We start from the raw sequence: 57,671 nt of genomic DNA on the forward strand, positions 1-57,671 counted from the left end.
TCTGCTAAAATCCGGGGTCCATGTCGCGTACCTCATACCCCGCCCCGCCGCTGCCGCGCGCCGGCCAGCTCCGCGCCTGGTGGCGCGCCCCCGCATCGCCAACCGCCCTGGCCTGGTACCTGGCCCAGGCCGCGCGTGCGCACGACGCCCCGCTGCTGGTGATCGCCCGTGACAACCACGGTGCCAACCAGCTCGAAGCCGACCTGCAGACCCTGCTCGGCGGTGACCCGGCCCTGCCGGTGGTGGCCTTCCCGGACTGGGAAACCCTGCCCTACGACCGCTTCAGCCCGCATCCGGACATCATTTCGCAGCGACTGTCCGCCCTGCACCGCCTGCCCACGCTGAAGCGCGGCCTGGTGATCGTGCCGGTGCAGACCCTGCTGCAGCAGCTGGCCCCGCGCAGCTACGTGATCGGTGGCAGCTTCGACCTGAAGGTCGGCCAGCGCCTGGATCTGGAAGCCGAGAAGCGTCGCCTGGAAAGTGCTGGTTACCGCAACGTCCCGCAGGTGATGGACCCGGGTGACTTCGCCGTGCGCGGCGGCCTGCTCGATGTGTTCCCGATGGGCGCCGACGAGCCGCTGCGGGTGGAGCTGCTGGACGAGGACATCGACTCGATCCGCGCCTTCGATCCGGAAAGCCAGCGCTCGCTGGACAAGGTCGAGGCGGTGCACATGCTGCCTGGCCGCGAAGTGCCGATGGACGAGGCCAGCATCGCCCGCGTGCTGGCCACGCTGCGCGAGCGCTTCGATGTCGATACCCGGCGCAGCGCGCTGTACCAGGACCTGAAGTCCGGGCTGGCCCCGGCCGGCGTCGAGTACTACCTGCCGCTGTTCTTCGAACGCACCGCGACCCTGTTCGACTACCTGCCCGACGGCAGCCTGCCGGTGGTCTGCGCCGGTACCGGCGAAGCCGCCGAGGCGTTCTGGGCGCAGACCGGCGAGCGTTACGAGCAGCGCCGCCACGATGTGGAACGGCCGCTGCTGCCGCCGTCGGCGCTGTACCTGTCGCCGGAACTCCTGCGCGAGCGTCTGAACGATGCCCCGCGCATCGAAGTGTGGTCGGCTGACCACGCGCGCATCGCCGATGCCCATGCGTTGGGCGACCAGCCGCTGCCGCCGCTGCCGGTGGCCGCGCGCGAGGCCCCCGCTGGCGACGCGCTGAAATCCTTCCTCGGCCATTATCCGGGCCGGGTGCTGATTGCCGCCGATTCGCCCGGGCGTCGCGAGGCGCTGCTGGAAGTGCTGCAGGCCGCCGAGCTGAAGCCGCCGGTGGTGGCCGACCTGCCCAGCTTCCTCGCCGACGATGCGCGCTTCGCGATCGCGGTGGCGCCGCTGGAGGATGGCTTCGCACTGGACGATCCGCGCATCGCGGTGCTGACCGAGCGCCAGCTGTTCCCCGAGCGCGCCGGCAGCACCCGCCGCACGCGCCGTGCCGGCCGCGAGCCGGAAGCGATCATCCGCGACCTCGGTGAACTGACCGAGGGTGCTCCGATCGTGCACGAGGACCATGGCGTCGGCCGCTACCGCGGCCTGATTGCGATGGACGTCGGCGGCATGCCCGGCGAGTTCCTGGAAATCGAATATGCCAAGGGCGACCGCCTGTATGTGCCGGTCGCCCAGCTGCACCTGATCAGCCGCTACTCCGGTGCTTCGGCGGAAACCGCGCCGCTGCATTCGCTGGGCGGCGAACAGTGGAGCAAGGCCAAGCGCAAGGCCGCCGAGAAGGTGCGCGACGTGGCTGCAGAGCTGCTGGAGATCCAGGCCCGCCGCCAGGCCCGTGCTGGTCTGGCGCTGCAGGTAGACCGCGCGATGTACGAACCGTTCGCGGCCGGTTTCCCGTTCGAGGAAACGCCGGACCAGCTGGCCGCGATCGACGCCACCCTGCGCGACCTGGCCAGCAGCCAGCCAATGGACCGCGTGGTCTGCGGCGACGTCGGCTTCGGCAAGACAGAGGTGGCGGTGCGCGCCGCGTTCGCCGCCGCCAGTGCCGGCAAGCAGGTGGCCGTGCTGGTGCCGACCACGCTGCTGGCCGAACAGCACTACCGCAACTTCCGCGACCGATTCGCCGATTACCCGCTGAAGGTCGAGGTGCTGTCGCGCTTCAAGACCACCAAGGAAATCAAGGCCGAGCTGGAAAAGGTCGCCGCCGGCACCATCGACGTCATCGTCGGTACCCATCGCCTGCTGCAGCCGGACGTGAAGTTCAAGGACCTGGGCATGGTCATCGTCGACGAGGAGCAGCGTTTCGGCGTACGCCAGAAGGAAGCGCTGAAGGCGCTTCGCGCCAACGTGCACCTGCTGACCCTGACCGCCACGCCGATTCCGCGCACGCTCAACATGGCCATGGCCGGCCTGCGCGACCTGTCGATCATCGCAACGCCGCCGCCGAACCGGCTGGCGGTGCAGACCTTCATCACCCAGTGGGACAATGCGCTGCTGCGCGAAGCCTTCCAGCGCGAGCTGGCGCGTGGTGGCCAGCTGTACTTCCTGCACAACGACGTGGAAAGCATCGGCCGCATGCAGCGCGAGCTGTCCGAGCTGGTGCCGGAGGCGCGCATCGGCATCGCCCACGGGCAGATGCCCGAGCGCGAGCTGGAAAAGGTGATGCTTGATTTCCAGAAGCAGCGCTTCAACGTACTGCTGTCGACCACGATCATCGAATCGGGCATCGACATCCCCAACGCCAACACCATCATCATCAACCGCGCCGATCGCTTCGGCCTGGCCCAGCTGCACCAGCTGCGTGGCCGCGTCGGTCGTTCGCACCACCGCGCCTACGCCTACCTGGTGGCGCCCGACCGCCGCTCGATCACCCCGGATGCGGAAAAGCGCCTGGAAGCGATCGCGTCGATGGACGAGCTCGGTGCCGGCTTCACCCTGGCCACGCACGATCTGGAAATCCGCGGTGCCGGTGAACTGCTGGGCGAGGACCAGAGCGGGCAGATGGCCGAGGTCGGCTTCAGCCTCTACACCGAGCTGCTGGAGCGCGCGGTGCGCAGCATCAAGCAGGGCAAACTGCCCGACCTGGATGCCGGCGAGGAAGTGCGCGGTGCCGAGGTCGAGCTGCATGTGCCGGCGCTGATTCCGGAAGACTACCTGCCGGACGTGCACACCCGCCTGACCCTGTACAAGCGCATTTCCAGCGCGCGCGACAGTGATGCGCTGCGCGAACTGCAGGTGGAGATGATCGACCGCTTCGGCCTGCTGCCGGATGCGGCCAAGCACCTGTTCGCCATCGCCGAGCTGAAGCTGAAGGCCAACACCCTCGGCATCCGCAAGCTGGACCTGGGCGAGAACGGTGGCCGCATCGTGTTCGAGTCCAAGCCGAACATCGACCCGATGGCGGTGATCCAGCTGATCCAGAAACAACCCAATCTCTACGCCATGGAAGGGCCTGACAAGCTGCGCATCAAGCACCCGCTGCCGCTGCCGGAAGACCGCTTCAATGCGGCCCGCGCCCTTCTGACCACCCTCGCCCCGGGTTGATCGCCCCCCCCGAACACCCCGCACCGGTCCCCACCCGGTGCGGGCGGATGACCATGTTTCCTGACGCCGTACCCGCCCCCGACCTGCTGCACGCACAGGCCTGCCTGATCGATGCCCTCTCGATGTCGCTGCAGATGCGCGACGCCTACACCCGCCACCACTGCGACCGCGTCGGACTGCTCGCGCAGCGCCTGGCCACGCACTGCGATCTCGATGACGATGCCTGCTCGCAGATCGGCCTGGCCGCGCGCTTCCATGACATCGGCAAGATCGGCATTCCCGACGATGTACTGCTGACACCGCGCCGGCACACCGACGAGGAACGCGCGATCATGCGCGAGCATCCGGTGCGCGGCGAACACATCTTCCTGGCCACCGGCCGCAGCGATGCGGCACCGGTCGCGCGGCTGATTCGCGCCCACCATGAAGCGTTCGATGGCAGCGGCTATCCCGACGGCCTGCGTGGCGAGAGCATTCCGCTGGGCTCACGCATCGTCACCGTTGCGGATGCCTACGATGCCATGACCAGCGTGCGCCCCTACCGCGCAGCGATGGAACGCGAGACTGCGTTGCGCATCATCGACGAGCAGTCCGGCGGCCTGATCGATCCCTATGTGCTGCAGCGCTTCCATCGCATGCTGGCGCAGGAACCAGCGCTGGCCTGAGATCCGCCGGGCATGGCCCGGCGCTACCGATCAGACAAACAAAAGGCCCGGCATTCGCCGGGCCTTCTGCATCACGCATCACGTGCGATCGATTACCAGATCACCACGCGCTTGTCGTCGGCACGCACCATCGCGTCGCCGGCCTTGCAATGGAACGCAGCGGCATACGACGGCATGTTCGACGGCGCGCCGTTGGCACGGAAGTTGGCCGGCGCGTGCGGGTCGGTGTTCAGGCGGACGCGCAGCTCACCGTCGGTGAAGTTGCGGCGCCACACGGTGGCCCAGTTCATGAAGAAGCGCTGGTCCTGGCTGTGACCATCGACTTCGACATTCGCCTTCGGATCTTCCTTCAGCGCCATCTGCAGCGCGTCGTAGGCCACGGTCAAGCCGCCCAGGTCGCCGATATTCTCGCCCAGGGTCAGCTTGCCCTTCACGAACACGCCCGGCACCGATTCATAGCCATCGAACTGCGCGACCAGCTGGTCGGTACGTTCGGTGAAGGCCTTGCGGTCGGCGTCGGTCCACCAGTTGTCGAAGTTGCCGTTGGCGGCAAACTGGCTGCCCGAGTCATCGTAGCCGTGCATCATCTCGTGGCCGATGACCGCACCGATGCCGCCGTAGTTCAGCGCCGGATCGGCCTTGGCGTCGAAGAACGGCGCCTGCAGGATGGCGGCCGGGAACACGATCTCGTTCTTGGTGGCGTTGTAGTAGGCGTTGACGGTCTGCGGGGTCATGCCCCACTCGGTCTTGTCCACCGGCTTGCCGATCTTGTCCAGCATGTAGCGGTAGTTGAACGCGCGCGCAGCCTGCATGTTGCCCAGGTAGCTGTCACCGTTGGTCTGCAGGCCCGTCCACTCACGCCACTTGTCCGGGTAGCCGATCTTCGGGGTGAAGCTGGCCCACTTCTCCAGCGCCTTCTTCCTGGTCTCTTCGCCCATCCACGGCAGCTGCTCCAGGCGCGCCTTCAGCGCCACCGAGAGGTTCTCCACCAGGTGCTGCATGGCCACCTTGGACTCGGCCGGGAACACGGCGTCGACATACAGCTGGCCCAGCGCTTCACCCATGCCGCCGTTGACCGATTCCAGCACGCGCTTCCAGCGCGGCTGCATTTCCTGCTGGCCGCGCAGGGTCTTGCCGTAGAACTCGAAGTTGGCCTTCTCGAACTGGCTGCTCAGGTACGGCGAGGCATCGTCGATGGTGTGGAAGCGCAGATAGGCCTGCCAGGTGCTGGCCGGCACGTCGGCCAGCATCTTGTCCATTTCACCGAAGAAGCCCGGTTGGGCCAGCGAGAACTTCTGCGCGGCCGGCACCTTCAGGGTGTCGAACAGCGCGGTCCAGCTGAAGTTCGGGGTCAGCTTGTCGGCGTCAGCCGCGCTGAGCGGGTTGTAGCGCTTGGCCGGGTCACGCATTTCGATGCGCGACATCGAGGCCTTGGCCAGACGGGTTTCGAAGGCCATCACGGCCTTGGCCTGCTCGGCAGCCTGCGCCGCGTCCACGCCGGACAGCGTCAGCACCTGCGCGATGTAGGCCACGTAGGCGTCGCGGATCTTGGCCTGCGCGTCATCGAAGTAGTAGCTTTTCTCCGGCAGGCCCAGGCCGCCCTGGCCGACATAGGCGATGACGTTGGCCGAATCCTTGTAGTCGGCATTGGCGAACAGCGAGAACAGCACGCCCTTGCCCTCGGCCTGGCTGTCGCGCAGGTACTGGGTGATGGCGGCGGTATCGTTCAGCGCGGTGATCTTGTCCAGCTGCGGCTGCAGCGGCGCCAGGCCGGCGGCTTCGATCTTGGCTTCATCGTTGCCGGTCTTCCAGATGTCACCGATCTTGGCTTCCACCGAGCCGGCCTTGGCCTGGCTGGCCGCGGCCTGCTGCACCAGTGCGTGCTGCACTTCCAACGAGCGCTCGCGCAGGATCTCGAAGCTGCCCCAGGTGGTCTGGTCGCCCGGCACCGGGTTGGCCTTCAGCCACTTGCTGTTGACGAAGCCATTGAGGTCGGTACAGGCCGAGATGGACGGATCGAGGTCGGCGCTGTTGAGGCTGATCAGCGCGGTCTTGATCTGCGACTGGTCGAAGGCCGGCTTGGCGTCGGCGCTGGCCGCCGGCGCGGTTTCATTCTTGCCACAGGCCGCCAGCGAGGCAGCGATGGCGATGGTCAGGCCCAGCGGGACCAGGTTGCGGACGTTCATGAGGCTCTCCTGCGGGTAATTTCACAGGGTAGCCGGGGAGGCCTGCGGTGGGACCGGCCAAAGGTCACAGGACGCCCTTATGTAGAGTCGAGCCATGCTCGACTGCTCTCCGTTCCGGGTTTATTGTCCTTGCGGCAAGAGGCCAACAGCAGTCGAGCATGGCTCGACTCTACAAAAAGCGAAGGCCGGCTTGCGCCGGCCTTCTGTTTTACTTCGCCTTGCCCTGGTTGGCCACGGCTTCAGCGGCCTTGCGCGCTGCTTCCGGGTCGCCCAGGTAGCGGAACGACTTCACCGTCAGGTCGTCGTTCAGTTCGAACAGCAGCGGGATGCCGGTCGGGATGTTCAGCTCGAGGATTTCCTCGCGCGAGACGTTGTTGAGGTACTTGTACAGCGCGCGCAGCGAATTGCCGTGGGCGGTGACCAGCACGGTCTTGCCGTCCTTCAGCTGCGGCGCGATGGCGTCGTGCCAGTACGGCAGCACGCGGTCCAGCGTGGTGGCCAGCGATTCGGTGCCCGGCAGCGCGTTGCGGTCCAGGCCAGCGTAGCGGCGGTCATGGATCGGGTGGCCCGGATCCTCCAGGTCCATGGCCGGCGGCGGGATATCGTACGAACGACGCCACACCTTGACCTGGTCCTCGCCGTGCTTGGCGGCGGTCTCGGCCTTGTCCAGGCCCTGCAGGCCGCCGTAATGGCGTTCGTTGAGGCGCCAGGACTTGTTCACCGGCAGCCAGTCCTGTTCCAGCTCGGCCAGTGCACCCTGCAGGGTGTGGATGGCGCGCTTGAGCACGGAAGTGTGGGCGACGTCGAACTGCAGGCCTTCCTCGCGCATCAGGCGACCCGCAGCGGCCGCTTCCCGGCGCCCCTGCTCGGTCAGGTCGACATCGACCCAGCCGGTGAAGCGGTTGTCCAGGTTCCACTGGCTCTGGCCATGGCGCAACAGTACGAGTTTACGGGTCACTGCAGGGTCTCCAACGCGAGGAAAGGCAGGCCGCCATTGTAGCCCCGGCCGCCGCTCACCGGGCCGTGGCACCGCGCATGCGATGCTGTGACCAATGAATACGGTGATCGACCCCGGGCGCTGGGAAGGCAGCGTCGCCGCGGCACGCAAGCAGCAGATCCAGCTGGCTGGCCGCGTGGAGCGCCAGGACCGCCTGCCACGCAACGTGCGCTGGCTGGCCGGGCTGGATGTCGGCTTTGAAGACGGCGGCGCCATCACCCGCGCCGCGGCGGTACTGCTGGATGCGAAGACGCTGCAGCCGATAGCGCAGGAAGTCGCGCGGATTCCCACGGTGATGCCCTATATCCCCGGCCTGCTCAGCTTCCGCGAGCTGCCGGCATTGCTGGCCTCACTCGCGCTGCTGCCACGCACGCCGGACCTGGTGTTCGTCGATGGCCATGGCATCAGCCACCCGCGCCGGCTGGGGGTGGCCGCTCACCTCGGTGTGGTCACCGACCTCCCAAGCATCGGCGTCGCCAAGTCGAAACTGGTGGGCCGGTTCGTCGAACCGGGTGCCGAGGCCGGTGCGCATACGCCGCTGCTGGACGGCGATGAGCAACTGGGTTGGGTGCTGCGCAGCAAGATTCGCTGCAAGCCGCTGTTCGTGGCCGGTGGCCATCGGGTCAGTGCGGATACCGCGCTGGACTGGGTGCAGCGCACGCTGCGCGGTTACCGGCTGCCGGAGCCGACGCGGCTGGCAGACCGGCTGGCCTCGCGACGGGACGAATGACCGCACCGGGCATCACCCGGCGCGGTCGCCATCCTCGTTCAGCGATGCACGTGGCCGCGATGGCCCTGCGCGTCTTCGCCGTGGTCATGGCCTTCATGGCCCTCGTGCTCGCCGCCCTTGGCCGGCGCCGGCTCGCCACAGGCTTCGCCGCAGTGGTCCGCTTCGATCTGCAGTGTCACGTGCTCGATGCCGAAGTCATCGTGCAGGCGCCCGCCCAGATCACGACGCAGCGCATCGGCATCGGTGCCGTCGCGCATCACGATGTGCGCGGTCAGCGCCGGGGTGCTGGAGGCCAGCGCCCACACATGCAGGTCATGCACGTCCAGTACCGCAGCGTGGCCGGACAGGCTGTCGCGCACCTTGGCCACGTCCATGCCCTTGGGCACGCCTTCCAGCAGCACGTTGACCGCTTCGCGCATCAGCACATAGGTGCGCGGCAGTACCCACAGGCCGATCAGCACCGCCAGGATCGGGTCGATCGGCTTCCAGCCGGTCCACTTGATCAACAGCGCGCCAGCAATCACGGCCACCGAGCCGAGCATGTCTGCCCACACTTCCAGGTAGGCGCCCTTCACGTTGAGGCTCTCGCCGCTGCCCGCCTGCAGCAGGCGCATCGAGATCAGATTGATGACCAGGCCCGCCGCGGCAATCACCAGCATGCCCGACGAGGCAATCTCCTGCGGCTCGCGGAAACGTCCAATGGCCTCCCACAGGATATAGCCGGCGACCACGAACAGCATCGCGCCATTGATCATCGCGCCCAGCGCTTCCAGGCGTGCATAGCCGTAGGTGCGGCGCGCGTCCGGCGGGCGCCGGCTCAGCCGCACCGCGACCAGCGCGATCATCAGCGCTAAAGCGTCGGTAGCCATGTGCGCCGCGTCGGACAGCAGCGCCAGGCTGTTGGTCCAGAACGCGCCTACCACCTCGACGACGAGGAAGGTGGAGGTCAGGCCGAGCGCCCACCACAAGGGTTTCTCGTGGCGGATCTCGGATGGCAGGTGATCGTGGTCGTGGCCCATGGCAACAGCTCCTTTGCGATGGGAGGCAGGCTACGCCGGAGGGCGTTGGGAAACTATCACGGTGTTTATAACATTGCAGGCCACGCGGTCCCTCACCGGGCATGGCCCGGCGCTACCGGAGCGCGGCCGGCAACGCCAGGCCACGCCTGGCGGACGCAGCGGACCGACATCCGCCTGCGGTCAGAACCCGAAGCGCAGGCTGGCCCAGTACGCGCGGCCCGGCTCGTTGTAGGTCGCCGCGCCGGCATCGCTGCTGTTGGCCTCGCGGAACAGGCGCTTGTCGGCCAGGTTGTTGACGCCGAAACCGAAGCTGACCGTCTCGGTCACCTTGTAGCGCGCGCTCACGCCCCAGATGTTGTACGCACCACGGTCCTGCAGCGCGATCGACGGATCGCAGGTGCCGGTGCAGCGCGGATCATTGTTGATGTTGGTGGTGGCCGGCTTCTGCTTGCCGTAGAAGGTGCCGGTCAGCAGCACCGACAACTTGTCGGTGGCCTGCCAGTCCAGCATCGTGTTGACGGTGTACTTCGGAATCACCGACAGCGGCTGGCCGGTGCTCTTGTTCTCGTTCTCCACCATGTAGGTGAAGTTGTTGCTCCACTTCAGGCGGTTGCCCTGCTCGCCCAGCAGCGGGACCACCAGGTTGCCTTCCAGACCCTGCACGATCGCCTTGGGTGCGTTCTCCCAGCGGAAGATGCGGCCCTTGGTGTCGGCGGTCAGCCCGATCTGGTTGTACCCGGCCTGGATCTTGTCCTTGTAGTCGTTGTGGAAGTAGGTCAACGACGCTTGCCAGCCGCTCTGCGGTGCCCACTCGATACCCAGTTCCTTGTTCAGGCTGGTTTCCGCCTTCAGGTCCGAGTTGCCGCGCATGTAGCAGCCGGCGCCCAGGCTCGGCAGTGCATTCGGGCAGCCATTGCCCCGGGTGTAATACAGATAGTCCGGATTCGACTGGTACAGGTTCGGCGCCTTGAATGCACGGGCGATACCGCCCTTCACCACCCAGTCGCTGTTGATGCGGAACTGCGCGTTGAGGCTGGGGCTGGTGTTGTTGCCGAACTGGCTGTGGTGGTCGAAGCGCAGGCCCGGGGTGACGATCCAGCGCTCGCCCAGGTAGATGTTGTCTTCCACGAACACGGCGGTGGTCTGCGCGTCGGACTTGCCGCGTGCGCGATCGGCCGACAGCCCCGGGATGCCGCCGCCGCTGCTGCTGGACTGGCTCATCGAGTACGGGTCGGTCAGGCGGCTGTCCAGGTATTCAAAGCCCAGCGTCCAGATGTTCTCGGCACCACCCAGCGTGGTCGGGAAACTGACTTCGCCGTCCAGCTGGTAGTTGCGCAGGCGCGAGGTCGACCAGTCGGTGCCGTTGAAGCTGCCCTCCGGGCCACCGGCCAGGCCTTCGTTGATGCGCGAGTTGTTCACCGCCTCCACTGCAGCCGTTACCCGCGAGGTCACATCACCCCAGCGGCCGCGATGGGTGATCGCGCCGGTGTTGCGGTACATGCGGTTGGTCTCGGCCTGCTGCTCGGCCAACGCCCCCAGATCGATCGGTGTCGAGGTACCGGTGGTGCTGACCGCGCGGTCGCCAGCATAGATGTTGCCCTGGCGACTGGTGCCGGCTTCGAATTCGACCACCTGGTTGGCGGTCACGTCCCAGCGCAGCAGCGCGTTGACATCGCGGTTCTTGACGCCCTCGCGACCGGCCGGCGGCACCGCGTTCGGATTCGTCGCGAAGTCACGATTGAGTTCCAGCGAATCGGCGTCGGTCTTGTTGAGATTGCCGTACAGGCGGAACGACAGGGTGTCGGTCATCGGCCCGCTCAGCTGCAGGCCGACGCGCTCGCTGCCGCCTTCGGCGCTGTGCTCGGGCACCAGGCCATACAGGTCGACCGCGCCGGTCAGGTCGCCGGTCGGGCGCTTGGTGATGATGTTGACCACGCCACCGGAAGCACCCGAGCCATAACGTGCCGCTGCAGGGCCGCGCAGCACTTCGATGCGCTCGATCATTTCCGCCGGCACCCAGTTGGTATCGCCGCGGGTATTGCGCTCACCGCTGCGGCCCATGCGCACGGCATCACGCGCACCGATGCGCTTGCCGTCGACCAGGATCAGGGTGTTTTCCGGGCCCATGCCACGCAGATCGATCTGGCGGTTGTTGCCGTACTGGCCCGAGGCACTGTTGCCGGTCAGGTTGACGCCGGGCATGGTCCGCAGCAGCTCGGCGATGTCGTTGGCCGGCGGGCGCCTGGCGATGTCCTCTGCGGTGATGGTCGAGGTACCCAGGGCCTGGCGCGCGATCTGCGAGGCGGTGACGTGCACCGTATCGATATCGGTGGCGTCGGTTTCGGCGTGGGCGGTCAGAGCGCTGCCGGCCAGCAGGGCGGCAACGGCAAGCGCCAGCGGGCGCGGCGAAAGGACAACGGCAGGGGACATGATCAGGACCTTCTGGCAGGGCTACGGGGCCTCTGGCAAAGGGCTTGAGGCAACGACGAGGGGGAGGCGGAGCAGTCCTGCAGCAGGCACCTGCAGCCCGTTCCGTGCGCGCATTCTCCCATCAATGCGATTGATTCTCAAATGCGTTCACTCATTGCCGCAGCGGCGCCGATGTGGTTTGCGCACCGTGCAACCCTGCACCGCGCGTAAACTGGCCGGCTAACCCGCCATCAACCGTATGCCGCCGCGGCCGATACCCGTGGTTTGCCGTACGCAGTCAGAGATCGACGTGGAACCACCCCAATTGGACGATGCCAGCCAGCCGCTGGCCGAGGCCTGGCAGCAGTGCCTGCTGCAGGCCGGCCCTGCCGCCACCGCGCTGCTCAAGGCCGCTGCTACCGATGCCCCACCCGCGCTGGCCCAGCGCTTTTACGAAGTACTGCTGCAGGACACCCGTGCGCGCCGTTTCCTGTCCCACGACCAGGTCAAGCAGCGCCTGCAGCCGGCCATGCAGCGCTGGCTGGCGCAGCTGCTGACCACTGATGCCAGCGGCATCGCCAACACCGTGGCCTCGCAGCGGATCATCGGCGACGTGCACGCCCGCGTCGGCATTCCGGTCGACCTGGTTACCCGCGGTGCGCGCGTGCTCAAGCACGAACTGTTCGTGCGCCTGCGCGACGATGCGCCTGACAGCGACACCGCATTCGCCGCCATCGACTGCCTCAGCGCGATCATGGATATCGCCATGGAAGGCATGACCCTGGCCTACACCCACGCGCGCGAGCGCTCCACCCGTGCCGACGCCGCCTACCGGCTGTTCTCGCTGGTACAGAACGTCGGTACCGAACGCGAGCGCCAGCGCGCACTGCTGCTGGACTGGGAAAACGCCCTGCTCTACGCGTTGGCCGGCCACGTGCAGGCCAGCGACAACGCCAGCCTGGCCACCTCGGAGTTCGGCCTGTGGTTCACCCACAAGGGCATCCCCAGCTTCGGCGAAAGCAGCGAAACGCAGCAGGTGGGCCAGTTGATGGCCCGCATTGATGGCCACCTGCAGCGCGCGAGCGGCGATGCTCCGGCGCAGCGACTGGCGGTGCTGCCGGCCATCCGCGAGGACCTGGCCGCCATCCGCACCCTGATGACACTGCTGTTCGAGCGCATCGGCGAACTGGATGCCGGCAGCGACGCGCTGACCAACCTGCTCAACCGTCGCTTCCTGCCCACCGTGCTGCGCCGGGAAATCGAGCTGGCCACACGCAACCGCACACCATTCTCGCTGCTGCTGCTCGACCTGGATCACTTCAAGGCAATCAACGACGGCCACGGCCACGATGCCGGCGACCGCGCGTTGCAGCACGTCGCCGGCCTGCTCGGCCAGCTCACGCGCGGCAGCGACTACCTGTTCCGCTATGGCGGCGAAGAATTCGTGGTGGTACTGGTGGCTGCCAGCGAATCGCAGGCGACCGTGATCGCCGAGAGCCTGCGGCGGCAGATCGCACAGTCGCCGGTGGCACTGGCCAACGGCCAGGTGCTGGCACTGACCGCCAGCATCGGCGTGGCCGGCCACGACGGCCATCCGGACTACGAGCGGCTGATGGCCCGTGCCGACGCGGCAATGTACGAGGCCAAGCGCAGCGGCCGCAACCGCGTGGTGGTGGCCAGTGCGGACCTGCAGGAAGCGCCGGGACGGCGCGCACTGCAGCGATGACGGCAGGACAGGTAGAGTCGACCGCGGGTCGACTATCGCGCGCACCGCGGGGTTTTTCGCACGCAGGGCGAAGAGCAGTCGACTGACAGTCGACTCTACTGACAGCCGGCACTACCGATACGGCCGCCGGCCGCTGCTTTCACCGCCACCACCCGCCACGCTGCCCACCAGAGCAGCGCCAGCAACGCGATGCCCGCCCCCAACAGGCATACCGCCGGCCAGCCATGGCGCGCCTGCATCCACGGCCCGGCCGCTGCACCGGCACCACTGCCCGCCGCATAGAACAGCATGTACAAAGCCACCAGGCGTCCATGCTGTTCAGCCGGCGCGCGCAGCAGCAATGCCTGGTTAGATACGTGCAGTGCCTGCCCACCCAGGTCGAGCACAATCACGCCCAACAGCAGCAACGACAGCGACTGCGGCAGGCCCAGCAAGGGCCACCACGCAACCAGCATCAACAACAGCGCACCGACGCTGACCGGATGCGCGAAACCACGGTCCATCCAGTGCCCTACCCGCGCCGCCAGCAGCGCACCGATCACCCCGGCCAGGCCCAGTGCACCGATGGCGGCGGTCGACCAATGCAGCGGTGGCGCCGAGAGCGGCAAGGGTGCCGCCGCCCAGAACACATTGAGGCCGGCAAACAGCAGCAGTGCCAGCGGCCCACGCTCGCGCAGCGTTCGATCGCGGCGCAGCATGCCCAGCATCGAGCCCAGCAGCTCGCGCCAGCGTGGGGGAACCGACGGCACCGGTACTGCGGGCAGGCGCCGCCACAGCAGCGCCGCCAACCCCGCCATCACCATCGCTGACAACAGGTAGACCATCTGCCAGCCAAAGGCCGCCGCCACCGTACCGGACACCACGCGCGCCAGCAGCAGGCCGATGAACACGCCGCCCTGCACCACACCGACCACGCGACCGCGCTGCTCGGGCGGTGCCAGCATGGCGGTATAGGCGATCAGGCCCTGGGTCAGCGCCGTGCCCAGCAAGCCGGCCAGCAGCATGCCCGACAACAGCCAGCCCGCCGTGCGTGACGCTGCCAGCCACAGCAGCGCCAGCACCAATGCGATCAACTGCAGCCGCAGCAGGCGTCGCCGGTCACCACGGTCCGCCAGCGGCAGCAGGCCAAGCAACGCCAGCACGCTACCGGCCTGGGTAGCAGCCAGCACAGCGCCGGCCACGGCCCGGTCCAGCGCAAAGGCGCGTGCAAGCTGATCCAGCAGCGGCTGCGCGTAGTAGACGTTGGCGACGCTGGCGCCGGCGGCAACCGCAAGCAGGACCAGCAGCGGGCGGGGAAGCGATGTGGCACTCATGACGTGGTTGCAATTTGAAACTTGATGCAGGCTACTGCCATTGGTTTTAAACTGCAACCACATCAGAGAGGTCCACCATGCACGCCGACAGCCCCTGCCCCGTCGCCCGCAGCGCCGATCTGCTCGGTGACCGTTGGGCGCTGCTGGTCATCCGTGATGCCTTCGATGGCGTCACCCGTTTCGGTGATTTCCAGCGCAGCCTCGGCGCGGCCCGCAACATCCTCAGCGACCGCCTGCGCCGGCTGGTAGAGGCCGGCATCCTGCAGCTGCAGCCGGCCTCCGATGGATCGGCCTACCAGGAATACGTGCTCACCGCCGCTGGCCAGGAACTGTTCCCGCTGCTGGTCGCGCTGCGCCAGTGGGGTGAACGCCATCGCTTCGAGGCCGGTGAAGCCCATTCACAGCTGATCGAATCGGCGACGCGGCGGCCGCTGCCCTACATGCAGCCGCGCGGGCGCGACGGCCAGCCACTTCAGCCCACCGCCACCCGCGTGCGCAAGCTCAGGGACGGCGGGCGCGACACCTGATCCGCCCATTCGCGCACACAGACGAACACCCGCGCCGGTTAGCATCGGGTCTTTCCGCCACTGGATGCCGCCGATGTCGCGCGATCGCCCTTCCCTGCTGACCGCCCTGCTGTTACCGCTGCTGGCCTGCGCCACAGCAACCACGCAGGCCCGCGAGGTTGCCGCGCCCGCCGACCACGTGCAGGCCGATGGCCCCTATGTGTTCCGCCAGGGCGACCAGCTGCAGGCCAAATGGATCTGCGACGACAAGGTCGAGTCGCACACGCTTGCCACGCAGGCCGCAGGTACCGACATCGCCCCGCGCTGCGGCTACGAGCACACGGTGCACGTGGCTGCCCCGAATGCGCCTTCGGTTTCCGTGCTGCCGGCCGTGCCGCGCATCGTTGCGCTGTCCGACATCCATGGCCAGTACGGGCTGCTGGTGCGCCTGCTGCGCGCCCACCAGGTCATCGATGCCCAGGATCGCTGGGCGCTGGGCAAGGACACGCTGGTCATCGCCGGCGATGTGTTCGACCGCGGCCCGCAGGTGACCGAGGCCTTCTGGCTGCTGTATGGCCTGCAGCAGCAGGCGGCCGCCGCCGGCGGCGCGGTGCACTTCGTGCTCGGCAACCACGAAACCATGGTGCTGTACGACGACCTGCGCTACGTCAACCCGAAGTACCTGCGCAGCGCGCAGCTGCTCGGCCGCAGCTACCCGCAGCTGTACGGTGCCGATTCGGTGATCGGGCAGTGGCTGCGCACCCGCCCGGTGCTGCTGAAGATCGGCGACACCCTGTTCCTGCACGGCGGCATTTCGCCCGAGGCAGTGCAGCTGGCGCTGGACCCGGCGCGCACCAATGCGGCCTACCAGGCGTCACTGGGCCTGCCAAAGGCCGAAGTAAAGGCCGACCCGGCCACCGCACCGCTGTATGACGGCAAGACCAGCCCGATCTGGTACCGCGGCTACTTCGATGGCCGCCTCGACACCGCGGGGGTGCAGACCGTACTCGACCGCCTGCAGCTCAAACGCATCGTGGTCGGCCACACCTCGATGCCACACGTCAGCAGCTTCCATGGCGACCGCGTGATCGCCATCGACAGCAGCATCAAGAACGGCGAGAACGGCGAACTGCTGTTCATCGAAAATGGCAGGCTCAGCCGTGGCCTGCTGGATGGCTCGCGGGTGCCGTTGGCGCCGGGTGAGCCGGGCCTGCAGGACTGAATGAAGGAACAGCGCGACGGCACCGGGCGGCGGCGGCGCGCTCCACCTTCACCCGGTTTGCGGCTACCCTCGGCAGCCGAGAGAGGCCCACCCCGTCCATCCGGTGGGCCTGACCGTTACAGGAGCCCCCGCGCATGCGCGTTCTGATTGCTGAAGACGACCCGGATATCGCCTCCGGCCTGTGCGCCTCGCTGCGCCGGCAGGGGCACGTGGTTGACCACGTCGACAACGGCGCGCACGCCGACGCGGCACTGGGCTCGACCCAGTACGCATTGCTGGTGCTGGACCTGGGCCTGCCTCAGCTGGATGGCCGCGATGTGCTGCAGCGCCTGCGTCAGCGCGGCGATGGCCTGGCGGTGCTGGTGGTGACCGCCCGCGACGGCCTGGCCGAGCGCGTGCGCGTGCTCGACCTGGGCGCCGATGACTACCTGGTCAAGCCGTTCGCGCTGGACGAGTTCGAAGCACGCGTGCGTGCGCAGCTGCGGCGGGTCACCAGCAATGGCAACCCGGACCTGCGCATCGGCCGCCTGCGTATCGATCTGGCCGGGCACCGGGTGTGGATCGACGACCAGTCGCTGGAACTGACCGCGCGCGAGTTCGGCCTGCTGTCGGCACTGGCGGTACGCGCCGAGCGCATCGTGTCGCGCGCGCAACTGGTGGAAGCGCTGTGCGACTGGGGCCAGGACCTCACCGACAACGGCCTGGACATCGCCCTGCACCGCCTGCGCCGCAAGCTGCAGCCCGGCGGCATGGGCATCCGCACCGTGCGCGGGCTGGGCTACATGCTGGAAGACGCGCAGGACGACAGCGCCCCGTGATCAGTGGACCACCCAGCCTGCGCCGGCGCCTGCTCGCCTTTCTGGCGTTGCCGATGCTGGGCCTGCTCACCTTCAATACGATCCTGGCCTACTACGTTGCGCTGGACTATTCCAACCGCATCCACGACCGCAACCTGATCGACGATACGCATTCGTTCGCGCAGATGCTGAGCACCATGCCGGTGACCAGCGACCTGTCTCCGCAGGCGCGCTTCCTGATCGAGTACGACCCCGACGGCCATCGCTACTTCAACGTCGACAGCAGCCGCGTGGGTACGCTCAGCGGCAATGCAGACTTCAGCCCGTACGCCCCTTCGCAGGACTGCACCGGTGTGCATCCGGCGCTGTACGACGGCAACCTCAATGGCCAGCAGGTGCGCATGGCCACCGTCTGCACGCAGGCGATGAACGATCCGCAGGACCAGCTGGCGGTGACCGTGGCCGAGAGCATGGCCGACCGCCGGCAGCGTGCGCGCGAGATCCTGATGATCATCATCCCGCTGATGACCATGCTGGCGCTGGGTACCGCAGCGCTGGTCTGGTTCGGCGTGACCTATGGCCTGCGTATCCTGACCCCGCTGAGGACCCGCCTGGCCCAGCGCCGCGGCGAACTGGCGCCGATCTCCGATGCCGACGTGCCCGAGGAGATCCAGCCACTGATCAGCACCATCGACGATCTGTTTGCCCGCCAGGCGGAAATGATCACCCTGCAGAACCGTTTCATCGCCGATGCCGCGCACCAGCTGCGTTCGCCGCTGGCGGGCATGGCCCTGCACGTGGACCAGGCGCTGGCACATGGCGACCCCGATACAGTGCGCGAGGCGCTGCAGCACATCCGCCGGCTCAACCAGCGCACCGCGCGGGTCAGCACCCAGCTGCTGGCACTGAGCCGGGCGCAGACCGTGCCCGATACCGTAGAGGCACTGGACCTGTGCGAGCTGGTACCGCAGTGGGTCGGCATGCGCGTACCGGAGGCGATCCGCGATGGCATCGATCTGGGCTACCGCGGCAGTCCCCATCCGCTGCGTGTACTGGGCAACGGCGCCATGCTGCAGGAAGCGCTGGACAACCTGATCGACAACGCCCTGCGTTATGCCGGCCGCAATGCAACCGTCACGGTGGGCGTGCACGCGCTGGACGACAATGATGTCGAACTGTATGTGGAAGACAACGGCCCTGGCGTGCCCGACGACGTGATGCCACGGCTGGGCGAGCGCTTCTTCCGGGCGCCGGGCACCGCTGCCAGCGGCACCGGCCTCGGCCTGGCCATCGCGCACGAGGCGGTGGAGCACTTCGGCGGCCGCCTGAGCTTCCTGAACCGCCCAGGTGGCGGACTGAAAGTCGCCATCACGCTGCCGCTGCTGAAGGCGCCCTGACCCGGCCCGGGGCGCTGAAAGGCTGGCGAAAATCGCGCTTGCGATCCTGCCATCCCCACTGCCGTCCCGGAGCCGCCAGGTGACCGAATCGCACGACTTCTTCCTTCCCGGTGGCCCACAGGGCGTGCTGCTGGTCCATGGCCTGACCGGCACCCCGGCGGAAATGCGCATGCTGGGCAAAGGGCTGAACAACGCCGGTTTCACCGTGCACGGCGTGCAGCTGCCCGGCCATTGCGGCAGCGTGGATGACCTGCTGGCGACCACCTGGGAACAGTGGTACCAGGGCGTGGAAGATGCGGCGGCAACCCTGCGCGGCAAGGTCGACCAGCTGTTCGTCGGCGGCCTGTCGATGGGCGCGGTGCTGTCGCTGGCACTGGCTGCACGTCGCCCCGAGTGGGTGTCCGGGGTCGGCGTGTACGGCGCCACCTTCCGCTATGACGGCTGGAACATCCCCGCCGTGGCCCGCTTCTCGTTCCTGCTGCCGTGGTTCAAGCGCTTCAACATCGGCCGCGACCGCATGTTCATGGAAGAACCGCCGTACGGCCTGCGTGACGAGCGCCTGCGTGCACAAGTCAGTGCCGCCATGCTGTCCGGCGACAGCGCCGCCGCCGGCCTGCCGGGCAACCCCTGGCACGCCCTGGCCGAAATGCGCGCCCTGAGCAACTGGACCCGCCGCCACCTGCACCAGGTCACCGCGCCGTGCCTGGTGATGCACGCCCGCGAGGACGACGTGGCCAGCATGGGCAACGCCGAGCTGGTGATGTCGCGGGTCAGCGGCCCGAAGGAACTGGTGGTGCTGGAAGACAGTTACCACATGATCACCATCGACCGCGAACGCCGCGATGTGATCCGCCGCAGCGCGCGCTTCTTCACCGAAATCGGTGAACGCACGGGCGTGCTCAAGGCGGTGGCCTGACATGGGGGCGCTTGCCACGCTGCTGTGGCTGGCCAATGTCGTGCTCGATACCGGTGGCCAGCTCGCCTTCAAGGCCGCCGCCAGCGACCCGCAGGAGGGCGAAGGACTGCAGCGCTGGAAACACATGCTCAGCCGTCCCTGGCTGTGGATCGGCATCGCCTGCTACGTGCTTGAGTTCGTCGCCTGGATCGCGTTCCTGTCGCTGGTGCCGCTGTCCAAGGGCGTGCTGCTGGGCTCGATCAACATCGTCGCGCTGATGATCGCCGGCCGTTTCCTGTTCCGCGAGAAACTCACGCCGCTGCGGGTGACCGGCATGCTGCTGGTCACCGCCGGCGTAGCCGTGGTGGGGGCCGGCTCATGAGGCGCCTGTATGTGATCGGCTTCCCGCTGCTGATGGCGTTCGACACGCTGGCCCAGCTGTGCTTCAAGTACGCCGGTGACGCCGCGTTGCCGGTCGAGGCCAACACCGCCTGGCTGCTGCGCGTGCTGTCGCAGCCGTGGGTTTACGGCGCCATCCTCGGCTACGTGGGTGCATTCTTCACCTGGATGAGCCTGCTGCGCCATGCGCCGATCGGTCCCGCCTTTGCTGCCTCGCACCTGGAAGTGATCAGCGTGCTGCTGCTGTCGGCGTGGCTGTTGAACGAGCCACTGACCCTGCACCATCTGCTCGGTGCGGTACTGATCGTGGCCGGCATCGTCTGCCTCGGCCGCGCCGAGGCGGACGACCCGCACAGCCCTGCCGAAAGCACCCCGTGAGCGCGCTGCGATGAGCCTGTTCGCGCGCGAACTGCCACCAACCGCCGGCCTGCCGATGCAGGCCAGCGATTTCCTTCCCGGTGGCGGCGACCTGCGTGACATCCTGGCCAGCCAGCTCGGCACACCGCCGCTGCAGCTGACCTGTTCCGGCACGCACGCGCTGCTGATCGCCCTGCGCACGCTGCGCAAGCGTGCGCCAAAGCGCGACACCGTGATCATGCCGGCCTATACCTGCCCACTGGTGCCGATCGCGGCGCACAGCCTGGGCCTGCGCGTGCAGTTGTGCGATACCCGGCGCGGTCATTTCGACTTCGACCCCGGCCAGCTCAAGCGGCTGGCCGATGCGCGCACGCTGGCGATCCTGCCCACCCACCTGGGCGGGCGCATTGCCGATGTCGAGCTGGCCTGCGAAGTCGCCCGCAACGCCGGCGCCTGGGTGATCGAAGATGCCGCGCAGGCACTCGGCGCACGGGTCGGCAACAGCAGTGTCGGCCTGCGCGGCGATATCGGATTCTTCAGCCTGGCCGCCGGCAAGGGCCTGAGCCTGCATGAAGGCGGCCTGCTGGTCAGCCGCGATGACGAACTGCGTGCTGCGCTGGCCGAACATGCCGTCCAGCACGTTCGCTCCAGCCTGCGCTGGGAGCTGCTGCGCAGCGTGCAGTTGCTGGGCCTTGCTACCTGCTATCGCCCTTCGCTGCTGTCACTGGTGTATGGCAATCCACTGCGCAACGCGCTTCAGCGTGGCGATCTGGAAGATGCGGTCGGTGACATTTTCCCGCTGGATATCCCGCAGCACCGGGTCAGCCAGTGGCGGCAGAACATCGGCGCGCATGCCGCGCGGCGCTTGCCGGCATTCCTTCAGGCCGGTCGGCTGCGTGCGTTGCAGCTGCGGGTGCAGCTGGCACAGCTGCCCGCCGTTGAGGTGGTCGATGGGCTGGCCGGTAGCGGTGGCACCTGGCCACTGTTGATGCTGCTGCTGCCCAGCCAACGCGCCCGCGATGCGGTACTGAAGGACTTGTGGCCACGCGGGCTTGGCGCCAGCCGCATGTTCATCCATGCCCTGCCCGGCTATGCCTACCTGCGCGGCATCGTGCCGCAGGACGACATGCCCAACGCACGCGACTTCGCCGCACGCATGCTGACCCTCGGCAACAGCGCCTGGCAGACCCGTGAAGAGACCGCCGAAATACTGCGGGCACTGGCCCGCGCGTGACGCCAGGACGCACGGATGGAGTGCGCCCCGCGCATTCATCCATGCACCTTCCTGAACGCTTTCCGCGCCCTGCAATGCAGGCTTTCAACAGGAAAGGAACGAGAAAGGCTGCCTGCCTACATTGAGCCTGCCCCGGCATCGCGCCGGACGTTCCTTTCATCGACGGACCTGCCCATGCACTGGAGCATCCTGTGTGACTTCGACGGCACCATCAGCCTCGAAGATGTCATCGACTCGCTGCTGGAGAAATACGGCCAGCCGGGCTGGCAGGAACTGGAAGACCAGTGGAAGGCGGGAAAGATCGGCTCGCGCGAATGCATGCAGGGCCAGGTCAGGCTGCTGAAGCTGGACCCGGCCACGCTCGACGCCCACCTGGACCAGGTGCAGATCGATCCAGGCTTTGCCGCCTTTGTCAGCCGTGCCGAACAGCTGGGCGTGCCGCTGCGCATCGTCAGCGACGGCCTGGACCATGCGATCCACCGCATCCTCGCCAACCACGGCCTGTCGCGACTGCCGGTGGTGGCCAACCACCTGCGCTGGTGCGATGACCACTGGGAACTGGAATCGCCCTACCAGGCCGAAGGCTGCCGCAGCGGCACCTGCAAGTGCACCTGCGCTGCGCAGGCGCGCGCCAACGAAGCACCGCGTGTGCTGATGATCGGCGATGGCAGTTCGGATTTCTGCGTCTCCGAAGATGCCGACTTCGTGTTCGCCAAGCGTCGCCTGATCACCCATTGCACCCATGCCGGCATCGAGCATGCCGCAATCGATACCTTCCACGATGCAATCGCACTGCTGCCGCGCTTGCTCGATGGCAGCCTGCTGCAGCCACGTCGTATCGACGCCAGCCCGCAGCCCGCCGTACTGCCCCTGCTGCTGGCCACCGCCTGAGCACTCCCTTCCAAGCACGCCCCCGCTACCTCTTTCGAACGTCCTTCACGGAACCGAACTGCATGAACATTTTTGACAAGAACGCCGACGCCGCCGCCTCCGACGCGCAGCTGCTGGCCGACGAAGCCCGCTACAGTTCCTTCGGCGATACCGTCCACTACGTCGACCCGCCGAAGATCTTCCAGCGCGGCGAAGGCAGCTACATGTTCGACGGTGCGGGCGTGCCCTACCTCGACCTGCAGATGTGGTACTCGGCCTGCAACTTCGGCTACAGCAACAAGCGTCTGAACGATGCGCTGAAGGACCAGATCGACACCCTGCCGCAGGTCGCCAGCCAGTACCTGCACCCGACCCGCGTGCAGCTGGCCAAGACCATTGCCGTGGACATGCACGAGAAGTTCGGCCTCGACGGCCGCGTGCATTTCAACGTCGGCGGCGCGCAGGCCATTGAAGACTCGCTGAAGATCGTGCGCAACGCGCGTGGCGGCAAGAGCCTGATGTTCGCCTTCGAGGGTGGTTACCACGGCCGTACCCTGGGTGCGTCGTCGATCACCTCCAGCTACCGCTACCGCCGCCGCTACGGCCACTTCGGCGAGCGCGCGATGTTCATTCCGTTCCCGTACCCCTTCCGTCGCCCGAAGGGCATGACCCCGGACGAGTATTCCGACCATTGCGTGTGGCAGTTCGAGCGCCTGTTCGAAAGCGAATACAACGGCGTGTGGGATCCCAAGGTCGGCCAGGCGGAGTACGCCGCGTTCTATGTCGAGCCGATCCAGGGCACCGGCGGCTACGTCATCCCGCCGCGCAACTTCTTCACCGGCCTCAAGCGCGTGCTGGACAAGTACGGCATCCTGATGGTCGTCGATGAAATCCAGATGGGCTTCTGGCGCACCGGCAAGCTGTGGGCCATCGAGCACTTCGGCGTGACCCCGGACGTGCTGGTGTTCGGCAAGGCGCTGACCAACGGCCTGAACCCGCTGTCGGGCCTGTGGGCGCGCGAAGAGCTGATCAACCCGACCGTGTTCCCGCCGGGCTCCACCCACTCCACCTTCAACTCCAACCCGCTGGGCACCCGCCTGGGCCTGGAAGTGCTGAAGCTGGGCAAGGAAATGGATTACGAGCGCACCGTGCCGGAAAAGGGCGCGTACTTCCTCGATGGCCTGCGTGGCCTGCAGAAGCGCCACCCGGAAATCGGCGACGTCGACGGCCTGGGCCTGGCCCTGCGCGCGGAAATCTGCCAGACCGACGGCTACACGCCGAACAAGGAACTGCTGGACCGCATGGTCGACATCGGCCTGGCCGGTGACCTGCTGCACGACGGCAAGCGCATGGGCCTCGTGCTCGACGTGGGTGGCTGGTACAAGAACGTGATCACCTTCGCGCCGTCGCTGGACATCAGCTACGAAGAGATCGACCTGGCGATCACCCTGCTTGACCAGGCGCTGACCAAGGCCAAGGGCTGAGGTCCGATGCGCTGCCGGTTCCCGTGCCGATGGAAATGACGTCACGCGCATCCAGCACCGCGCTGGAACCGGCCGCGCTGCTGGAGGGCTTCCTGGCCCACCCGCCGCTCGGGTTCGAGGCAGGCCGCCTTCCCAGCGGCCTGCCGACCTTCCGTGCGCCGCTGGATCTGACCACCACCATGGACGACGACCTGCGCGGCAAGCTGCTTGGCCTGCCGCTGTCGCGCCTGTGGCGGCCATGGATCACCTGGAAGACCCGCTTCGTCGGTGCCACCAGCACCGAGTACACCCCGCTGCCCGCGCACGTCGCACCAGAAGCATTGGCTGAGGACGTGACGCGTCACGCGATCGGCGATACCCGCCTGCTGGTGGTCAAGGACCTGGCGATCGATTCGCCGCTGCTGGACGACGCGGCCAACGCACACAGCGGTGCCTTCCTGCAGGCATTGCTGGCACGCGGCTTCGTCGAACTGGAAGGCATGCCGCTGGCCTGGGTGGCGATCGATTTCGATTCGATCGATGGCTATCTCGGCCGCCTGTCGTCTTCGCGCCGCAAGAACATCCGGCGCAAGCTGCGCTCGCGCGACGACCTGCAGATCGACTGCATCGCCACCGGCGATCCGGCCCTGGCCGACCCGCAGCTCCAGGCCGAACTGTATGCCTTGTACCTGGGCGTGTACGCGCAGAGCGCGGTGCATTTCGACCAGCTCGACCTGCCCTACTTCCAGCATCTTCTGGCCGACAGCCAGGGCCAGGGACGGATGTTCCTGTACCGCCACCAGGGCCAGCTGATCGGCTGGAACCTGTGTTACGTGCATGCGGGCAAGCTGGTGGACAAGTACATCGGCCTGGCCTATCCGCAGTCCCGCGAGCACAACCTGTACGCGGTGAGCTGGATGCACAACCTCGAATACGCGCTGCAGCACAGCCTGAGCCACTACGTGGCCGGCTGGACCGATTCGCGGATCAAGGCCGAATTGGGTGCCAGCTTCACCTCCACCCGGCATGCGATCCACGCCCGTTCCCCGCTGCTGCGCGCCGCCCTGCGCAGGCTGGCCCCGTACCTGCAGGGCGAACCGGACGGAGGCGGTTGAACGATGCCATTGCGTTCACCGCTGATCCTGGACCTGGACGGTGGCGTGCTGCCGCTGCCCCAGGCGCAGACCCTGGCCCTGCCGCAATGGCACGATCCACTGCGCTTCGCCTGCAGCAATGCCACCCTCGACCGTTTCGCCGCTGAAGTGCTGGCACCGCTGCCGGCCCAGCTCGGCACGGTGATGCTCGGCAGTGGCGACTTCCACCACCTCAGCCTGCCGCTGCTGCAGCGCATGCGCACGCAGGCGCCGTTCCAGCTGGCGGTGCTGGACAACCATCCGGACAACATGCGCTTCCCGTTCGGCATGCACTGCGGGTCGTGGGTGAACGCCGCCAGCAAGCTGCCGCAGATCTCGCACATCCACGTGCTCGGCATCACCTCCAGCGACATCGGCCTCGGCCATGCCTGGGAGAACCACTGGCGCCCGCTGATCGGCGGTCGCCTGACCTACTGGTGCATGGACGTGGACGTGGGCTGGGGGCATCGCCTCGGCATGGGCCACGCCTTCCGCCGTTTCGAGCATCCCGAAGCGCTGGTGGCCGCGTTCGCCGCCGAGCAGGCGAAGTCACCGCAACCAACCTACCTGTCGATCGACAAAGATGTGTTCGCCGAGGACGTCGCCCGCAGCAACTGGGACCAGGGCCGCTTCCAGCTGGAACACGCACTGGTGGTGATCGAAGCGCTGCGCGCCGGCGGCCTGGTCGGCAGTGACATCACCGGCGAAGTGTCGCTGGCTCACTACCAGAGCCGCTTCAAGCGCTGGCTGTCGTCGCTGGATGGCCAGCCTGACGTCAGCGCCGGGGATCTGCCGGTGTGGCAGGCCCGGCACCAGCAGGTGAACCGCGAACTGCTGGCGGCGATGGCCGCTGTGCCGACCGCCTGCTGACCGCGTCGGTCATGCCGGCCGTTGGCCGGCGTGGCTTCGGTAGAGCCGGCCGCTGGCCGGCAATGCCAACCAAGGTTGGCAACTACCAGACCCAGGCAGCGTCGGTCGTGCCGGCCGCTGGCCGGCAACCTCATTGTTCCCGGGCTCACGGGGATGCCGGCCAGCGGCCGGCACTACACTGGACGCCTGCCCCAGGAGCCCTCGCCATGCCCCAGACCGTCATCCCCCAGCTGCGCATGCGCCACGCCGACACCACCCTGCCGTTCTACGTGCAGGGACTGGGCTTCGTGGTTGACTGGGAACACCGCTTCGAACCCGGCTTCCCGCTGTTCGCCCAGCTCACCCGCGACGGCCAGACGATCTTCCTCACCGAACACAGCGGCGACTGCGAGGTCGGCGGCGCGGTGTACTTCATCGTCGAGGACGTCGACGCCCTGCACCGCGCCTTCAGCGCCGCAGGCGTCCCCATCGAACAGCCGCCGCATGACACCGAATGGGGCAGCCGCGAGATGCTGCTGCGTGACCCCGACGGCAACCGCCTGCGCTTCGCCACCGACGCGAGCTGAACCGGGCGGCCTTGAGTCGAATATACGAAGCATATACGCTTCGTATATCCACTCCTTCAGGACCGCCCATGGGCATCGTCAACATCGATGACACCCTGCACGACCAGCTGCGCCGTGCCTGCACCGTCTCCAGCCGCTCGATCAACGCCCAGGCCAACTTCTGGATCCGGGTCGGCATGCTCTGTGAGCTGAACCCGACGCTGAGCTTCCAGGACATCGTCGCCAGCGAGCTGCGCGCGGCCGGCGTGCAGCCCCCGTTGCTGCCGCCGGGCCAGGTCTGAGCCAATGGGCATCATCAAGCGCCCCGACGAGATCGCGCTGATGGCCGAATCGGGTCGCCTGCTGGCGCAGGTGTTCGCCGCGCTCGACCAGCTGCCGTTGCAGGGCCGCAGCACGATGGAGATCAACGATTTCGTCGAACGCATGATCGTCGATGAACTGCAGGCGAGGCCGGCCAGCAAGGGCCAGTACGGCTTCCCGTACGTGCTCAACACCTCGATCGACAACGTTGTCTGCCACGGCGTACCCAGCACCACCGACGTGCTGCGCAACGGCCAGATCGTCAACCTCGACATCACCCTGGAGAAGAACGGCTACATCGCCGACTCCAGCACCACCTACCGGGTCGGTGAGGTCGACTACGCCGCGCGCAGGCTGGTGCAGACCACCTACCAGGCGATGTGGAAAGGCATTGCCGCCGTGCGTCCTGGTGCGCGCCTGGGCGACATCGGCCACGCCATCGCCCGCCACGCGCGCAGCCACGGCTACAGCGTGGTGAAGGAATACTGCGGCCACGGCATCGGCCAGGAGATGCACGAGGAACCGCAGATCCTGCACTACGGCCATCCCAACACCGGCATGGTGCTGGAAGAAGGCATGGTGTTTACCATCGAACCGATGCTCAACCAGGGCAAGCCGGCCATCCGCCAGCAGCCGGACGAATGGCCGGTGTACACCCGCGACGGCAAGCTGTCGGCGCAGTTCGAGCATACGGTGGCGGTCACCCGCACCGGCGTGCGGGTACTGACCCTGCGCCCCGGCGAGACGCCGTTGTGCGCGGTGGATGCCGCCTAGAGTGGCCGTTGCTGCATCCCGGCACCCTCGTGCACGGCGCGCTTCCGTGCCGTCAGCGGTTCGCGTACCCGCTGTGCCACATAGCCGACGCTGGCTGCGAGAATGAAGGTGTAACCAAGGAGTTCGGTGGTCTCCTCGATGGTGTTCTTGAACACGCGGATGTACTGGTCACCCAGCAGTCCGGTCCACAACGACGTCATGCCGATCAGACGCGAATAGAACAGCAGCAGAACCAGGCCGATCGTCATCACGGTACCCGGCCGGGATACGAGAAAACGCACCAGCGCCGGCATGGCCCGGCGCCAGTCGCGGCTGGCCCAGGCCAGTGAACCGATGATCAGCACGGCCACCGGGTACTTCCAGAAGCCGTGTGCGATCAGGTCCAGCGCCTCATCCATTTCACGCAGGAGCATGCAGGCGAACAGCGCGGCCGCCAGAACGGCAAAGGCCCGATCATCGGCACGTCGCAATGCAAGCCGGGCGAAGGCAGCCACGCTGGCGACCAGGAAGCCTTCCTGGGTCAGTTCGACCAGCGACCACTCGCCGACTGCATTGCCCAGCCAATGGATGTCGAGCCAGGCCAACGCAGGCGGAAGCGCCATCATCAGGCCGAACAGGAAGGTGCGCCCCAGGTGGGACAGGAGCAGCTGTAGATTGTCTTTCATGCAACACCGATGCCGCGCCGTGGCGGTCGTACAACGAGAACACAGGCGACCGGGGGGCTGCCGAACGACGGCATGCGCGGCGGGGTCGCGACCAGGCGCGCATTATCCGCGCTGTATCCGGCCACGTGAACCGTACCGGTGGAACACATACGCAACACCGGCGTACGTCACGCACTCATGGCGATAAAGGACGCAGCAGCAACAACGTCGCCAGGCAGAACATGAAGATCGCCACGCCTGCATCCAGCACACGCCAGGCGCCTGGCCTGCGGAACACCGGCTGCAACAGGCGCGCGCCATAGCCCAGCGTGCAGAACCAGACCACGCTGGCAATGCAGGCACCGGCGGCGAAGGCCCAGCGCAGATCGCCCGGGTAACGCGTGGACAGACTGCCCAGCAGCACCACGGTATCCAGATAGACGTGCGGGTTGAGCAGGGTGAAGGCCAGGCAGGTCAGCAGTACCTGCCGTCCGCTGCCGCCCTGCGCCTCGGCGGCGGCCAGCGCACTGCCACCGCGCCATGCGCGCAGCCCCGCCTGCAGGCCATACCAGAGCAGGAAGCCCGCACCACCGAAGCGCAGCACCTGCAGCAGCAGCGGCCACTGCAGCACCAGCGCGCCCATGCCGCCGACGCCGGCCAGGATCAGCACGATGTCCGCGCCGGCGCAGGCCAGCACCACCCTGCCCACGTGGAGCTGCTGCAGGCCCTGGCGCAGCACGAAGGCGTTCTGCGCACCGATGGCGATGATCAGGCCGGCACCTGCGAACAGGCCGGCGGCGGTAGCGGCGATCCACATCAGGACAGGCCAGGCAGCGAGGGGACGCGCAGGGTGCGGCCGCCGACCCTGTTTAGACAATCTGATTTTTCTTTATCCTGTGCAGGAAAACTGAAGAGGCACCGGCATGGATCTGGTACATCCACAACTGGCCGCGTTTGCTGCGGTGCTGGAAGAAGGCAGCTTCGAGGCCGCGGCACGCCGCCTGTCGATCAGCCCATCGGCCCTGTCGCAACGGATCAAGGCGCTGGAGGACCGGCTTGGCCAGGTACTGGTGGTACGTCAGGCACCGTGCCGGCCCACCGCCGCAGGCGAAGCGCTGCTGCGCCGGGTCCGGCCGATGCAGGCGCTGGAGGCCGAGGCATTGGCCGAGCTGCTGCCCGAGCGTGGCAGCGACGCTGCGCGCACGCCGATCCCCCTGGCGGTCAACGACGACTCGCTCGATACCTGGTTCGTACCGGCCATCGCCGACCTGCACCAGCGCCATGGCTACCTGTTCGACCTGCGCATGGATGACCAGGACCATACCCTGCAGCTGCTGCGCGATGGCAGCGTGCTCGGCGCGGTCACTGCCGAAAGCCAGCCGGTGAAGGGATGCAACGTGCACCCGCTCGGCGCGATGCGCTACCACGCCATCGCCTCGCCCGGCTTCGCCCGCCAGTACTTCAGCGACGGCATGCAGGCCGCAGCCCTGGCGCGCGCACCGATGCTGGTGTTCAACCGCAAAGATGAACTGCAGTGGCGCTTCGTGCGGCGCCTGACCCGCGCGCGACTGCAGCCGCCGCTACACTACCTGCCCTCCTCCACCGGTTTCGTCGAAGCCGCCGCGTGCGGACTCGGCTGGGGCATGGCCCCGGAAACCCTGGTCGCGCCCGCCGTGCGCGCCGGCCGCGTGGTGGTACTGGAACCCCGCCGCTGGCTCGATGTGCCGCTGTACTGGCAGCATGCCGCCGTGCGCTCAAGCACGCTGCAGCACATCACGCAGGCGCTGCGCACTGCGGCCAGCGGCACCCTTCGTTGAGGACAAACCGATGATCGCAGACCCGGGCTTCACGCCGCGCGCACTACCGTTTGCGCACTTCTTCACCATTGGGACGGCATGGGCGTGATCGGCCGACGTACAAGGATGCACCGCGCGAAGGCCGCGCTGGCGTTGACGCTGGCAACCTGCGTGCCACTGGCTGCGCCGGCGCAGACCCTCACCGATGCACCGGCTTTGGACTGGGAACAGGCACGCCAGCGCCTGGAGCAGGTCTCCGATGCACTGGCCGCCGCCGACGCAGCGGTGCGAAACAAGCAGGACCTGCAGGACGCCACGCGCCTGCTGCGCCTGCCGGAGATTACCGGCGAAGTGCGCCGGCTGCAGTTCCAGAAGACCCTCACCCTGCCACTGGGTTCGCTGGCGCCTGTCGCCGAGGCCTATGGCATCGACTCGCCGCTGTCATTCACCGAACGCGACTGGCGTACCCGGCCCGTGGTTACCGCGGTGCTGCCGTTGTACACCGGCGGCGTGATTCCGGCCGCGCAACGTGCCGCCAGCGCCGCCCACGAACAGGCCAGTGCCGAACGCGAAGCACAACGCCAATCGCTGACCGTGCAGCTGGCCCAGGCCTATTTCGGCCAGCGCCTGGCCGAGCAGGCAGTGGATGTGCGGCGCGACGTACGCGATGGCCTGAACCGCCACCTGTCCGACGCAGAGAAGCTGGAACGCGAGGGCTTCGCCACCCGCGCCCAGCGCCTGCAGGCCACCGTGGCCCGCGACAAGGCCGAGCGCGAATACCAGAAAACGGTGAACGACCTGGCCACGCTGAAGGCGGCGCTGGCCACGCTGCTGCGCAGTGGTGGCGAGGTACAGCCGGTGTCGCCGCTGTTCGTGCAGCGCGTGCCGCTGGAACCGGTGGCCAGCTTCGAGCGTACTGCGCAGGCACGCCAGCCGCAGATCGCACGCCTGCGGGCGATGGTGGCACAGGCCGAACAGGGCGTGCGCGTGCAGCAGGCCAAGCTGAAACCGCAGATCTTCGTCTTCGGCCAGTACGACTTCCGCCGCCGCGACGAGATGCTGACCGATCCGGACTGGGCGTTCGGCATCGGCCTGAAATACACCTTCCTGTCGCCGAACTCGCGGCCGGCGCAGATCAGCGCCGCGCGTGCACAGCAGGAACAGGCCGAAGCGGGCCTGCGCGAGGCCGAGAACCAGGTCGCACTGGGCGTGCGCAAGGCCTGGAACGAGCTGGAAACCGCACGCCAGCAGTACGTGCTGCTCGACAGCAGCATCGCCCAGGCACAGGAAAACCTGCGCCTGCAGGAGCTGGCGTTCCGCGAAGGCCAGGCGACTTCGCTGGATGTGATCGACGCGCGGCTCGGCCTCGGCGGCGCCCGTGTCGAGCGCGCACAGGCCGCCTACCAATACGATATTGCGCTGGCACAGTTGCTGGAGGTCAGTGGACAGATGGACCGTTTCGAAGAGTTCCGGCGGCGTGCGGACGAGGTGATCGACCATGAGTGATGTGCTGCACGACGATGCAACGACGCCCCCGGCCAAGCGCCGCCTGGGCCCGATCCTGATAGTGGTGCTGCTGGTCGTGGTGGTGCTCGGCCTGTGGCTGGCCTGGCGCAGCCCGGCCGACCAGATCCAGGGCATGGCCGATGCCGACACCATCAACGTGGCCGCCAAGATCACCGCGCGCGTGGCCGAACTGAAGGTGCGCGAGGGCGACCGCGTGCAGCCCGGGCAGGTGCTGTTCCTGCTCGACAGCCCCGAAGTGGCCGCCAAGGAACAGCAGGCGCACGGCGCATTGGCCGCCGCACAGGCGGTGGCCGACAAGGCCGACGAAGGTGCGCGCAGCGAGGACATCCGCGCCGCCGAAGCCAACTGGAAGCGGGCTGAAGCCGGTGCGACGCTGGCTGAAGCCACCTACCAGCGCGTGCAGAACCTGTTCAACGAAGGGGTGATGACCCGGCAGAAGCGCGATGAAGCGCATGCCCAGGCCACCAGCTCGCGCGAACTGGCGCGTGCCGCCCGCGCGCAGTACGACATGGCCTTGGCCGGCGCACGCGAGCAGGACAAGCGTGCCGCGCAGGGCCAGGTGCAACAGGCACAGGGCGCGGTGGCCGAAGTCAACGCCGCGCGCGTCGAAGTGGAAGGGCGCGCGCCGGTGGCCGGCGAGATCAACAAGCGTATGGCCGACCCGGGCGAACTGGTGCCAGCGGGCTATCCGGTGTTCACCCTGGTCGACATCGACCGCATGTGGGTGGCGATGAACCTGCGCGAATCGCAGATGCAGGGCCTGAAGGTCGGCAGCAAGCTGCAGGGCAGCGTGCCGGCGCTTGGCCAGGACGGCGAGTTCGAGGTTTATTTCATCAATCCGGCCGGTGACTATGCGACCTGGCGGACCACCCGCCAGTCGTCCGGCTACGACGTCCGCAGCTTCGAGGTGCGGGTGCGCCCGGTACGCCGCATCGAGGGCTTCCGCCCCGGCATGAGCGTGCTGTTCGCATGGCCCCAGCACTGAGCCCCGACAGCAGCAGCTTCGCCGCCAGCTGGCGGCGCGAGCTGCGGTCGCTGCGCGGCAACCGCGCCGACCTGCTGCTGGTCACCCTGCTGCCGCTGCTGATGCTGGCCGTGATGGCGTGGATGTTCACGCCCTCGGTGATGCGCGACATCCCGATCGCCGTGGTCGACCTCGACCACAGCAGTGACAGCCGCCTGCTGCTGCGCATGCTCGATGCCAGCCCCGGCGTGCGCATCGCCAGCCAGCCTGCGGACATGCAGGACGCACGTTCGCAGCTGCGTCGGCTGGATGTGTTCGCCATCGTACTGGTGCCGCGCGATGTCACCCGGCAGGCATTGCGTGGACGCCAGGGCACCGTGTTCGCCTATTACAACGCCACCTACATGACCACCGGCCAGTCCGCGGCGCGCGATATCGGCGACGCGGTCTCGGCCTGGAACGCGCGCCTGCTGCGCGAGCGCATCGGCCTGCAGGTCGGCCCGGCCAAGCTGCGTGCGGCACCGATCGCGGTGCAGTCGGACATCCTGTACAACCCAGCGCGCAGCTACGAGCTGTTCCTGCTGCCGCTGATCTTCCCGGCAGTGCTGTCGCTGGTGCTGGCACTTGCGGTGGCCGGCAGCCTCGGCCGCGAGATCCGCGACGGCACCCTGCCCGCCTGGCTGGGCCGCACGCCGTGGCTGGCGATTGCCGGCAAGGTCGCGCCGTACATCCTGCTGTTCTCGCTGTATGGCGCGCTCGGCATCGGTTACCTGGCCTGGCTGCGCGGCGACGGTGTGGCCGGCAGCGTGCTCCTGCTGCTGCTCGCACAACCTCTGTTCTACCTGGCTACTGCCGCCTACGCGTTGTTCTTCGTCGGCGTCACCCGCGACATGGGTACCGCGCTGTCCGCGGTCGGCCTCAGCATCGGTACTGCACTGGCATTTTCCAGCGCCACCTTCCCGGTGCTGGACGGGCCGTTATTCACCCGCGTCTGGCATCAGCTGCTGCCGCTCAGCGCCTATATCAAGCTGCAGACCCAGCAACAGTTCATCGGTTCGCCGCTGCAGGTTTCGGTATGGCCGCTGGCCACGTTGCTGCTGATGTCAGTGGTGGCTGGCGGCATCGGTGGGCTGCGCCTGATCGCCTTCGCGCGTACGCCCGAAGCCGCGCAACCGGCGGGGGCCGACGCATGAGCGCACTGTGGCGCAGCCTGCGGCAGACCCTGATGGCGGTACTGTGCGACCGCTATGCGATCGTAGTGATGGTCGGCGCGGTAATCCTGTACTCGTTCTTCTACCCGGCCGCGTATCGCCACCAGGTGGCCGGCAACCTGCCGGTACTGGTGGTGGATGAAGACCACAGCGCGACCAGCCGCGAGCTGCTGCGAAAGCTCGACGCGTTGCGGGTCGCACGCGTGGTCGGGCAGCCTGCGGACATCGACAGCGCGCGCCAGCAGCTGGAAGCCGGTCATGCCGAAGGCATCGTGCTGATCCCGGCCAACCTGGAGCGCGACATCCTGCGCGGCCATCCGGCCAAGCTGGTGCTGCTCGGCAACGGTGCCTACCTGGGCCGTGCCAGCTGGGTGCTGGGCAGCGTGGCCGATGCACTGGGTGCCTTCGGACGTGATGCCGTGGTCGGCCAGGCCGCCTTCATGGGCGCACCGCAGGCACCACCGGTCACGCTGGTGCAGCGCCCGCTGTACAACACCCAGGAAGGCTACGGCAGCGCCATCGTGCCCGGCGTGGCCGAGCTGATCGTGCACCAGACCCTGCTGATGGGCATCGGCGTCCTGCTCGGTGGCCGTCGTCTCGCACTCGGCCGGCGCCTGCGCTTCGACCTGCCGACCCTGGCCGGTATGGCACTGGGCTTCGGCCTGATCGGCCTGTTTGGCCTGTTCTATTACGCCGGCTTCACCGCCTGGGTGCAGGACTACCCGCGCGGCGGCAATCCGCTGGGCCAGCTGCTGGGCGGCACCTTGTTCATCGCCGCCACCGTGGCCTTCGGGCTGTTCGTCGGCAGCTTTTTCCGCACCCGCGAACGCGCCTTCCAGTACATCATCGCCACCTCGATCCCGCTGTTCTTCCTGGCCAACCTGTCGTGGCCGGCAGTGATGACGCCACAACCGCTGGTCTGGCTGGCGCAGCTGCTGCCCACCACCTCGGGCATCAACCTGATGGTGCGCCTGAACCAGATGGACGCCCGCCTGACCGAAGTCAGCCACGAACTGATCACCCTCACCGTCCTGCTGCTGCTCTACGGCAGCCTCGCCAGCTGGCGCCTCCTCGCAAAAAAGGGGACGGAGGGGATTAAGTCGTAAACGGCCGGTTTGGGCGATTGCGACTTAATCCCCTCCGTCCCCTTTTTCCGTAACGTTCGAGTACTGCGGTGTGGAAGGGGAAGCGGGGACTGGCTGCGATCGATCAGCGGTAGACGCGTTCGCAGCGACGTTCCACCACGCGGTCGCCGTTCTTCTGCTGGCTGTTGCCCTGGATCTGGCGACCGGCTGCACCACCTGCAACGGCGCCTGCCACGGTGGCCAGCTTCTTGCCGTTGCCGCCACCTACCTGGTTGCCGAGCAGGCCACCGATCACGGCGCCGGTAGCGGTACCCGTGATGCGGTTCGGATCGCGCGAGTTGCGCTGCACTTCCACGTTCTTGCAGACCACGCGGCTGCCGTCGTTGAACTTGCGTCCCTCATCGCGCGGGCCATAGGTCTGCGCGCCGGCCACCGACGAAGCTGCCAGCAGGGTGCCCAGCACAAGCAATCGGGTCGAGGTCTTCATGGCCATCTCCTGAGTTCCGGTATGGCGCCAGTGTCCTCCCGCGGTTGGCAACCGGAAGTGAAATGCGCGTGTCCGCCACTTCATCGGCCATGGCACGTTCAGGAAGAAAATCCGCGCCCATCGCGACCAGCCGTCGCGATGGGCGCCGTCTCCCTGCCGGCCTTGCCCTCTTCTAGAACTCTTCCCAACCACCCGCATTGGCCGCCAGCGTCGGCTCGATCCGCGGCGACAGCACCGCGGGCCGGCGCACCGGCGCAACCGATGCCGCCACGGCTGCCAGCGCCGGGCGCACCGCGGCGGCAGCGGTCACCGCCCCCGTGCGGAACACCGAAACCGCCTCGGCCAGCAGGTTGGCCTGCTCCTCCATCGAGCGTGCCGCCGCACTGGCCTCTTCTACAAGCGCCGCATTCTGCTGCGTGGTCTCATCCATCTGCACCACCGCCTGGTTGACCTGTTCGATGCCCGAGCTCTGCTCCTGGGAGGCAGCAGAGATATCGGCCATGATGTCGGTCACGCGCTGCACCGAGGCCACGATTTCGCCCATCGTGGTGCCCGCCTGGCGGACCAGCGCCGAACCGTCGGCGACCTTGCCGACCGAATCCTCGATCAGCCCCTTGATCTCCTTGGCCGCACCCGCCGAGCGCTGCGCCAGCGTACGCACTTCGCTGGCCACCACTGCAAAGCCCCTGCCCTGCTCGCCGGCACGCGCAGCTTCGACCGCCGCGTTCAGCGCGAGGATATTGGTCTGGAAGGCGATGCCATCGATGACGCTGATGATCTCGGCGATCTTCTTCGACGATGCCTCGATGGCCGACATCGTGGTGACCACCTGGCCCACCACTTCACCGCCCTGGGAGGCAACACCATGCGCGCCGATGGCCAATTGGTTGGCCTGCCGTGCATGCTCGGCATTCTGCTTCACGGTGGAGGTCAGTTCCTCCATCGATGCTGCCGTTTCTTCCAGGTTTGCCGCCTGCTGTTCGGTACGCCGCGACAGGTCGGTGTTGCCCGAAGCGATTTCACCTGCGGCCAGATTGATGCTGGAGGCGCTGGACTGGATGCGGCCGACGATCTGCTTGAGCTGGTCGACGGTGGCATTGCAGTCATCACGCATGCGCGCGAACACGCCATGGAAATCACCCTGCATGCGCACGGTCAGGTCGCCGCGCGAGATGGCCTGCAGCAGGGTCGACACCTGCACCAGGTTCTCGTCGGTGGTCTGCATCAGGCGGTTGAGCCCGGCCACCATGTCGCGGAAATCATAGGCGAAGCGATCTTCGTCGCCGCGCAGGCTGAAGTCGCCTGCCGCGGCCGCTGTCGCCAACCGGCGGATCTCGCTGTTGATCGCCGACAGGCTGGACTTGGTTTCGTCCATCGCCTGGGTGATCGCCGCCTTCTCGCCGGGCAGCGGGTCCATGTCCACCGACAGATCGCCGCGTGCGTAGTGTTTCATCACCTCGATCAGCCGGTTCTGTACCTGCACGTGCGATCCAACCAGCGCATTGGTCTCATGCACCATGCGCCCGTAGTCGCCAGGGAATGCGCTTTCATCCATGCGGTAACTGAGGCTGCCGGCATCGTGCTGGCGGGCCAGCTCCCCCTGTGCCGCCATCACCGACTGCAGCTGTGCCTGCATGCGCTGCATCGACTTCAGCAGCTGGGTCACCTCGTCGTTGCCGGTGGCGTCGATGCTGCTGTCCAGGCGGCCACTGGCGATGCCGTCGGCCAGCTTCACCGCTCCTTCCAGCGGGCCGGTCAGGCTGCGGGTGATCGCCCAGGCCGCCAACGTCCCCAGCAACAGGCTCAGTGCCCCGAACGCGATCGACAGGGTGCCGGTCCACGATTCGGTTGCGCGGTACTCTTCGCGGCTGCGTTCGGTCAGTGTTTCCTGGTGGCGCAGCAGGGCCGAAATGGATTCATTCCAGGCCGTTGCCAATCCGTGCTCGGCCAGCAGCTCCTTCGCTGCACCATCGAAATCCCCCGCCTTCATGCGCTCATGCAATTGCTGGGTTGATGCATCGGTGGCCTTGCGGGCCGCCTCGATGCGCGCGACCAGGGTATCGCCCGTAGCGTCACGCGGAATCTTGATGTACTTGGCCCAGATACCGTCATAGGTCCGCGACAACTCCTGGGCACGCTGGTAATCCTTGTCGAACTCGTCACCCCGCTTGATCACCATCAGGCGACGATGCATCAGCACCGCGTTGTTGGTATCAAGCATGTCATTCAACAGGCGCATCTTCACCATGTTGACGTCCACCACTTTCTCGAACTGGGCGGATTTCAGCTGATTCCCATACAGCACCAGGCCGACGATGGCCATGATGAACAGCAGCAGCAGACCGAAGCCGGCGCCAAGCCGGGATCCCACACGGAGATTACGTAAGGCAAGCATCTCAATTCCCTTGATCGTGGCCGTACGTTCGATGGCGGCGCAGCGGAGGGAAACTTTACGGGACTTTATATATGGACCGATCCAAATATATGGAACTGTGCAGGCAGTCAGAAAATGCGGCGACCGATAATGGCGCCATATCCTTATCGAATACCGCTGACACGCCAGCGCCCGATGAAAATCACGCAGGATTAACACCATAATAACGCCACCCCATCCAGGGCGGCCCGGATTATCTGCGCCGGACACAACCGTCGCCCCGGAGGGCTACAGTCTGCAGATGACACGGATCCTGCACATCGAAGGCGCGTCCATCAACGACATCGCCAGCCTCTACGTGGAAATCAATCGTGTATTCATGGCCGACGAAAACTGGCAGCTGGGCGCAAGCCTGGACGCGCTTGATGACCTGCTGCACGGGGGCTACGGCGCGCTCGCCGGTCATGCCACCGCCACGGTGGTGTGGCGCGACATCGCCCACAGCCGCGAGGCACTGGGCCGCGAGACGACGCGCGCCTGGCTGCAGTCGAAACTCGATCAGGGCGGCAGGTTCAACGGTCCGGCCATCCACGCTCAGTTGACGGCACTGTCACTTGGCCAGGGACAGACCTACTTCGAGATCGTCATGGAGATCTTCGGCAGCCATCCGCAGATCACCCTGGTGCCAGGCTGAGCACTCTGCAGCAACCAGCCGCATCAACTCAAAGCTTGGCCAGGGCCTCGCCCAGCCGGCGTGGGAACGCCACTTCGCTGGCCAGGTGCCATGCGCGTGCATTGGCGCCCAGCCGGGTCCACTCGGCCTCGTCCATCGCCAGCGCACGCTCGACGGCCTGTTCCAGCGCCTTCTCATCCACATGCCAGGTCCTGGACAGATGGCAGGGCGCGCCCTCGTGCGCGGCAACCAGGATGCCGCGGCTGTCGTCGATCATCTGGTTCATCGGCGCGCCATCGCAGGTGATCACCACCGCCCCGCAGCTCATCGCTTCCACCAGGTAATGGCCCCAGCCTTCGGTCTGCGACAGGCACAGGTGGAACGCATGTTCGTTCTGCAGGCGCTGCACCTCCTGGTCGGGCAGGCGCTCGCGGACGATCCGCAGGTTCGCGGCCCCGCCCTCATCTTCGTCCGAAGGGCCACCGCGCAGGATGGTCAGCAAGGGCCACTCCGGATGGCGCTTCCAGACCTCGACCAGCGTTGCCGTGCCCTTCATGCGACTGGTACCAGCTGCATGCAGGAAGCTGCGCGGTCTGCGCGGCACCGCCGGGTCGTAGCGGTCACGGCTGCAGAAACCGACTTCCAGCGCGCGCATGCCCAGCGCATTGAAGATGCGCGTGGCGTCTTCGGTCTTGGTCAACAACGCATCGAACCGCGGCAGGATCCGCAGGCTGCGTGCGGACACCCATTCCGGATTCGGAATCAACAGATTGACCTCGGCCAGTCCGAAGCTTGCCGGCCGGACATGCTCCAGCGAGATGTTGATGTCGAACCGGGCCGGCGTGCGCCCCAGGCTCAGCCACGAGGCCAGCAGCCTGCGCAGGCGCATCCCGCGGAGTTTCCAGGCCCCCCCATTGCGCACCGCGTCCAGACGGCTGACCGTCACCGTGTGCCCGAGCTGCTGCAACGAGCGCTCGATCACCTGGATGTCATGGGACAGGCCACGCTGGTTGTCGGCGGCCAGCAGGTGGATATGCGCCATCAGGAGGGACTCCCTGGCCGGCGCAGGTCGCGCGCAGGCAAGGCGGTCGCCAGCATGAAGCCCAGCACCAGGTAGAAATAGAACGAATGCGGCATCGCCCGGTAGAACACGTTGTCCGTGAACGCCGACAGCGCATAGACGATGACCACGGCAAGTCCGGCGGTGGCGATCATCGCGGTGATGTCGTCGGCGTGGCCGAGGCGCCGCACGAAATGAATGCCGGGCAGGATGAAGACCAGCAGCATGATCAGCAGCAACGGCACGCCACCGGTCACCGCCGCTTCCAGGTACTCGTTGTGCGGGTGGTTGTAGCGGAAGATCGACTCGGACACCTCGCCGCGGGCGATGCCCTCACGTGCGTAGGTACCGAACTGGTTCAGGCCCACCCCCGCCACGGGATGCTCGGCGAAGGCGTCGACCGCCACGCCCCACATGGCGATGCGCTCGCGGACCGAGCCGACCTCGTTTTCCTGGTTGAAACCGGAGATCTCGCCACTGACCTCACCGAAGCGCTGGATCACCTCATGGTTCAGCACCGAGGTGGCACCGACCACGCCAATGACCAGGGCACCGACGAAGGCCAGTGCCCCCCGCCAGCGCCGGGTGCGCCGGACGTGCACCGCAATCACCATCAGCATGGCGGGAATGAACGCCAGGATCGGCCCGCGGCTCTGCGCCAGGATCGAACCGTAGACGCCGACGGCGATGGCCACGCCGTGCAGCCAGCGTTCGGCCGGATGCACATTGGGCTGGATCAACCGGATGACCGAGAACAACGCCATGCACAGCGTCACCATGGTGAACTCGATGGCCGTCCATTCGCCGCCACTGAAACCGTGCGCGCGTTCAAGGCCCATCACGTGGTGCTGCACGATGCACGACCCGCCGAAGACCAGGGTGGACACGGCGAAGATCTTCCAGATCAGGCGCCAGTCCAGCCCAGTGGCGAACACGGCAGCGGTGCCCAGGTAGAGCAGTGTCTGCGCCGGCAGATCCAGCTCGTTCCAGCGCAGCCCGTGCCAGAGGATGCTGTAGAAGGCATAGGCCAGGCGCAGGAAGCAGACGATCACGATGAACCGGGCGATGCGGTAGCGCAGGCGGACATCGGGCTGGCGGCGGATCAGAACCACGCCGGAGACCAGCAGGGCCAGCAGCAGCACCGCCTTCAGCAAGGTGTAGGGTGCGGAGCCGGCAAGCGGAACGATGGCGACCAGGATGCTCAGCAGGACGGTACGCCAGGTGTAACGAGGTTCGGCGGCCATGCAGGCTGCAGTCATGCTTGTTCTTTCCATCAACGCCCGCCCGGGGGATAAGTCGCCCCGGTTTCCATGGAGGCCGCTTGGCGGAAATCGCCGGGGCTGACACTACCGTGGGCCCCTGGGGAAATCAACCAAAGTGCCGGCGCAGGGGCGCAGGCGTTGGCACACGGACAGCCCCCGGGCCCAGCACGGGTGCCGCGGATCATCGACCGCCCCAGGTCGCTACACTAATGTCCTCTCCGGCCATGCCTGCGCGTGGCCACGCCCCGACGCCCTGCCAAGACGCGAAACGCCCCAAGTGACTGATACAAAAGACAACACCAGCAACGCCAAGGCGTCCAAGGAACACACCCCGCTGATGAAGCAGTTCTAGCGTAGGCTTTCAGCGTCTCTGCATCCCACTGTTTTTACTTGCTTATTTCCGCCATCAAAGGCGGCACCCGTATTTTGGCTACCTTCTGGCTACCCGCTGCTGAAGCGGTCCAACCACTGTTGCCCTGATCGATCTATCAGGCAGTGCCCGGATCCGACCATGCGGAACACGGACTTCTTGTCAACATGGCCGTTGGCATCCACATCCGAATAAATTAAAAACCGCACGCACTTGCGCTAATTTAAATTGGTGTTATGTGTATAAGTGTCCGGTTGAAAAAGGCACCTCCTTCCTCGACGTAAACTGGACATTGAGATACGGTCGTGTCTCCAGCCCCCTCGAAAGAGGGGGCTTTTTTATGCGCGAGATATTTTTAATACCCCCACCCCCTTGCGCAAGCCAAATCTCCTGCTATTTGTGGATAGGTAGAACCACAAATTTAAAAGGAGGCCAGCAATGCACATCTTTAAAATGCTAATCGCGCTATCGCTCTTTATAGCGGCAAGCGCTATCGCAGAACCAAACAAAGAAAACCTCGCACTAATCAAGCAATTGGCAATTCAGCCAATCGCCCTGGTTGACGGTGATTTATGCCACATACGCGGCGCAGTCTGGCTCGATGAGCCGATTGCCAATGTAGAAGTCGAGATCTTGGATGGCAGTCGAATCTGGAAGACAAAAACAAATTCAAACGGGATTTATTCAATCTCAATTCCATTTGAAGGCAATGACAAAGCATTGCTTGAAAGACCAGCCAGCCTCCCCATCCCTGCCAACGCCTCACAGGTAAACATCCTAAAACCTACATTTTTATGTAGCCAATCCACCACCACCAACATCATGGCAAAGCCCAAAGGAGCAAATTGATGAAAAGCAGATTAAACAAATCCAGGTTAGCAATTGCGGCAATAGCTCTGCTTTCATCGGGCCTTGCCAACGCATCGTTAATTCAAATTGGCGATGGTGCCGCTGCGTCTGCACAAGGCGACATTGCCATTGGTGATCTAGCAAATGCCACTACAGGCATGTTCCAGAGAATGACCTGGAACGGCAGCTCTTGGGACATTGAAAACGTCACTGCGACAGCCATATCTATAGGCAAGCAATCAAAATCAACTGCAGGCGGTGTCGCAATCGGCGAGCAATCAGAAGCGGCAAGCGCATCAGTTTCCATCGGCAGTAAAGCTATAGCTACACAGCAAGGGGGTGTAGCTATAGGTGAAAATGCTCAAGCGAAAGAGCAAAACACAATAGCGATTGGACCCAATGCGAAAGCTACCGCCAATGGTGCAGTTGCTATTGGAGCAAATACAATCGCCGATCAATATGACACCGTTGCAGTAGGCGGCGGATTACCAGAGGGAAAAAGAATTGTAGGTGTTGCCAAGGGTGTTGGAGACTATGATGCTGTGAACGTAAAACAGCTAAATGAAACTGTCGCAGCGGGAAGCGGCAGCAAACGAATTGTGGTGAATGGACCCGACACTGGTGGCGCTGCAAGGGCTATTGGCAGCTATGACATTGCCATTGGAACAAATGCGGAAACTCAATTTGATCACGGCGAGTATGGACCGAACATTGCAATCGGCAGGAACTCTAAGGCCTATTTTGGCAGCACCACAATTGGCGACAATGCCTCCGCAGGCCGAAAAGGCGTAGCTATCGGCAATGGCGCTTACGCAGGTGGAGTTAACGACGGCGGTGGAGTGGCGATTGGGCGAGACTCCAGAGTTGAAAGCAATGGTGTGATTGGTGGCAACGGAGTGGCTATTGGCCCGAACGCATTAGTAACTGGCGGGGCTACTGCGGCAATCGGCCCAGGAGCAAGAGCCGATGCACCTGACTCAATCGCCATCGGCGGTTCAACAGGCGGAAGAGCTAACACAGTCGCATTTGGAAATCGCCAATTAACAGGCGTAAACGCGGGCACAGCTGATACAGATGCTGTAAACCTAAAACAATTGAACGATGCTCTGGCTGGCATTCCTACAACCCCTGGCGCAGGCAACCCCTATTTCGCAGCGAAGGGTGATCCATCTAAAAATGATCCGGCCTTAGCTACGGGAGACAACTCCGTAGCTGGTGGTCCATCGGCCCGTGCGGCTGGAAATCAGTCCTCAGCATACGGTTCAAACGCGAATGCCAATGGTGAGGGATCTACTGCCGCTGGCAATCAGGCCAACGCATACGCAGATCAATCAACTGCAGTTGGAGCTTTCGCATCAGCGACAGCAAAATGCACAGCAGTTGGCTACGGTGCTGAGTGCTCTGAAGATGGAACTGTGTCTTTTGGCAAAGCAGGCGACGATAAACGCCTGAAGAATGTTGCAGGCGGCATTGAAGACAATGATGCTGCAAATACAGGCCAAGTTAGAGCGGTAGATTTGCGAGTGCGTCAAACCCAAACCGCAGTGTCCAGGCAAGCTGTGTGGTTCGGTGGTGGAGCTTCTTATGATCCGACTACAGGCACATGGACCAACCCGACCTTTGCGATGCCGAGCGGCCCTAGCTTTAACAACGTCAATGACGCTCTTGTCTACCTAGACAATCGTATTGGTAATGGAATCTCGCCTGGCACTGGACCTCAAGGCCCTGCAGGTGCAGACGGCAGGAGCGCCTATGAAGTTGCCGTTGGGAATGGTTACAAGGGCACTGAAAAAGAATGGATTGCCTCGCTCAAAGGCACTGACGGCAAAGATGGTGTCGGCGGTGGTAGCGGCAGCAAATCTGTCGCAGGGAAGAACATCGAAGTCAGCGATAACCAGGACGGAACTCAAACCATTGCTGTGGCAGACAACGTAGTCCTCAGTGAAAGCGGCAGCGTCAAAGTTGGCGCAACAACCGTGGACGCCAAAGGCGTCTCCCTTGAAGGCGGTGCATCTATCACACGTGACGGCATCAATGCTGGCAACCAGCGCGTCACGAGCGTAGCTGCGGGCCGCATAGAGAAAGGTTCAACGGATGCGGTGAACGGTGGCCAGATCTATGACATGCAGACCGCTCTTAATGACCGCTGGGATGAAACCAACAGGCGCATTGATCGCCAGGACCGCCGCATAGACGCAATGGGAGCTCAAGTAGCGGCCATGTCGATGATGGCAGCAGCGAACGTTCCAGCTGCCGTAGGCGAAGTTCAAGCTTCTGCAGGCGTCGGCTTCAGCGGCAATGAAGGTGCATTGGCTATCGGCTGGAGAGCTCGTATCACTGAACGAACCAGTGTTTCGGGAGGGTTTTCGTATAGCGCTAGAGGCAAAGCAATGGGTGGCGTTGGGGTGTCAATCAACCTAGGACGCTAAAGAATGTGTCGGCAGAAAAGGAGGTGATCTGTATCTCGGCAAGGGCCCTTCGGGTCCCTTGTTCGTTGAAGGAGCTTGCTAAACAATGATTAATCAGATTAAATCCAGCTCACCTTTGAAGAGCGATGAAGTAATGAGTATAAATTTCGACAAAGACGCTGTAACTGTATTGCTAAGTATTGCAACAATACTCATAGCCCTATCGCAAATGAAGATTGCCAGTTCAAAAGCGAGGCTGGATCTGTATAACAAGCGCTTTGCCATCTACACCACAGCGCTAGAATATTACCAAGCCCTATGGGGCAAGACTGACACGCCAATTAAAGTTTGCGAAGCAAACATGATTAAAGCATTCCGTGAATCGAAGTTCCTTTTCAAGAGCTCTGATGGAATTTACGAAACGCTAGAGAAGATCAAGAATGCAGGAGCCATGGCTTCAGGCACAAAGGAAAGAATCGAAAAGATGGAAAGGGAGACGCCTATAGACGGCCACGCCATAACAACAAGCCGCGTGAAAAGATCTGACGCACTACAACGCTACGAAGACAATTTAAAGCTACTTGAACAGCAGCTTGAAAAATATCTAAGGTTCAAGACTGCCAGTGGTTGGTCTTTCTTGCCCTGGTGAACATCAAAAATAGCAAAGGGACCTCAGGGTCCCTTTTTATTTCCAAAAATATGCTTGCCAGATCTTAAGTTTCGCTTATGTATGAATTAACAAACATACATAAGGAGACTCATGAACTGGAAGCGAGATCAAAAGTATCACGTAAGATCAAGAACTCTCTATGCGTTGGTCTTCGAAAACGGACACGTCTACATCGGCCAAACAGTTGACCTGGATCAACGTCAGAAGCAGCACAGAAGTTTAAGAGGAGGCTGGGAAGGCAAGCCCTTTGACGTAGTAAACCTCGGATCCGTCAACGCGACAGAGGCTCAAGCGTCAGAATACGAATATGCATGGCGGATCAATGCCGCGAAAGCAGGCTGGAAGATCTATGCGAAGCCTCCAGGCGTTACATGTGATCCCTGGAAGAGAGCCACGCGGCAGAGACAGCATTTGGCCAGATCATTGTCCTGGCAGATACCGCGCAGAAGATTCCCTTTTTTTAAAATCGCCGCAATGATAGCGGCGGCATCAATCGGAGCGTCCGTGCACCTCACTTTGACCTTGTGATTTCAGTCACTGAGCCCGAACACGCTGATAGTCTTTCTTGCCCTTTTAGCATTATCAATCCTTTGAACATCCCTCTTCGCCTCCAAACCATTAAACGCTTCAATAGAATTCCGCAGCTGACTGAGAGCAACTTGGTTTCTATCAATTTGCTTTGCGTCCTTTAAAACACCCTCAGTAGTAGCATTTGCCTTTAATCGCTCCATCCCCATGCGCTCATGAATTCGCTCAATAGTTTCGGTGTCGCCATACATCGTATATTTACCCTTTGTAAGGCGAGTGAAGGCAACTAGAGCACTGTGATTATCCATCATGCCTAAATTAGCAAGATGAAAAACATCTTCCTTGCCCTGCCCCTGGCTATCATGCACAGTGACGGCATAGTTGTGTCGAATATTATTGAATGAATCAGTGTTGAATTTTACTAATTTCCCATCTTTTGCTGGAGTATCGGACCTCAATCTTACAATCATGTCGTATCCGCCAGACTCGCCTTTTTCAACACTCAACAGGGTTCCTGCGTCCCCGTTCACAACTCCCAAGCCCTTTTCATCATTTTTTGTAAAAGCAACTCGATCCCCCGGCGACAAGTCAATAGAGTATTTATCCTTCTTGTTTACGATTGAAACATTGACAGATGATGAATCTACAAGGCCAGCTGAAACCATAGCTGCTCTGATCTTTTCGTTTAGTTCCTTTACGTCCATACGGGTGCTTCCGAGCACGAGCCTTTGATCAATGCTTGCACTAGAAGACATATAGTCATCAACAAGAGCGCTTATAGATTGATCGCGCGTATCGTAATCATCAATACATCCTCTTGCCTCAAGCGCTTCAAAAATGGCCTTGCCATGCAATATTGTTTCACTCCTAGACTTTTCGCCTTTCTTGTGGTGCTGTATTTTTCCATCAGCTCCTCTTGTGTAGAAGAGCCCTGCAATTGCGCGATCCTCAGCGTTTTTTTGCCTCCTAATTTCAGTCAGTTGAACATCGTCTACAGCCACCTTTGCTAGTGCCATTCCAGAACCAGCTCCGATGGGCTGTAGTTGCATTTCATCGCCCTGGAGAATTACCTTTGCTCCTCCTTTTTGAGCGTATGAAAGGAGACGCCTGGATTGATCAGCATCAATCATTCCCGCCTCATCAATCACCAGCACATCTTTATCAGTTAACTTCATCAAGTTTCTGTCTAGCAGTGAAAGAGTTTTGGTAACTGATTTGCACGGCATCCTGCTTTCAGCTTCCAGCTTGGAAGCAGCCATATTGGATACGCAAACACCGATCATGTTGCGGCCATCCGCTTTGAACACTTCACTGTAAATGTCACTGACTGTTGTTTTTCCCGTTCCTGCGCCACCTGTGAATACGGCCACACCGCCCGAATTGGAGGCCACGTGGATCACGCTGTTACGTTGCTCGTCAGTAACAGTGAAATTTTTTCTCGACTCATAAGCTGCTATCACGTCCTCAACGTTGACTTGAGGAATTTTTTGATGATCCTCATCCTGCCTGGCCATAACGCCGCTGATTATTTCTTTCTCCCACTCAACCATCCAGCCTGCGGCATATCTCACGTCCGTATTGCGCCGAGAAAGTGATTCCCCAGCATCAGAAGCAGCAATCTTCTCAGGCGCAATCTCAACCAGCTGCATGCGAGATTTAAATTCCTCTACTTTCTCGATCACATCAGAAAAGCGCACCTTCCCCATGTTCTCCTTTGCAATGGCCTCAATAAGATGGCACTCAGTGAATACTGAATCGGTTTTATGAAGACGCTTTAATATCTCAGCATCCTCATCAATTCTCATGTTTTTATCGGCCGTAGACTTTAATTGCTGTATAGACGGCACCAGCTCTGCACGCTCCTGTTTGATCTTGTTGAAGGTGTCAGTCCACATGGCCTGCAGTTCATCGAATGCGGGTTCATCCTTGTGTTGCCGGGTTGCCAGGCAAGCTGCTTGACGATCAACCCCGTGCTCTAATTCATACTTTAAAATTTCAGCGCGACGGGACGAATTAAGCTCAATCAATTCGCGACTAATACCTGATATCTCAAAGGACACGTTTCCCGTCTCCTCCCCGTGGGCATCCACCTCTCGCAGCTGCTCAATTCCATACTTAAGCTCACGCAAGTTCATTGCGAGCTCGCTCTTGTAAATTTGATCTGCAGCTTTTTGATGCCTGTATATTTCTTGAGAATCAAAGGTGCCGTATTGACCATCTACACCCTTTGTAATACCAAAACAAAGGTTATGAGTGTGGACGTTACAATCTAAATTTCGATTTCCCATGTGATCCGCCTGCATGATGATCACACCTTCGGTCCCGATTACATTTACGCCCTGCTTCCCCCTACGAGTTTCAATTTTGCTCTCCAGGAATTTCATCGCAACATCGTTTGCTCGCCGATGCGCCTGGAGTATTTCCAGCTTTTCATCATCATTGCCGAGTGCGAATGCGATGGAGACGCTTTTGGGAGGCGTTGTTACAAGGTCGAAGCCGACCCTATGCCCTCCCTCAGACTTTAGAATCACATTCCCATCTTTATCCAGCTTTGGCTTCCCAGTCTTTCGATCAATCTTTTCAACTTGCCTGGGCTTCTCTCCAGCGTTCTTGCAAAGAGGCTCCCCGGTGTAGGGGTGGAACCCTTCCGCAAGCTTTAACATCGCCTGCTTGTCAACGGGCTTTCCTTCAAGTCCTAAGTCAGCAGCTAATCTGCCTGACCATCTTTGGACAGCATCTGCATTCTCATCATAGTAATAAGATGCAAGACCATCTGACGCTGCGTGTGAATTTGCCCTCTCGGCTGCATTCTTCATTCCTTGCGACAGTTCCTCCACCGCAAGCAAGTAGTCAACCACTGCCTCGCCATTTTGTTTTTGCCCACGGGCATTGATACGAGCAATAGAAATCATCTTTATCTCCCAAAGCGCCGTTGTCGAAGCGGCAAAGCGACCACTTCATTAAAAGGCAAATGACGTTTTTGGCAAGAACTGAATCAGTCTTTAGACTTATATATCCGGGATGCCTCTCTAGCCAATACATCAGCAATTGAAAGGCCAATGTCCGTCTCTTCCCCATCCACATTTGCTTGAAGGGATGTGCTGACCACCCTAGGCGCTGATCGAGGCCCAAGAGTCCAACGGGCTGGAACTTGTCCTGGACGTTGATTAGGGATCTGGTTGCCTGGAAAATTGAGCAACAGTGGATCTCCGCCCATCTGAACAATGGCGCGAATGCCCCACCCACTAGGCCCGTATGCCTTTCCCTTCCTGAAGCCCAATCGATCTGTCAGCTCAGGCGAGGACACGATGGCTCTGGTCTCTTCGTGCACAGTTGCGTTGTCGTCATACGTCCTCCAGGCCACTTTGTGCTTACCTATCGTTGAGGCTAGGTAGTCCCGCGTATCTCCGGCCTGGACTTCACAAATAATTTTTGTTGCGACTGTGCTAGAGAACGTCTTAGCAACTTCTCTTGAATAGACAGCTTCCATCTGACTGAAGTCTTGATAGCAGAGAACTGCACACACGCCCTTTGAACGCCCTAGGGTGAGCAGCTGATCGATGTTCAAACGCCCTATGCTTGGCAGCTCATCAAGGATGAAACCTAGGAACCGGCCCTCTTCGTTGTCAGGGAGCTGGGCTGAAATGATCGAAGGAACAGCGACGTTGATCATTGCCGCTATGTAAGCCTTTGTAAGGCTTGGATCTGGGCCAGCCTGGACGATGACTTGCTTACGGCCGCTGTAGCCATCCTTCACCCAGTCAGTCATAGCGAACATGCGATCTGTGCGCGTAGGCCACGCTAGTGCCAGGTCATCAATGACCCGCGTGTAACCCGCCAGCGTAGCTAGCACAGAGGCAGTGGACTGGCTCTCTTCGTTCGCGATCAAAGGCGCGGCTTTGGCGTAGTGCTCCTTGAGCATGGGCAACATGGCAGAAGCACCCTGGGAGACTGCATGCGCTAGATCCGTCCAGGTCCACTCTGTCCCCCTCGTATTTTGAAGAGACCGCAATGCACCCGTCAGTAGCTGTTGAGCCGCTATGGTCCAGAACTTGCCGTTGCCGCTTTCTTCAGGGATGAGGCTTGCTGCGAACGCAGCAGCTTGCGTAGGTGAGCGCACATCACGTGCAACATCCCAGACGTATGACCGCTTATCGAACGGGCTAACAATTATGGGGCGGTAACCAACGCCAAAATCGCCCTTAGCTGTGAAGTCACCTTTTACGTCGTAGATGAAGCACTTCAAGTTGCGTTGAAGCATCTGACGGATCAACGCCATCAAGATGACTGTCTTACCACTACCCACGCTGCCCGCGATCAGCAGATGCCTCGCCCAACGTTTCTTGGGCAAGATCAGCGCCGGGTGGAGAGCCAGGGGAAAGTTGTCAGCTTCAATCTGCTTCTTATTGAGGCTTCTTGCTCTCGCTTCTCTCAACGCTTCCTTGCCATCCAGCAAGCGAGGACCTGAGAGATGCCATGTGTTTGAGCGAGGAGTCAGGCCTTTAGCAAAAGACCAGCAAGCACAAGCGATGGAGAGTGCTAGCGGGATCCCTACCCTCAAGATGACCTGTAATGGTTGGTTGACCTGGCTAAGGTAGTCAGAAGCTGTAGCACCCGCTGAGACGCCTAGCGTTGCCCAGTTGAATGCCACGGCGAGCGCACCTGTGGCATGTAGTGTCCATGGCCCTAGATCAGCTCCTGGAAACGTTAAGCCTATCCACAGAAGAGACGGCCATGTGGCGAGGAACGTAGCTCCTCCGGCGATCAGTGCCTGGTCCCAACGCCTGACAAGAACACTAGGAGCTACATGCGGGGGGACACGCCCAAAAGCGTCAAAGACCTTCTCATTCACAATTACTTCTTCTTTTTCTGAGCTGATGCCCAGCTCGCCAAAATGAAGCTAATTGCCGCTGAAATTGTGTATCCATTCTTTAAGGCATACCTTCTGACTGCCGCCTCAGTCTCCGGGGAAACTTTGGACTGCATAAGAACTGAACGTATTTGCTTGTAATTATTTGTCTTCATGCTGACAACCTAAGGCCATGCCGGGATCTGTCAATTAGGCATGCGCCCTCTGTGTTGATGATAGGCGCGGGCATGAATTCACTCTCCGGCAGAGCCCAACTTAAAAAGCTAGAGGAGGCTGATGGATCATTAAAAATAAGGCTTGCTGCGAATAGCCCAAAGCTTTCTTCTAACCTGCGTGTAGCCTCAGCAAGTAGTCGAGCACGCCTCTTTTCAGCGCAAGCGCTAACAAGTGTCTGTAGCTCGTCATCCTGACCATCGATGTATAGATAGGCATTGCTCAGCCCCGCCTTTTCCAGCTTGTCCATTGTCCTCTGATTGACAGCGGGGCAACCTTGGCTCCTGCCTACATAGTCGTCACGAACATAGTTCGATGGGTGCAACACAACCGCGCGGTCTCGCGCCTTGCTGTTGAACTTTGCAAATAGACCGTCCAGCCGCCTACTCCACCCATTTTTGCCCTGGTATTTTTCAGCGATGCGGTATAGCCCGAGACTCGTCATATTTGAGTCTGGGATATTGGAGAATTTAGCGGCTCTACCCTTTGCTGAAACGTCAGAGCCGGAACCGTGAGCAACGTAGTCCCTTGTGATTAGAACTGGATTGTCCAGGTCACTCACATCAAACGCCCAGAGCCTTTTCGTGCGTGCTGGCATGCTCATATCTACAACGAGCAGCTTTTCAATATGCTGACCATCTTCTGTAGCGCAAGTCATAGCGTCTAACGCACGCTTTGCCACACCTCGATCAAGTTCAGGAGCAATATTTACAAGTGCAAGATCCTCTGGCTGCTGAAAAATGGCACTGACCAGATCCTGGGAATCCATCTGATTGTAAAAAGGGTCGTTGATAGTGATTGCGCTCGAAAAGCAAGCAAATGGCATCGCCATTAATGCAGCAGCCAATATCCTTAGATATCTCTCTTTGATCATGTCGCGTCCTCCAATTTTAAATAATAAAGGGATAGATGCTTACCTACCCATATATCCATAAAATCAGAGAATTAGATTTGGTCAAGACACTGAGCGCATAAAAAAAGCCCCGCATCAGCGGGGCCTTTAGTTATCACTGTATTTGTTGCTTAAGCTTAACTTGCGAAACATCCTTTTGTCGCTGTTGTTCCCTATGCCAGTCTTCAACCTGTCCCAGTGTAGGTTGACCGCTACCCAGGTGTGCCTGCATGTAAGCATCTTCTTTTTTCTGATGTGCTTTCCAATAATCGCTCTCGCTTTGCGCCGTAGCAGCATAGTCCTCTCTTCCATGCGAAGTTCTGATGCGCGCCCTGTTTTCATTCCTATTCTTCCATTCGTCTTCCACTTCACTCAATTGAAAGGGAAGGCTGTCGCCCTCTTGCTCTCTGCGAGCTGACAACAACTGACTAAAGCTTTTGCGCTGTGAGTTCTGAACTTCCATGGCCTCCTTCATCTGCCCCTGAAGCTTTTCGATATCTTCAGGGCTTGCCCGGTTAATTTCGCCAAAGAATTTTTCTTTAGCACGTTCAACTGAAGCACCAAGCTCTGAGCTCCTCTCAGTCCAGGTCTTGTATTCTTCTTTCATGAACGCACTGGGCCGATCTGACTTTAGATGTTCATCACGCTCCTTACGCACAGCCTGAAAAGCCGCCTGAGCTTCAAATAGTCTATTGCCGTGCTTTACCTCATCATTCATATTCCCTCCGATTGTTTTAATAAATTCTATAATTACCTACAATTCATTTTGCGCAAGAGGAGGGGAAAACCACCTCCACCTTCGATCAGGCCACTTTATCCTTACGCAATTCTTCCGGACCTACATACTGAAGCTTCACAAGGTCAATTCTCTTGCCACCTGCGCGACGCAAGGAAACAATCGCCTTACCCCTCGTTAGCAATGAATTGAACTCTTGATCTTCAAACACATCAACAGTCTCCAGGACTCCTCCCACAGGAACTGTTATATCAGTAAGCATTGAGTTCTCATCAAGCTGACGCGTCTTATTTCCCACCCACTTTCCACCCGCATATATCATTGGGGCAGAAGGAGCGCGAACAATTAGCTTTCCAAAGCCACGCTTTAGCAGGCTTTCCATGCCCGCCCTGTTAGGGTGCTCAGGATCATTTAAAGGACTAAGTGCATAATTCTTTAAAGCACCCGAATAATCAATGCCGTTTGAGCGCTGTTTGAATGTAATCAAATCCGCCTTACCAAGCCTTGTCTTTACATACTCATACGTCCCGCTTGATGCTTCCATGCAGAAGAACGACTGGAATGTATTTGCAAACTTTCGAGCAGTGTTTTCGTCATTAAACCTATCCACAAAACTCTCATATGACTGAGTAGCACAGATGAAAGCGGCTTCCAGCGACCTTGAAATGTCGATCAACTGCAACTCAGCATCACCTACAACGCCCTGGGCTTCATCATAGAAGAATGCAACACGCGACTGACCCATGGCTTTCCAATCCGCCTTCTTCATCCCACCACGCTTCTTTATTTCATCATAGACACACTGCTTGGCAAAGGCGGTAATAGCCAAACCAGCACGACCATGGATTGTTTCAGGCAAGTCAATGCCAACATTTTTCCAGTAGAGGCATGATCTAACATCCTCCCCCTTCTCAAGCATCTTCCAGTGGACGCCATTTTTCCCAGTTAAATACTTGCCCCTGGTGAGCGGCTGAATGCGGTCATTCACATTAGACATCCATGATGAACGCTGCTCTCCGGCTTTTGGCCAGGTATTCGTAAAGTAAGAAATTGTTCCATCGAGAAGGGTGCCCTTTCCTAACTCAGGGTGTATCGACTCTGGCATCCTCTGGATACGCTCATCAGATGCTCCGTAACCAAGTTCTGACAAAGCAAACAACATATCCTCAGATGCAACTGGCACTCCATCTACTACACGAACTTGATCACCCATCACAACTATCCTTGAAAGAGTATCAATGTTCCACAGCCACTTACGTTCTGTAAGTGCTTTTGACGCCCAATATTTCGAACGCTCCATAGCAAGCTCTTCCTTTGACCTCGCCTCACTCGCGTCAGCACCAATTTTCTCTAATCGAACAGCTTCAAGCCCGTAATAGAGAGCGGCATCCTCGTTTTCAACAGAAGTAGTGAAGGAATATTCCAACATCGCAAGCTCGTGGTCACGCAGGGCTTCATGAAGGACAGTCACATTGTCTATATAGTCCATTGCGCCGTTATCCCACATTGGGTCTGAACTTGATCTTTTGTTGGAAATCTTGATTGCCTTTAGTGCGTTGTAAACGCCCTGGGCATCAAGACCCTGCATCGGTGCGTAATCGACGCCCGTTCCGATCATTAGATCTATGTAAGCCGATACTTCACCAGCAAGAGCGCCCTTTGCGCATGCAATAAAGGCAGAACCCATTTTATTTTCAGTCCATTGCTTGATCCACGGACGCAGCGTAGATGACGTTTTACCAACACCTGTAGCTCCGAAAACCAAAATATGAGACGAAACATCGACTGCTGAAAGAACCATCTCTTGACCTTCGTCAGGCGCATTAGGGTGGTGTTTTGCTGTCAACCAACCTTCCGCATATCCACAAACCATAGTCGGGGATTTGTCTGCAAAAGCTTCCTTTGCCTGCAGAATGCGCGGCTCTACGTGCACTGTGTTTAGCTTACCCATACGACCCAGCTTGAATGTGATGCCAAGTGCTTCAAGCTCTTTAGCTCTTGAGTTGTAATTGCTCTCGGTATGGATCATGGGATACATACTAGCAATGAAGAAAAATGCGAAAGGCAACATGGATGTAGGTAGAATTGCCACTGAAAGAACTGTAACAAGCGTGAACACCAGGGCAAGCTTGGCACTATACCGAACACGTGCCCAGAACCCGCCTATAACTGACGCCTTGTATTTTGAGTCAAGCATGTTTGATGCAAGCATTAAAACAAACGCCAATCCCATCACGATTGCGGAGAGGGTGGCGAGACTCAAAGACGCAGTTACTACTGACTGAATTCCGCCTGCTTTGATAGATCCCAGGATATTCAAGCTTTCAAGCTGACGCGCACCGTTCGCAGCCATTGCTGCCAATGCAGCGGGCCCCACAAGCAAGATACAGAAGCTTTTGACAGCATCAATAATGCCTTCGCCCTGGGCAATGGTTATGAGGAATGGGACGGAGAGAAGCATGACCAGCAGCGCGAGTGTCGGGCTGAAGAGTGAAGTCAGGTAAGACAAAGCGCTGATAGCTGGCAGCGCTCCATACATGAGGGGGGTAGCAGTTGAGTCGCCTCCCCTCACAATGTCGTCAGGCCGTAAGTAGCCTTCGATGGGATCACCATTTTTTGTCGTTGTATTGCGAGAGGCTTTATCGCGCAAGTCCGCAGGGATCATCGGCCAAAACTGACTGAATTTCTGTATGTCCATTCCTTCGGGGACGGTCCAGACCCCGTCAATTAGCTCAGCCCCCATACGTTTAACAAGGTCCTCGCGTCCTGGTTCAACAACCAGCTGATTTGAGGGAATGCGATCAGGCACGTCATGACGGCCAGTGATTAGATCCGCTACCTTGTAAGCTTCTTCAAGCATGCGAGCATGAGAAAGCGCCCCCTTGCTTTCTTTCTTTGATAAAAGCAGTTCGGTTCTATCAAGCAATTTGTAAAGTAAACTCATTTATTCCTCCTCTTAGTTATTAGTATTTTGACTGGCATGATTTAGCAAGTGACATGGTTGCTGGATTTTTCTTGTCTGCTGTTCCGTCCATCAAGCTTCTCGCGAGCGCTTCGCAGCTTTGAGCCGTGGGTGCAACCTGCCCTCCATTTGAAGCCATCACTCGCATCCCATCGGACTTATATCCTTTCAAAGCGATCACTCCAGCTGCGGCTAGGCAAAGCACAAAAGTGATCAGCGCAGTTGCGACGAATTGAGCTTTTCCCGCATAACGTTCTTCAGCGTAGCGAGTAGGAGCAACAAGCCTGCTCCCCTCTTCCCATTGCTTCAGGCCAAGCTCAGTTCTGGGGGGACGACGATCAATGACCAGGTGGTAGTAGCTTGACCGCAGATCTGGGTGAACATCGTCCAGTCCCTTCGTTTCAACAGGGCCCAGCAATAAGGTTCCCCAAAATGCAGAAAAGCGACTCCCGAAACGTGGCCGGAAGTCGCTTTTGTATTGAGTGAAAATTAGTGAAAGCGCTTTATCTAAAACTGACATTTTAATCCTCCATTTTCTGGTAAGTGTTTTACCTATCCAGAAATATCAGAGAATTTGAACTACGCAAGCCCAGCAATTACAGATCCAAATCTTTAATTTGATCAATCTTGCTTTGCCAAGGTTTTCCAGCCTCCACCCTCTCGACCTCGGCCTTAATTTCTTTGTCAGATGCGGGAGGCGGTTGATACCGCTGAATAACGCGAGGCGCGGCAACTACAGCAGGTGGACGGGCAGCCTTAGCTTCAGAGTCATTTTTTGCTGGTCTAACCTGAGGCGCAGCAGCAGGTGCTGGGGCAATTGCTTGAGCAGGAACAGTTTTTTGAACGCCCCCTTTATCCTCATCCGCTGAACTGACAGGAGGTTGCACGGCATCATGTGGCGCAGCTTCTTCTATCAAAGGTAGGCCCTGGGGAATTGCTTCCTCTGAATGTGCAACAGGCTTCCGTTCCTCTTCCTGGACTCGTCCTGGCAATGTTGGCACCTGATTTACGGCCGGGGGAATATATAGGCCCTGAGATGGCGCAATAGCGACAGCAGGCCCGGCTGATCCATTCTTATCATCCATGAAATTGAAGGCGAGCGCTCCGGCACCAACCAGCAATGCAGCTCCCGCGCATATGTATAGACTCTTCTTACGAGCTCTACTCAGAGTTATGTTTGGCAATCGTTTGAGGGCTTCATCAGCTACGGCTGTTGTTTGATTAATTATTTGCTCGCTTACGACAGCAACCTTCTTCAACACTGGCTTTGTTTGTTCCACCGGCTCCGGGACGAAAAGTTTTGACGCAGGGGACGACTCACCCTCTACGCTCTTATCCACTCCCAGACTCGCTTCTAACCTGCGCAATTCTCTTTCACGCTGAAGGTTGCTCATCACTTACCTCCCTTTGTCAGTGAAGTGATTACGAGCTTGTGCGAGGTGCTACGTCCGCACTGGTTGTCTACAAGGTGCCTATCAAGAGCTCCCCGCTTATCCAGCTCACCTAGAAGTGAAAGACAGGCTGGGTTTGTGCCTTCGATGCGAATATCAAGCTGACCCTTTGACCCTTTGAAGAGGTTTGAGAGCTTTTCCATTGTCTCTACTGTCTTAGCGTCCATCGCTAAAAGATCAGATGCTTCATATTCAATTTCGATTGACTTCATTGCCTCCTGCTGCCTTCCAGATCTGTCTGTGCGTTGTTCCGTCTCAACCTTAGCTTTCATGCCTGCTCTTCTTGCTGCCTCTTCAACCTGCCTTGCCTGGGCAAGCTGTTGCTGGACTGATTGAACACCGGCTCCTACAGCTGCGGCGGCACACGCACGTAGATCCAGTCCACCTGAAAGCAAGCTCATCACTGCTCCTGCCGCACAGCCTTTCGCTGCGTCAGCTGTGAGTCTCTTGCCATCAACCCTCCCCTGCTTCTGTTCGTGAACCTCTACGGGTGGTAGGTCAGTTGGCGAGCTAACTTGTTCTGTTGTGTGCTGCCCTGTGAGCCTTTCTTTTTTATCTCGCATCCAGTCTTTGACTCCTGCATTGGCAATACAGGTCAGTGACAATGAAATTGAAAGGCCAAGTAGTGTTGCTTTGTATGTATTCATTATTTCCTCCAGTGTTAGTTAAATTTGTTTCCCGTCTCCGGGATAGAATCCAGTGCCAGTGCCAGTGCCAGTGCCAGGGCCTTGGGGCGCATTGCGCCCAGGGCTCGTGGCTGCGCCTTTATTGCCCTCAAACAATTTAGAAAGCTCCTTTACGAGAAGCTGCAGGAACTCTTCATTCCTGGCTAAAGATGTTGAAGCTTCATTTCTCTGCAACTCCAGGTGATTGCTGGCTTGCGCTGCCATATCCCTTCTTGAGCGAGCTGTCTCCTGCCTTATCTCAGTAAGCAGTTCATCAAGCCCTGACCTCGCTAGCATCATTTGATCCAACAATTTCTCTCTATCAAACTTTTCTAAAACAGCCTCTCTCGCAAATTCAGAGAATGACTCACCCTTCGCCATCAACTCTGCCGTGATGCGCGAATAGTCTTTAGGCTGCATGTAAATCTTTATAGCTCTCATGTATTAAATCCTCCATTTGCCCTATTAAAATCAATAACCCAAATTCCGAATTGCGCAAGGCCTTCCGGAAAACGCTGGCATTAAAGGGGATTGAGGATTAGAGACACGAAGCAAGGGCCTTTGATGTAGGCCTGTGGCGGAGCTTTATATTCCAATGGCCTTGGAAATAAAAAGGGCCCCTTGTGGGGCCGCTTTTCAGAAACACTTCAGTGCGTGAAGT

Annotated in this window: 48 protein-coding genes; 28 read left to right on the forward strand and 20 right to left on the reverse strand. The window is 61.8% G+C overall.

The annotated features are described in order from the left end of the window. Positions 1 to 20 precede the first annotated feature (20 nt). A complete protein-coding gene (gene mfd, locus N7573_RS06160; RefSeq protein ID WP_279913939.1) occupies positions 21 to 3,485 on the forward strand; it encodes a transcription-repair coupling factor in 3,465 nt (1,154 codons plus the stop codon). A 47-nt stretch (positions 3,486 to 3,532) separates the two neighbouring features. Continuing rightward, positions 3,533 to 4,150, forward strand: a complete 618-nt coding sequence (locus N7573_RS06165; RefSeq protein ID WP_032127517.1) for an HD domain-containing phosphohydrolase — start codon at positions 3,533 to 3,535, stop codon at positions 4,148 to 4,150. A 92-nt stretch (positions 4,151 to 4,242) separates the two neighbouring features. Here N7573_RS06165 and N7573_RS06170 read toward each other — a convergent pair whose 3' ends face one another. Next, positions 4,243 to 6,336 carry a M13 family metallopeptidase gene (locus N7573_RS06170; protein WP_279912973.1) on the reverse strand — a complete coding sequence of 698 codons (2,094 nt, stop codon included), beginning with the start codon at positions 6,334 to 6,336 and terminating at the stop codon, positions 4,243 to 4,245. A 208-nt stretch (positions 6,337 to 6,544) separates the two neighbouring features. Continuing rightward, positions 6,545 to 7,294 carry a 2,3-diphosphoglycerate-dependent phosphoglycerate mutase gene (gpmA, locus tag N7573_RS06175; protein ID WP_004150217.1) on the reverse strand — a complete coding sequence of 250 codons (750 nt, stop codon included), beginning with the start codon at positions 7,292 to 7,294 and terminating at the stop codon, positions 6,545 to 6,547. A gap of 94 nt (positions 7,295 to 7,388) precedes the next feature. On the opposite strand from gpmA, the gene nfi reads away from it, so the two are divergent. Continuing rightward, positions 7,389 to 8,063 (forward strand): deoxyribonuclease V, encoded by a 675-nt coding sequence (gene nfi, locus N7573_RS06180; RefSeq protein ID WP_279912972.1) that lies wholly within the window; start codon positions 7,389 to 7,391, stop codon positions 8,061 to 8,063. Positions 8,064 to 8,101: 38 nt separating this feature from the next. Here nfi and N7573_RS06185 read toward each other — a convergent pair whose 3' ends face one another. Continuing rightward, positions 8,102 to 9,082, reverse strand: coding sequence for a cation diffusion facilitator family transporter (locus tag N7573_RS06185; protein WP_182267477.1), 981 nt, complete (start codon positions 9,080 to 9,082; stop codon positions 8,102 to 8,104). 180 nt (positions 9,083 to 9,262) lie between these two features. Continuing rightward, complete coding sequence (locus N7573_RS06190; protein ID WP_049462383.1) at positions 9,263 to 11,512, reverse strand: TonB-dependent siderophore receptor; 2,250 nt, start codon at positions 11,510 to 11,512, stop codon at positions 9,263 to 9,265. Positions 11,513 to 11,801: 289 nt separating this feature from the next. Here N7573_RS06190 and N7573_RS06195 point away from each other — a divergent pair, with 289 nt between their 5' ends. Next, a complete protein-coding gene (locus tag N7573_RS06195) occupies positions 11,802 to 13,217 on the forward strand; it encodes a GGDEF domain-containing protein (protein WP_049399641.1) in 1,416 nt (471 codons plus the stop codon). Between the two features lie 95 nt (positions 13,218 to 13,312). On the opposite strand, the gene N7573_RS06200 is transcribed toward N7573_RS06195, so the two are convergent. Then, positions 13,313 to 14,530 (reverse strand): MFS transporter, encoded by a 1,218-nt coding sequence (locus N7573_RS06200; RefSeq protein WP_279912970.1) that lies wholly within the window; start codon positions 14,528 to 14,530, stop codon positions 13,313 to 13,315. A gap of 77 nt (positions 14,531 to 14,607) precedes the next feature. Between N7573_RS06200 and N7573_RS06205 the strand changes: the two genes are divergently transcribed. From N7573_RS06205 to map, 15 genes are all read left to right on the forward strand, one after another. After that, the gene (locus N7573_RS06205) at positions 14,608 to 15,057 is read left to right on the forward strand and encodes a helix-turn-helix domain-containing protein (protein ID WP_279912969.1); all 450 of its coding nucleotides are present in this window, start codon (positions 14,608 to 14,610) and stop codon (positions 15,055 to 15,057) included. A gap of 73 nt (positions 15,058 to 15,130) precedes the next feature. After that, positions 15,131 to 16,258 (forward strand): metallophosphoesterase, encoded by a 1,128-nt coding sequence (locus N7573_RS06210; RefSeq protein ID WP_071228483.1) that lies wholly within the window; start codon positions 15,131 to 15,133, stop codon positions 16,256 to 16,258. A gap of 134 nt (positions 16,259 to 16,392) precedes the next feature. Further along, the gene (locus tag N7573_RS06215; RefSeq protein ID WP_014646433.1) at positions 16,393 to 17,076 is read left to right on the forward strand and encodes a response regulator; all 684 of its coding nucleotides are present in this window, start codon (positions 16,393 to 16,395) and stop codon (positions 17,074 to 17,076) included. Continuing rightward, positions 17,073 to 18,452, forward strand: a complete 1,380-nt coding sequence (locus N7573_RS06220) for a sensor histidine kinase (RefSeq protein ID WP_279912968.1) — start codon at positions 17,073 to 17,075, stop codon at positions 18,450 to 18,452. Before N7573_RS06215 ends, N7573_RS06220 begins: the two co-directional genes overlap by 4 nt. Positions 18,453 to 18,531: 79 nt before the next feature. Further along, on the forward strand, positions 18,532 to 19,368 hold the full coding sequence (locus N7573_RS06225; RefSeq protein ID WP_010483180.1) for an alpha/beta fold hydrolase: 837 nt from the start codon (positions 18,532 to 18,534) through the stop codon (positions 19,366 to 19,368). A 1-nt stretch (position 19,369) separates the two neighbouring features. Continuing rightward, the gene (locus N7573_RS06230; protein ID WP_012479558.1) at positions 19,370 to 19,729 is read left to right on the forward strand and encodes an EamA family transporter; all 360 of its coding nucleotides are present in this window, start codon (positions 19,370 to 19,372) and stop codon (positions 19,727 to 19,729) included. After that, on the forward strand, positions 19,726 to 20,124 hold the full coding sequence (locus N7573_RS06235; protein ID WP_032127526.1) for a DMT family transporter: 399 nt from the start codon (positions 19,726 to 19,728) through the stop codon (positions 20,122 to 20,124). Before N7573_RS06230 ends, N7573_RS06235 begins: the two co-directional genes overlap by 4 nt. Before the next feature lie 10 nt (positions 20,125 to 20,134). Further along, a complete protein-coding gene (locus N7573_RS06240; RefSeq protein ID WP_279912967.1) occupies positions 20,135 to 21,337 on the forward strand; it encodes a DegT/DnrJ/EryC1/StrS family aminotransferase in 1,203 nt (400 codons plus the stop codon). Positions 21,338 to 21,511: 174 nt separating this feature from the next. Then, positions 21,512 to 22,228, forward strand: coding sequence for an MtnX-like HAD-IB family phosphatase (locus N7573_RS06245; protein ID WP_032127528.1), 717 nt, complete (start codon positions 21,512 to 21,514; stop codon positions 22,226 to 22,228). Positions 22,229 to 22,290: 62 nt separating this feature from the next. Beyond that, a complete protein-coding gene (locus N7573_RS06250) occupies positions 22,291 to 23,691 on the forward strand; it encodes an aminotransferase class III-fold pyridoxal phosphate-dependent enzyme (RefSeq protein ID WP_046983245.1) in 1,401 nt (466 codons plus the stop codon). Between the two features lie 29 nt (positions 23,692 to 23,720). Further along, positions 23,721 to 24,785 carry a GNAT family N-acetyltransferase gene (locus N7573_RS06255; protein ID WP_049399616.1) on the forward strand — a complete coding sequence of 355 codons (1,065 nt, stop codon included), beginning with the start codon at positions 23,721 to 23,723 and terminating at the stop codon, positions 24,783 to 24,785. 3 nt (positions 24,786 to 24,788) lie between these two features. Next, positions 24,789 to 25,673, forward strand: a complete 885-nt coding sequence (locus N7573_RS06260; protein ID WP_279914051.1) for a hypothetical protein — start codon at positions 24,789 to 24,791, stop codon at positions 25,671 to 25,673. A 206-nt stretch (positions 25,674 to 25,879) separates the two neighbouring features. Further along, complete coding sequence (locus N7573_RS06265; RefSeq protein ID WP_071228487.1) at positions 25,880 to 26,239, forward strand: VOC family protein; 360 nt, start codon at positions 25,880 to 25,882, stop codon at positions 26,237 to 26,239. Between the two features lie 68 nt (positions 26,240 to 26,307). Continuing rightward, positions 26,308 to 26,520: a ParD-like family protein gene (locus N7573_RS06270; protein WP_005412680.1), complete on the forward strand. Its 213-nt coding sequence runs from the start codon at positions 26,308 to 26,310 to the stop codon at positions 26,518 to 26,520. A 10-nt stretch (positions 26,521 to 26,530) separates the two neighbouring features. Beyond that, positions 26,531 to 27,313 carry a type I methionyl aminopeptidase gene (gene map / locus N7573_RS06275; RefSeq protein WP_253143372.1) on the forward strand — a complete coding sequence of 261 codons (783 nt, stop codon included), beginning with the start codon at positions 26,531 to 26,533 and terminating at the stop codon, positions 27,311 to 27,313. On the opposite strand, the gene N7573_RS06280 is transcribed toward map, so the two are convergent. Both N7573_RS06280 and N7573_RS06285 read right to left on the reverse strand, forming a co-directional pair. Then, positions 27,310 to 27,978, reverse strand: a complete 669-nt coding sequence (locus N7573_RS06280) for a hypothetical protein (protein ID WP_279912059.1) — start codon at positions 27,976 to 27,978, stop codon at positions 27,310 to 27,312. The two genes, map and N7573_RS06280, sit on opposite strands and share 4 nt — an antisense overlap. A 175-nt stretch (positions 27,979 to 28,153) precedes the next feature. After that, complete coding sequence (locus N7573_RS06285) at positions 28,154 to 28,774, reverse strand: LysE/ArgO family amino acid transporter (RefSeq protein ID WP_279912058.1); 621 nt, start codon at positions 28,772 to 28,774, stop codon at positions 28,154 to 28,156. 106 nt (positions 28,775 to 28,880) lie between these two features. On the opposite strand from N7573_RS06285, the gene N7573_RS06290 reads away from it, so the two are divergent. From N7573_RS06290 to N7573_RS06310, 5 genes are all read left to right on the forward strand, one after another. Continuing rightward, positions 28,881 to 29,774, forward strand: coding sequence for a LysR family transcriptional regulator ArgP (locus N7573_RS06290; protein ID WP_071228490.1), 894 nt, complete (start codon positions 28,881 to 28,883; stop codon positions 29,772 to 29,774). Positions 29,775 to 29,852: 78 nt separating this feature from the next. Next, positions 29,853 to 31,259: a TolC family protein gene (locus tag N7573_RS06295; RefSeq protein ID WP_279912057.1), complete on the forward strand. Its 1,407-nt coding sequence runs from the start codon at positions 29,853 to 29,855 to the stop codon at positions 31,257 to 31,259. Beyond that, on the forward strand, positions 31,252 to 32,265 hold the full coding sequence (locus N7573_RS06300) for an efflux RND transporter periplasmic adaptor subunit (protein ID WP_032127538.1): 1,014 nt from the start codon (positions 31,252 to 31,254) through the stop codon (positions 32,263 to 32,265). Before N7573_RS06295 ends, N7573_RS06300 begins: the two co-directional genes overlap by 8 nt. Continuing rightward, entirely contained in the window at positions 32,250 to 33,437 is a 1,188-nt protein-coding gene (locus N7573_RS06305; RefSeq protein WP_279912056.1) for an ABC transporter permease, read from the forward strand. Before N7573_RS06300 ends, N7573_RS06305 begins: the two co-directional genes overlap by 16 nt. Continuing rightward, the gene (locus N7573_RS06310) at positions 33,434 to 34,561 is read left to right on the forward strand and encodes an ABC transporter permease (RefSeq protein WP_279912055.1); all 1,128 of its coding nucleotides are present in this window, start codon (positions 33,434 to 33,436) and stop codon (positions 34,559 to 34,561) included. The genes N7573_RS06305 and N7573_RS06310 overlap by 4 nt, the downstream gene beginning before the upstream one ends. 103 nt (positions 34,562 to 34,664) lie before the next feature. Here the strand turns inward: N7573_RS06310 and N7573_RS06315 are convergent, their stop codons facing one another. Both N7573_RS06315 and N7573_RS06320 read right to left on the reverse strand, forming a co-directional pair. After that, on the reverse strand, positions 34,665 to 35,033 hold the full coding sequence (locus tag N7573_RS06315; protein ID WP_032127541.1) for a glycine zipper 2TM domain-containing protein: 369 nt from the start codon (positions 35,031 to 35,033) through the stop codon (positions 34,665 to 34,667). A 166-nt stretch (positions 35,034 to 35,199) separates the two neighbouring features. Beyond that, positions 35,200 to 37,422: a methyl-accepting chemotaxis protein gene (locus N7573_RS06320; protein WP_279912054.1), complete on the reverse strand. Its 2,223-nt coding sequence runs from the start codon at positions 37,420 to 37,422 to the stop codon at positions 35,200 to 35,202. A gap of 280 nt (positions 37,423 to 37,702) precedes the next feature. Between N7573_RS06320 and N7573_RS06325 the strand changes: the two genes are divergently transcribed. Further along, positions 37,703 to 38,095 (forward strand): barstar family protein, encoded by a 393-nt coding sequence (locus N7573_RS06325; RefSeq protein WP_279912053.1) that lies wholly within the window; start codon positions 37,703 to 37,705, stop codon positions 38,093 to 38,095. 28 nt (positions 38,096 to 38,123) lie between these two features. Here the strand turns inward: N7573_RS06325 and N7573_RS06330 are convergent, their stop codons facing one another. Together N7573_RS06330 and N7573_RS06335 are read right to left on the reverse strand one after the other, a co-directional pair. Then, entirely contained in the window at positions 38,124 to 39,116 is a 993-nt protein-coding gene (locus N7573_RS06330) for a glycosyltransferase (protein WP_049424491.1), read from the reverse strand. Further along, a complete protein-coding gene (locus N7573_RS06335) occupies positions 39,116 to 40,393 on the reverse strand; it encodes an O-antigen ligase family protein (RefSeq protein ID WP_279912052.1) in 1,278 nt (425 codons plus the stop codon). Before N7573_RS06335 ends, N7573_RS06330 begins: the two co-directional genes overlap by 1 nt. 811 nt (positions 40,394 to 41,204) lie before the next feature. Here N7573_RS06335 and N7573_RS06340 point away from each other — a divergent pair. The 3 genes from N7573_RS06340 (at position 41,205) to N7573_RS06350 (ending at position 44,672) form a co-directional block, all read left to right on the forward strand. Continuing rightward, the gene (locus N7573_RS06340; protein ID WP_279912051.1) at positions 41,205 to 41,615 is read left to right on the forward strand and encodes a hypothetical protein; all 411 of its coding nucleotides are present in this window, start codon (positions 41,205 to 41,207) and stop codon (positions 41,613 to 41,615) included. Further along, positions 41,615 to 44,044, forward strand: a complete 2,430-nt coding sequence (locus N7573_RS06345) for a YadA-like family protein (protein ID WP_279912050.1) — start codon at positions 41,615 to 41,617, stop codon at positions 44,042 to 44,044. The genes N7573_RS06340 and N7573_RS06345 overlap by 1 nt, the downstream gene beginning before the upstream one ends. Before the next feature lie 85 nt (positions 44,045 to 44,129). Further along, a complete protein-coding gene (locus N7573_RS06350; protein WP_279912049.1) occupies positions 44,130 to 44,672 on the forward strand; it encodes a hypothetical protein in 543 nt (180 codons plus the stop codon). A 551-nt stretch (positions 44,673 to 45,223) separates the two neighbouring features. Here N7573_RS06350 and mobF read toward each other — a convergent pair. The 9 genes from mobF to N7573_RS06395 form a co-directional block, all read right to left on the reverse strand. Further along, positions 45,224 to 48,133: a MobF family relaxase gene (gene mobF, locus N7573_RS06355; protein ID WP_279912048.1), complete on the reverse strand. Its 2,910-nt coding sequence runs from the start codon at positions 48,131 to 48,133 to the stop codon at positions 45,224 to 45,226. An 83-nt stretch (positions 48,134 to 48,216) separates the two neighbouring features. After that, entirely contained in the window at positions 48,217 to 49,677 is a 1,461-nt protein-coding gene (locus N7573_RS06360) for a helicase HerA-like domain-containing protein (RefSeq protein WP_279912047.1), read from the reverse strand. 565 nt (positions 49,678 to 50,242) lie between these two features. Continuing rightward, on the reverse strand, positions 50,243 to 51,178 hold the full coding sequence (locus N7573_RS06365; protein ID WP_279912046.1) for a murein L,D-transpeptidase catalytic domain family protein: 936 nt from the start codon (positions 51,176 to 51,178) through the stop codon (positions 50,243 to 50,245). 133 nt (positions 51,179 to 51,311) lie between these two features. After that, on the reverse strand, positions 51,312 to 51,914 hold the full coding sequence (locus N7573_RS06370; RefSeq protein WP_279912045.1) for a hypothetical protein: 603 nt from the start codon (positions 51,912 to 51,914) through the stop codon (positions 51,312 to 51,314). Between the two features lie 85 nt (positions 51,915 to 51,999). Further along, entirely contained in the window at positions 52,000 to 54,876 is a 2,877-nt protein-coding gene (locus tag N7573_RS06375) for a hypothetical protein (protein ID WP_279912044.1), read from the reverse strand. A 19-nt stretch (positions 54,877 to 54,895) separates the two neighbouring features. Then, the gene (locus N7573_RS06380; RefSeq protein WP_279912043.1) at positions 54,896 to 55,414 is read right to left on the reverse strand and encodes a hypothetical protein; all 519 of its coding nucleotides are present in this window, start codon (positions 55,412 to 55,414) and stop codon (positions 54,896 to 54,898) included. Positions 55,415 to 55,490: 76 nt separating this feature from the next. Next, positions 55,491 to 56,288, reverse strand: a complete 798-nt coding sequence (locus tag N7573_RS06385; protein WP_279912042.1) for a hypothetical protein — start codon at positions 56,286 to 56,288, stop codon at positions 55,491 to 55,493. Beyond that, complete coding sequence (locus N7573_RS06390) at positions 56,288 to 56,992, reverse strand: hypothetical protein (RefSeq protein WP_279912041.1); 705 nt, start codon at positions 56,990 to 56,992, stop codon at positions 56,288 to 56,290. The genes N7573_RS06385 and N7573_RS06390 overlap by 1 nt, the downstream gene beginning before the upstream one ends. A gap of 18 nt (positions 56,993 to 57,010) precedes the next feature. Next, entirely contained in the window at positions 57,011 to 57,451 is a 441-nt protein-coding gene (locus N7573_RS06395; RefSeq protein WP_279912040.1) for a hypothetical protein, read from the reverse strand. Positions 57,452 to 57,671: the final 220 nt, after the last annotated feature.

This window comes from Stenotrophomonas sp. GD04054 (genome assembly GCF_029836955.1).
Taxonomy (GTDB): domain Bacteria; phylum Pseudomonadota; class Gammaproteobacteria; order Xanthomonadales; family Xanthomonadaceae; genus Stenotrophomonas; species Stenotrophomonas maltophilia_A.

Bases quoted from the DNA above. Each gene is read 5' to 3' on its own strand.
- N7573_RS06385 (WP_279912042.1), bottom strand. From the start codon at position 56,288: ATGAGCAACCTTCAGCGTGAAAGAGAATTGCGCAGGTTAGAAGCGAGT.
- N7573_RS06170 (WP_279912973.1), bottom strand. From the start codon at position 6,336: ATGAACGTCCGCAACCTGGTCCCGCTGGGCCTGACCATCGCCATCGCT.
- N7573_RS06380 (WP_279912043.1), bottom strand. From the start codon at position 55,414: ATGTCAGTTTTAGATAAAGCGCTTTCACTAATTTTCACTCAATACAAA.
- N7573_RS06340 (WP_279912051.1), top strand. From the start codon at position 41,205: ATGCACATCTTTAAAATGCTAATCGCGCTATCGCTCTTTATAGCGGCA.
- N7573_RS06370 (WP_279912045.1), bottom strand. From the start codon at position 51,914: ATGAATGATGAGGTAAAGCACGGCAATAGACTATTTGAAGCTCAGGCG.
- mfd (WP_279913939.1), top strand. From the start codon at position 21: ATGTCGCGTACCTCATACCCCGCCCCGCCGCTGCCGCGCGCCGGCCAG.
- N7573_RS06290 (WP_071228490.1), top strand. From the start codon at position 28,881: ATGGATCTGGTACATCCACAACTGGCCGCGTTTGCTGCGGTGCTGGAA.
- N7573_RS06300 (WP_032127538.1), top strand. From the start codon at position 31,252: ATGAGTGATGTGCTGCACGACGATGCAACGACGCCCCCGGCCAAGCGC.
- N7573_RS06350 (WP_279912049.1), top strand. From the start codon at position 44,130: ATGATTAATCAGATTAAATCCAGCTCACCTTTGAAGAGCGATGAAGTA.
- N7573_RS06315 (WP_032127541.1), bottom strand. From the start codon at position 35,033: ATGGCCATGAAGACCTCGACCCGATTGCTTGTGCTGGGCACCCTGCTG.
- N7573_RS06345 (WP_279912050.1), top strand. From the start codon at position 41,615: ATGAAAAGCAGATTAAACAAATCCAGGTTAGCAATTGCGGCAATAGCT.
- N7573_RS06375 (WP_279912044.1), bottom strand. From the start codon at position 54,876: ATGAGTTTACTTTACAAATTGCTTGATAGAACCGAACTGCTTTTATCA.
- N7573_RS06365 (WP_279912046.1), bottom strand. From the start codon at position 51,178: ATGATCAAAGAGAGATATCTAAGGATATTGGCTGCTGCATTAATGGCG.
- N7573_RS06205 (WP_279912969.1), top strand. From the start codon at position 14,608: ATGCACGCCGACAGCCCCTGCCCCGTCGCCCGCAGCGCCGATCTGCTC.
- N7573_RS06165 (WP_032127517.1), top strand. From the start codon at position 3,533: ATGACCATGTTTCCTGACGCCGTACCCGCCCCCGACCTGCTGCACGCA.
- N7573_RS06230 (WP_012479558.1), top strand. From the start codon at position 19,370: ATGGGGGCGCTTGCCACGCTGCTGTGGCTGGCCAATGTCGTGCTCGAT.
- N7573_RS06265 (WP_071228487.1), top strand. From the start codon at position 25,880: ATGCCCCAGACCGTCATCCCCCAGCTGCGCATGCGCCACGCCGACACC.
- N7573_RS06390 (WP_279912041.1), bottom strand. From the start codon at position 56,992: ATGAATACATACAAAGCAACACTACTTGGCCTTTCAATTTCATTGTCA.
- nfi (WP_279912972.1), top strand. From the start codon at position 7,389: ATGAATACGGTGATCGACCCCGGGCGCTGGGAAGGCAGCGTCGCCGCG.
- N7573_RS06325 (WP_279912053.1), top strand. From the start codon at position 37,703: ATGACACGGATCCTGCACATCGAAGGCGCGTCCATCAACGACATCGCC.
- N7573_RS06320 (WP_279912054.1), bottom strand. From the start codon at position 37,422: ATGCTTGCCTTACGTAATCTCCGTGTGGGATCCCGGCTTGGCGCCGGC.
- N7573_RS06185 (WP_182267477.1), bottom strand. From the start codon at position 9,082: ATGGGCCACGACCACGATCACCTGCCATCCGAGATCCGCCACGAGAAA.
- N7573_RS06330 (WP_049424491.1), bottom strand. From the start codon at position 39,116: ATGGCGCATATCCACCTGCTGGCCGCCGACAACCAGCGTGGCCTGTCC.
- N7573_RS06255 (WP_049399616.1), top strand. From the start codon at position 23,721: ATGGAAATGACGTCACGCGCATCCAGCACCGCGCTGGAACCGGCCGCG.
- N7573_RS06395 (WP_279912040.1), bottom strand. From the start codon at position 57,451: ATGAGAGCTATAAAGATTTACATGCAGCCTAAAGACTATTCGCGCATC.
- N7573_RS06245 (WP_032127528.1), top strand. From the start codon at position 21,512: ATGCACTGGAGCATCCTGTGTGACTTCGACGGCACCATCAGCCTCGAA.
- N7573_RS06215 (WP_014646433.1), top strand. From the start codon at position 16,393: ATGCGCGTTCTGATTGCTGAAGACGACCCGGATATCGCCTCCGGCCTG.
- N7573_RS06210 (WP_071228483.1), top strand. From the start codon at position 15,131: ATGTCGCGCGATCGCCCTTCCCTGCTGACCGCCCTGCTGTTACCGCTG.
- N7573_RS06240 (WP_279912967.1), top strand. From the start codon at position 20,135: ATGAGCCTGTTCGCGCGCGAACTGCCACCAACCGCCGGCCTGCCGATG.
- mobF (WP_279912048.1), bottom strand. From the start codon at position 48,133: ATGATTTCTATTGCTCGTATCAATGCCCGTGGGCAAAAACAAAATGGC.
- N7573_RS06305 (WP_279912056.1), top strand. From the start codon at position 32,250: ATGGCCCCAGCACTGAGCCCCGACAGCAGCAGCTTCGCCGCCAGCTGG.
- N7573_RS06310 (WP_279912055.1), top strand. From the start codon at position 33,434: ATGAGCGCACTGTGGCGCAGCCTGCGGCAGACCCTGATGGCGGTACTG.
- N7573_RS06280 (WP_279912059.1), bottom strand. From the start codon at position 27,978: ATGAAAGACAATCTACAGCTGCTCCTGTCCCACCTGGGGCGCACCTTC.
- N7573_RS06250 (WP_046983245.1), top strand. From the start codon at position 22,291: ATGAACATTTTTGACAAGAACGCCGACGCCGCCGCCTCCGACGCGCAG.
- N7573_RS06295 (WP_279912057.1), top strand. From the start codon at position 29,853: ATGGGCGTGATCGGCCGACGTACAAGGATGCACCGCGCGAAGGCCGCG.
- N7573_RS06235 (WP_032127526.1), top strand. From the start codon at position 19,726: ATGAGGCGCCTGTATGTGATCGGCTTCCCGCTGCTGATGGCGTTCGAC.
- N7573_RS06270 (WP_005412680.1), top strand. From the start codon at position 26,308: ATGGGCATCGTCAACATCGATGACACCCTGCACGACCAGCTGCGCCGT.
- N7573_RS06260 (WP_279914051.1), top strand. From the start codon at position 24,789: ATGCCATTGCGTTCACCGCTGATCCTGGACCTGGACGGTGGCGTGCTG.
- N7573_RS06335 (WP_279912052.1), bottom strand. From the start codon at position 40,393: ATGACTGCAGCCTGCATGGCCGCCGAACCTCGTTACACCTGGCGTACC.
- N7573_RS06190 (WP_049462383.1), bottom strand. From the start codon at position 11,512: ATGTCCCCTGCCGTTGTCCTTTCGCCGCGCCCGCTGGCGCTTGCCGTT.
- N7573_RS06200 (WP_279912970.1), bottom strand. From the start codon at position 14,530: ATGAGTGCCACATCGCTTCCCCGCCCGCTGCTGGTCCTGCTTGCGGTT.
- N7573_RS06285 (WP_279912058.1), bottom strand. From the start codon at position 28,774: ATGTGGATCGCCGCTACCGCCGCCGGCCTGTTCGCAGGTGCCGGCCTG.